The organism is Rhizobium phaseoli, from assembly GCF_003985125.1.
Classification (GTDB): Bacteria; Pseudomonadota; Alphaproteobacteria; order Rhizobiales; family Rhizobiaceae; genus Rhizobium; species Rhizobium phaseoli.
This window is the reverse complement of the sequence record NZ_ML133590.1, coordinates 1-56,035: the sequence shown is the minus strand read 5'-3', so window position 1 is coordinate 56,035 and position 56,035 is coordinate 1. Positions and strand designations below refer to the sequence as shown.

The 56,035-nt window shown below is 56.8% G+C and carries 54 protein-coding genes and 2 pseudogenes; 24 read left to right on the top strand and 32 right to left on the bottom strand.

The genetic code is table 11. The annotated features are described in order from the left end of the window. Positions 1-178 precede the first annotated feature (178 nt). The 3 genes from EFD56_RS28060 (at position 179) to EFD56_RS28050 (ending at position 1,509) form a co-directional block, all read left to right on the top strand. Positions 179-661 (top strand): hypothetical protein, encoded by a 483-nt coding sequence (locus tag EFD56_RS28060; protein ID WP_126906871.1) that lies wholly within the window; start codon positions 179-181, stop codon positions 659-661. A gap of 171 nt (positions 662-832) precedes the next feature. Next, positions 833-1,099 (top strand): type II toxin-antitoxin system prevent-host-death family antitoxin, encoded by a 267-nt coding sequence (locus tag EFD56_RS28055; protein WP_126906877.1) that lies wholly within the window; start codon positions 833-835, stop codon positions 1,097-1,099. Then, entirely contained in the window at positions 1,099-1,509 is a 411-nt protein-coding gene (locus EFD56_RS28050) for a hypothetical protein (protein WP_126906870.1), read from the top strand. Before EFD56_RS28055 ends, EFD56_RS28050 begins: the two co-directional genes overlap by 1 nt. 42 nt (positions 1,510-1,551) lie before the next feature. On the opposite strand, the gene traG is transcribed toward EFD56_RS28050, so the two are convergent. Genes traG through EFD56_RS28035 form a run of 3 tightly spaced genes read right to left on the bottom strand, consistent with a single transcriptional unit; the run spans position 1,552 to position 3,978 of the window. Next, a complete protein-coding gene (gene traG / locus EFD56_RS28045) occupies positions 1,552-3,471 on the bottom strand; it encodes a Ti-type conjugative transfer system protein TraG (RefSeq protein ID WP_126906869.1) in 1,920 nt (639 codons plus the stop codon). After that, entirely contained in the window at positions 3,468-3,701 is a 234-nt protein-coding gene (locus EFD56_RS28040; RefSeq protein ID WP_012490309.1) for a conjugal transfer protein TraD, read from the bottom strand. The genes traG and EFD56_RS28040 overlap by 4 nt, the downstream gene beginning before the upstream one ends. Continuing rightward, positions 3,691-3,978: a TraC family protein gene (locus EFD56_RS28035; RefSeq protein WP_012490308.1), complete on the bottom strand. Its 288-nt coding sequence runs from the start codon at positions 3,976-3,978 to the stop codon at positions 3,691-3,693. The genes EFD56_RS28040 and EFD56_RS28035 overlap by 11 nt, the downstream gene beginning before the upstream one ends. Positions 3,979-4,154: 176 nt before the next feature. Between EFD56_RS28035 and traA the strand changes: the two genes are divergently transcribed. Further along, entirely contained in the window at positions 4,155-8,786 is a 4,632-nt protein-coding gene (gene traA / locus EFD56_RS28030; RefSeq protein WP_126906868.1) for a Ti-type conjugative transfer relaxase TraA, read from the top strand. A 330-nt stretch (positions 8,787-9,116) separates the two neighbouring features. Here the strand turns inward: traA and rctB are convergent, their stop codons facing one another. Then, positions 9,117-9,476 carry an SMa0974 family conjugal transfer regulator gene (gene rctB, locus EFD56_RS28025; RefSeq protein ID WP_097541711.1) on the bottom strand — a complete coding sequence of 120 codons (360 nt, stop codon included), beginning with the start codon at positions 9,474-9,476 and terminating at the stop codon, positions 9,117-9,119. Positions 9,477-9,573: 97 nt separating this feature from the next. After that, positions 9,574-10,587, bottom strand: coding sequence for a class I SAM-dependent methyltransferase (locus EFD56_RS28020; RefSeq protein WP_126906867.1), 1,014 nt, complete (start codon positions 10,585-10,587; stop codon positions 9,574-9,576). A 292-nt stretch (positions 10,588-10,879) separates the two neighbouring features. Here EFD56_RS28020 and EFD56_RS28015 point away from each other — a divergent pair, with 292 nt between their 5' ends. The 4 genes from EFD56_RS28015 to EFD56_RS28000 all read left to right on the top strand — a co-directional run bounded on the left by EFD56_RS28015 (position 10,880) and on the right by EFD56_RS28000 (position 15,324). After that, positions 10,880-11,731, top strand: a complete 852-nt coding sequence (locus EFD56_RS28015; RefSeq protein ID WP_237358120.1) for a helix-turn-helix domain-containing protein — start codon at positions 10,880-10,882, stop codon at positions 11,729-11,731. 96 nt (positions 11,732-11,827) lie between these two features. Next, positions 11,828-13,054 (top strand): MFS transporter, encoded by a 1,227-nt coding sequence (locus EFD56_RS28010; RefSeq protein WP_012490303.1) that lies wholly within the window; start codon positions 11,828-11,830, stop codon positions 13,052-13,054. Between the two features lie 2 nt (positions 13,055-13,056). Beyond that, positions 13,057-14,463, top strand: coding sequence for a hypothetical protein (locus EFD56_RS28005; RefSeq protein WP_126906866.1), 1,407 nt, complete (start codon positions 13,057-13,059; stop codon positions 14,461-14,463). Positions 14,464-14,835: 372 nt separating this feature from the next. Next, on the top strand, positions 14,836-15,324 hold the full coding sequence (locus EFD56_RS28000; protein ID WP_012490301.1) for a helix-turn-helix domain-containing protein: 489 nt from the start codon (positions 14,836-14,838) through the stop codon (positions 15,322-15,324). 80 nt (positions 15,325-15,404) lie between these two features. Here EFD56_RS28000 and EFD56_RS27995 read toward each other — a convergent pair whose 3' ends face one another. The 4 genes and pseudogenes from EFD56_RS27995 to EFD56_RS27980 form a co-directional block, all read right to left on the bottom strand. Then, positions 15,405-16,640, bottom strand: a complete 1,236-nt coding sequence (locus tag EFD56_RS27995; RefSeq protein ID WP_126906865.1) for a CapA family protein — start codon at positions 16,638-16,640, stop codon at positions 15,405-15,407. Between the two features lie 46 nt (positions 16,641-16,686). Beyond that, positions 16,687-17,532: a transporter substrate-binding domain-containing protein gene (locus EFD56_RS27990; protein WP_012490299.1), complete on the bottom strand. Its 846-nt coding sequence runs from the start codon at positions 17,530-17,532 to the stop codon at positions 16,687-16,689. Positions 17,533-17,565: 33 nt separating this feature from the next. Next, positions 17,566-18,307 (bottom strand): annotated as a pseudogene (locus EFD56_RS27985) (ABC transporter permease). A 4-nt stretch (positions 18,308-18,311) separates the two neighbouring features. Then, positions 18,312-18,977: an ABC transporter permease subunit gene (locus EFD56_RS27980; RefSeq protein ID WP_126906863.1), complete on the bottom strand. Its 666-nt coding sequence runs from the start codon at positions 18,975-18,977 to the stop codon at positions 18,312-18,314. 226 nt (positions 18,978-19,203) lie between these two features. Between EFD56_RS27980 and EFD56_RS27975 the strand changes: the two genes are divergently transcribed. Beyond that, on the top strand, positions 19,204-20,115 hold the full coding sequence (locus EFD56_RS27975; RefSeq protein WP_041684114.1) for a LysR family transcriptional regulator: 912 nt from the start codon (positions 19,204-19,206) through the stop codon (positions 20,113-20,115). A 65-nt stretch (positions 20,116-20,180) separates the two neighbouring features. Here the strand turns inward: EFD56_RS27975 and EFD56_RS27970 are convergent, their stop codons facing one another. Together EFD56_RS27970 and EFD56_RS27965 are read right to left on the bottom strand one after the other, a co-directional pair. Continuing rightward, entirely contained in the window at positions 20,181-20,558 is a 378-nt protein-coding gene (locus EFD56_RS27970; RefSeq protein ID WP_012490295.1) for a type II toxin-antitoxin system VapC family toxin, read from the bottom strand. After that, positions 20,555-20,845 carry a type II toxin-antitoxin system Phd/YefM family antitoxin gene (locus EFD56_RS27965; RefSeq protein ID WP_012490294.1) on the bottom strand — a complete coding sequence of 97 codons (291 nt, stop codon included), beginning with the start codon at positions 20,843-20,845 and terminating at the stop codon, positions 20,555-20,557. Before EFD56_RS27965 ends, EFD56_RS27970 begins: the two co-directional genes overlap by 4 nt. A gap of 250 nt (positions 20,846-21,095) precedes the next feature. Between EFD56_RS27965 and EFD56_RS27960 the strand changes: the two genes are divergently transcribed. Both EFD56_RS27960 and EFD56_RS33750 read left to right on the top strand, forming a co-directional pair. Continuing rightward, complete coding sequence (locus tag EFD56_RS27960) at positions 21,096-21,290, top strand: hypothetical protein (RefSeq protein WP_206513429.1); 195 nt, start codon at positions 21,096-21,098, stop codon at positions 21,288-21,290. A 606-nt stretch (positions 21,291-21,896) separates the two neighbouring features. Continuing rightward, entirely contained in the window at positions 21,897-22,133 is a 237-nt protein-coding gene (locus tag EFD56_RS33750; RefSeq protein ID WP_425376312.1) for an NERD domain-containing protein, read from the top strand. A gap of 272 nt (positions 22,134-22,405) precedes the next feature. Here EFD56_RS33750 and EFD56_RS27950 read toward each other — a convergent pair whose 3' ends face one another. Genes EFD56_RS27950 through EFD56_RS27935 form a run of 4 tightly spaced genes read right to left on the bottom strand, consistent with a single transcriptional unit; the run spans position 22,406 to position 25,664 of the window. Then, positions 22,406-23,887 carry a ThiF family adenylyltransferase gene (locus EFD56_RS27950; protein ID WP_126906861.1) on the bottom strand — a complete coding sequence of 494 codons (1,482 nt, stop codon included), beginning with the start codon at positions 23,885-23,887 and terminating at the stop codon, positions 22,406-22,408. Further along, positions 23,884-24,417 (bottom strand): Mov34/MPN/PAD-1 family protein, encoded by a 534-nt coding sequence (locus EFD56_RS27945; RefSeq protein WP_126906860.1) that lies wholly within the window; start codon positions 24,415-24,417, stop codon positions 23,884-23,886. Before EFD56_RS27945 ends, EFD56_RS27950 begins: the two co-directional genes overlap by 4 nt. Continuing rightward, positions 24,407-24,895: a hypothetical protein gene (locus tag EFD56_RS27940; RefSeq protein WP_126906859.1), complete on the bottom strand. Its 489-nt coding sequence runs from the start codon at positions 24,893-24,895 to the stop codon at positions 24,407-24,409. The genes EFD56_RS27945 and EFD56_RS27940 overlap by 11 nt, the downstream gene beginning before the upstream one ends. A 34-nt stretch (positions 24,896-24,929) precedes the next feature. Continuing rightward, a complete protein-coding gene (locus tag EFD56_RS27935) occupies positions 24,930-25,664 on the bottom strand; it encodes a multiubiquitin domain-containing protein (RefSeq protein WP_126906858.1) in 735 nt (244 codons plus the stop codon). A 164-nt stretch (positions 25,665-25,828) separates the two neighbouring features. On the opposite strand from EFD56_RS27935, the gene EFD56_RS27930 reads away from it, so the two are divergent. From EFD56_RS27930 to EFD56_RS27920, 3 genes are all read left to right on the top strand, one after another. Continuing rightward, entirely contained in the window at positions 25,829-26,143 is a 315-nt protein-coding gene (locus EFD56_RS27930; protein WP_126906857.1) for a hypothetical protein, read from the top strand. Then, positions 26,140-27,279, top strand: a complete 1,140-nt coding sequence (locus EFD56_RS27925) for an ImmA/IrrE family metallo-endopeptidase (protein WP_126906856.1) — start codon at positions 26,140-26,142, stop codon at positions 27,277-27,279. Before EFD56_RS27930 ends, EFD56_RS27925 begins: the two co-directional genes overlap by 4 nt. A gap of 243 nt (positions 27,280-27,522) precedes the next feature. After that, on the top strand, positions 27,523-27,765 hold the full coding sequence (locus tag EFD56_RS27920; RefSeq protein ID WP_126906855.1) for a hypothetical protein: 243 nt from the start codon (positions 27,523-27,525) through the stop codon (positions 27,763-27,765). Between the two features lie 42 nt (positions 27,766-27,807). Here EFD56_RS27920 and EFD56_RS27915 read toward each other — a convergent pair whose 3' ends face one another. Genes EFD56_RS27915 through EFD56_RS27905 form a run of 3 tightly spaced genes read right to left on the bottom strand, consistent with a single transcriptional unit; the run spans position 27,808 to position 29,916 of the window. Then, complete coding sequence (locus EFD56_RS27915) at positions 27,808-28,317, bottom strand: HAD family hydrolase (protein ID WP_126906854.1); 510 nt, start codon at positions 28,315-28,317, stop codon at positions 27,808-27,810. Continuing rightward, positions 28,318-29,262, bottom strand: coding sequence for a DNA-processing protein DprA (locus tag EFD56_RS27910; protein WP_126906853.1), 945 nt, complete (start codon positions 29,260-29,262; stop codon positions 28,318-28,320). It lies immediately after the preceding gene. 15 nt (positions 29,263-29,277) lie between these two features. Further along, a complete protein-coding gene (locus EFD56_RS27905) occupies positions 29,278-29,916 on the bottom strand; it encodes a phosphoribosyltransferase (protein WP_126906852.1) in 639 nt (212 codons plus the stop codon). A gap of 386 nt (positions 29,917-30,302) precedes the next feature. Here EFD56_RS27905 and EFD56_RS27900 point away from each other — a divergent pair, with 386 nt between their 5' ends. Then, the gene (locus tag EFD56_RS27900; RefSeq protein WP_206513428.1) at positions 30,303-30,677 is read left to right on the top strand and encodes a hypothetical protein; all 375 of its coding nucleotides are present in this window, start codon (positions 30,303-30,305) and stop codon (positions 30,675-30,677) included. Then, on the top strand, positions 30,677-31,744 hold the full coding sequence (locus tag EFD56_RS27895; protein WP_126906850.1) for a serine/threonine-protein kinase: 1,068 nt from the start codon (positions 30,677-30,679) through the stop codon (positions 31,742-31,744). Before EFD56_RS27900 ends, EFD56_RS27895 begins: the two co-directional genes overlap by 1 nt. On the opposite strand, the gene EFD56_RS27890 is transcribed toward EFD56_RS27895, so the two are convergent. The 5 genes from EFD56_RS27890 to EFD56_RS27870 form a co-directional block, all read right to left on the bottom strand. Then, complete coding sequence (locus tag EFD56_RS27890) at positions 31,737-31,958, bottom strand: hypothetical protein (protein WP_126906849.1); 222 nt, start codon at positions 31,956-31,958, stop codon at positions 31,737-31,739. The two genes, EFD56_RS27895 and EFD56_RS27890, sit on opposite strands and share 8 nt — an antisense overlap. Before the next feature lie 174 nt (positions 31,959-32,132). Continuing rightward, the gene (locus tag EFD56_RS27885; RefSeq protein WP_126906848.1) at positions 32,133-32,465 is read right to left on the bottom strand and encodes a hypothetical protein; all 333 of its coding nucleotides are present in this window, start codon (positions 32,463-32,465) and stop codon (positions 32,133-32,135) included. 279 nt (positions 32,466-32,744) lie between these two features. Next, on the bottom strand, positions 32,745-33,746 hold the full coding sequence (locus EFD56_RS27880; protein ID WP_126906847.1) for a hypothetical protein: 1,002 nt from the start codon (positions 33,744-33,746) through the stop codon (positions 32,745-32,747). Next, on the bottom strand, positions 33,743-34,033 hold the full coding sequence (locus tag EFD56_RS27875; RefSeq protein WP_126906846.1) for a hypothetical protein: 291 nt from the start codon (positions 34,031-34,033) through the stop codon (positions 33,743-33,745). Before EFD56_RS27875 ends, EFD56_RS27880 begins: the two co-directional genes overlap by 4 nt. Before the next feature lie 1,441 nt (positions 34,034-35,474). Further along, positions 35,475-35,621: a hypothetical protein gene (locus EFD56_RS27870; RefSeq protein ID WP_126906845.1), complete on the bottom strand. Its 147-nt coding sequence runs from the start codon at positions 35,619-35,621 to the stop codon at positions 35,475-35,477. Between the two features lie 200 nt (positions 35,622-35,821). Between EFD56_RS27870 and EFD56_RS27865 the strand changes: the two are divergent. Further along, positions 35,822-36,073 (top strand): annotated as a pseudogene (locus tag EFD56_RS27865) (hypothetical protein); the annotation flags it as partial. Positions 36,074-36,874: 801 nt separating this feature from the next. On the opposite strand, the gene EFD56_RS27855 reads toward EFD56_RS27865, so the two are convergent. From EFD56_RS27855 to EFD56_RS27835, 5 genes are read right to left on the bottom strand one after another with little or no spacing between them, the layout of a single operon-like run. Further along, positions 36,875-37,834, bottom strand: coding sequence for a DUF3616 domain-containing protein (locus tag EFD56_RS27855; RefSeq protein ID WP_164736872.1), 960 nt, complete (start codon positions 37,832-37,834; stop codon positions 36,875-36,877). Between the two features lie 46 nt (positions 37,835-37,880). Next, positions 37,881-38,708: a murein L,D-transpeptidase catalytic domain family protein gene (locus EFD56_RS27850; protein ID WP_206513427.1), complete on the bottom strand. Its 828-nt coding sequence runs from the start codon at positions 38,706-38,708 to the stop codon at positions 37,881-37,883. Next, the gene (locus EFD56_RS27845) at positions 38,705-39,640 is read right to left on the bottom strand and encodes a chitosanase (RefSeq protein ID WP_126906842.1); all 936 of its coding nucleotides are present in this window, start codon (positions 39,638-39,640) and stop codon (positions 38,705-38,707) included. The genes EFD56_RS27850 and EFD56_RS27845 overlap by 4 nt, the downstream gene beginning before the upstream one ends. A 38-nt stretch (positions 39,641-39,678) precedes the next feature. Further along, on the bottom strand, positions 39,679-41,586 hold the full coding sequence (locus tag EFD56_RS32985) for a caspase family protein (protein WP_126906841.1): 1,908 nt from the start codon (positions 41,584-41,586) through the stop codon (positions 39,679-39,681). Between the two features lie 5 nt (positions 41,587-41,591). Then, on the bottom strand, positions 41,592-42,149 hold the full coding sequence (locus tag EFD56_RS27835; protein ID WP_126906840.1) for a hypothetical protein: 558 nt from the start codon (positions 42,147-42,149) through the stop codon (positions 41,592-41,594). A gap of 554 nt (positions 42,150-42,703) precedes the next feature. Between EFD56_RS27835 and EFD56_RS27830 the strand changes: the two genes are divergently transcribed. Beyond that, complete coding sequence (locus EFD56_RS27830) at positions 42,704-43,270, top strand: hypothetical protein (protein ID WP_126906839.1); 567 nt, start codon at positions 42,704-42,706, stop codon at positions 43,268-43,270. Positions 43,271-43,495: 225 nt separating this feature from the next. On the opposite strand, the gene EFD56_RS27825 is transcribed toward EFD56_RS27830, so the two are convergent. Then, positions 43,496-44,548, bottom strand: a complete 1,053-nt coding sequence (locus EFD56_RS27825; protein WP_126906838.1) for a hypothetical protein — start codon at positions 44,546-44,548, stop codon at positions 43,496-43,498. Positions 44,549-44,678: 130 nt separating this feature from the next. Next, positions 44,679-46,814: a hypothetical protein gene (locus tag EFD56_RS27820; protein ID WP_126906837.1), complete on the bottom strand. Its 2,136-nt coding sequence runs from the start codon at positions 46,812-46,814 to the stop codon at positions 44,679-44,681. A gap of 825 nt (positions 46,815-47,639) precedes the next feature. Between EFD56_RS27820 and EFD56_RS27815 the strand changes: the two genes are divergently transcribed. Continuing rightward, on the top strand, positions 47,640-48,032 hold the full coding sequence (locus EFD56_RS27815; RefSeq protein WP_126906836.1) for a hypothetical protein: 393 nt from the start codon (positions 47,640-47,642) through the stop codon (positions 48,030-48,032). A gap of 1,131 nt (positions 48,033-49,163) precedes the next feature. Here the strand turns inward: EFD56_RS27815 and EFD56_RS27810 are convergent. Then, positions 49,164-49,529 carry a hypothetical protein gene (locus tag EFD56_RS27810; protein ID WP_126906835.1) on the bottom strand — a complete coding sequence of 122 codons (366 nt, stop codon included), beginning with the start codon at positions 49,527-49,529 and terminating at the stop codon, positions 49,164-49,166. Further along, positions 49,530-49,982 (bottom strand): hypothetical protein, encoded by a 453-nt coding sequence (locus EFD56_RS27805; RefSeq protein ID WP_126906834.1) that lies wholly within the window; start codon positions 49,980-49,982, stop codon positions 49,530-49,532. A 481-nt stretch (positions 49,983-50,463) separates the two neighbouring features. Between EFD56_RS27805 and EFD56_RS27800 the strand changes: the two genes are divergently transcribed. The 5 genes from EFD56_RS27800 to tnpA all read left to right on the top strand — a co-directional run bounded on the left by EFD56_RS27800 (position 50,464) and on the right by tnpA (position 55,923). Continuing rightward, complete coding sequence (locus tag EFD56_RS27800) at positions 50,464-51,207, top strand: hypothetical protein (protein WP_126906833.1); 744 nt, start codon at positions 50,464-50,466, stop codon at positions 51,205-51,207. 610 nt (positions 51,208-51,817) lie between these two features. Next, positions 51,818-52,606 carry a M12 family metallopeptidase gene (locus tag EFD56_RS27795; protein WP_164736871.1) on the top strand — a complete coding sequence of 263 codons (789 nt, stop codon included), beginning with the start codon at positions 51,818-51,820 and terminating at the stop codon, positions 52,604-52,606. Continuing rightward, on the top strand, positions 52,606-53,829 hold the full coding sequence (locus tag EFD56_RS27790; RefSeq protein ID WP_164736870.1) for a S1 family peptidase: 1,224 nt from the start codon (positions 52,606-52,608) through the stop codon (positions 53,827-53,829). The genes EFD56_RS27795 and EFD56_RS27790 overlap by 1 nt, the downstream gene beginning before the upstream one ends. A gap of 16 nt (positions 53,830-53,845) precedes the next feature. Then, a complete protein-coding gene (locus EFD56_RS27785) occupies positions 53,846-55,180 on the top strand; it encodes a peptidoglycan-binding domain-containing protein (RefSeq protein WP_126906830.1) in 1,335 nt (444 codons plus the stop codon). A gap of 410 nt (positions 55,181-55,590) precedes the next feature. Further along, positions 55,591-55,923: an IS66-like element accessory protein TnpA gene (gene tnpA, locus EFD56_RS27780; RefSeq protein WP_126906829.1), complete on the top strand. Its 333-nt coding sequence runs from the start codon at positions 55,591-55,593 to the stop codon at positions 55,921-55,923. The last annotated feature ends 112 nt before the right edge of the window (positions 55,924-56,035 follow it).

Genomic DNA, 56,035 nt, shown 5'->3' with positions numbered 1-56,035 from the left:
TTACTCCAGCAAATCCGGCGTCAAGGACGGCGCGGTCTCCCCCAATTTTTCCGCCGCTGCGTTGCCCTTCGCCTCCCGAAAAAATCGGTTCCCCCGCTTGCAAGCCGCGTCCCGCGGTCCCTGACCCCTCTTTGCAACAGAGTGGCCGATCTCCGTCATTAACGAAGGAGATCACATCATGACAACCGATCAGAACCTCATGCTCTACACCAAGCTTGCCGGCTTCCGGCTCGTCGTCCTGGCAAATCGCTTCGGCTGCGACAGCGAATTCTCGCGAGAGCTTCATGATCGCCTGGCTGAAGGACTCGAGGCGGCAATCGAGCGGATCCGGATCATCATGGCATTGGAGCGCAGCCTTCTTGCAGATAATCACGAGTTCGCAGCATATCAGTTGGAGGGTGAGACGGAGATTTTCGGGGGCTTCACCATCAATCTGTTGGACGCGCTCGAAATCGATTGCGACACCCATGAATACCGCATCAATGGCGGCGACTGGATCAACGCCTTGGCGGCGGATTGCAGTGGCCTCGATATCGCCTGTCCGAAACTGGTCGCACTGACCGAGGAGGAGTTGGGCTCGCTGGCGCCGATCATCAAGGATATCACGCTGACAACAGGTATCCCTGTTATTGCGGCGCGTGCCGTTCAACCTTGGCGATGAAGACAAGTCAGCTGCGGGAGGCGGTGGCAGCCGCCTATCAAGCACAGCGGCAGAGCGAGAATGCAGACGGGAATTCTCTTCCAGCCGAATCCACTGCATCCAAAATGCGGAAGCGACAGCATTGTTGAAAATGCTGCATATGGTAACGCGATAGCAACAAGGAGGGCGCCTATGCCCAAACCAATCGGTTCCTATTCAACCAGCGATCTCTCGCGCAAATCCGGCGATATCATCGCAGAGGCCCTGCGCCATCCTGTAACCATCACCCAACGCAACAAGCCTCGTCTCGTCCTCCTCAATATCGAAGACTACGAGCGGCTGATGAAGCGGTCTGATCGGCGCACCGCCGGGACTATCGAAACGATGCCCGATGAACTCTTCGCCGAGTTTGAAAACGCTGTCGAGGCCTGTGCCGGCGAAGACGAAGCAGGCCGCTGATGCACTACGCGCTGATCGCGACTGCCAGCGTCATTCGCTATCCCTATCCGTGGGCGAGCGAGGCTGGGGCGTGGAGAGACGGAAGGGTCGGTCGGCCGATCGCCGTGGGCGTCAGAATGCCGCGACCGGACGGTGACCTGGTTCTCTTTTTCCCTATCACCACCAAGCAGCCGGAGGCGTCGCGGTTTGCCGCGGAAGTGCCGGCGATCGAAAAGCGCCGCGCCGGCCTCGATGCCGATCGCAGGCTTTGGATCATCTTCGATGAGTTCGATACCGACATTCTCGCTAATTCATTCCATCTTGAGCCCGAGCCGCCGCTTGGTCGATTCAACAAGGCCTTCTTCCTGCCGCTGCTGCGAGAATTCATCAGCCGCCGCAAGCCGGTCAGGGAAGTCAGCCGCTTCCGCTAATCCTGGTTCGCAAGCCTCACTGCCGGTCGGCCCCTCCAGCTGTCAAGGCACTGGTTTGACGAAGCGGTTCGCCTTGGCAACCCCATCCATCTCCTTGCGCCGGAAATAGATCGCGCGTCCGCAGCGGATCGGACTATGGCCCTGCACGATAATGACCTGCTCGTCCTTGCGCATCGACTGGGTGATTTCATGCGGCATGATCAGCGGCCGGCGTTGGAAACTGACGCTCTCCGATTTCCGCGTGCCGCCGTTCCGGCTGTTCCAGCCGAGATTGCGTGAACTGCCTTTTACCTCGACGGTCATCTCGCCACATTGGGCCGAGACGGTGCGGGCGGTGTCGAGCGCCTTGACCGCCGCATAGCTCGCGAAAGCGCAGCCCTCGATCCACGACGTCGCCCCATCTTTGCCGAAGTGTCGTTCCAGCTGGCCGACCGACTGGTACATCAACATCATCGATACCCCATATTTGCGCCCGCGATCGCGCGCTTCCTCCAGCACGCGCATGTAGCCGAGCAGATCGACCTCATCGAGCATGAACAATGCCCGGCGCCGGAAAGCGCCGTCGGCCTGCATCATGGCGTTGATCAGCGACCCGATGATGACTCGACCGATCCCCGGATAGGAGCGCAAGATAGAAGCCCGGATATTCAGGAAGACGTCTTTTCGACCGCTGACGATATCGCTCGGTTTGAAGGCATTGCCGCAGACAAGCGCGGCATAACTGTCGAGCGACAGCCACTGCGTATCCTTCGATGCGGTGGAATAGACGCCGCTGAAGGTCTGCTCGGTCATGTTGGTGAAGACACCCAGAGTTTCGCGGATGAAGTCCGATTGCGAGTTCTCCTGAATGTCGCGCAGCATGGTGAGCACCGAGGGCTCCGGCTCCGAGACGATCTCCCTCAAGCTTCGCAGATTCCGCCGGCCGGCATATTCCGGCGACAGCATCACATGAGCAAGCAGCCCCGTCAGCAGATTGTGCGCCTGACTCTGGAAATAGGAGCCGGTCGAGCTTTCGAAGCGCACGCTCTCCGATAGCAGCATATGCGCGATGCCGACAATATCCTCTTCCTTTTGGCGCGACGTCTCTATCCCGTCAAGCACGTTGAAGCCCATGATCGGGTTTGTGGGGTCGAGCACCATCACCTCGCGCCCGAGCGCATGGGTGCGGTGCTCGACGACCATGGGCGCCACCTCGGTGGAGGGATCGAGGCAAATCAGGGGCCCGGTATATCTGAGCGCCGTCGGCACAACGTTGCTGGTCGTCTTGTATCCGCCCGATCCCGCGAAAAACAGCATGTGCGTGGAATCGAAGTCCTGCTTGTATGTCAGCAGCGGCGCCTTGCCGCCCTGTCCCCATGTGCCGCGATCGTTTGCATCGAAGGGGAGCTGATGAACAATTTCCTTGTCGACCCGATAGCGCTCGCCGACGACGATCTCCCCATCGGGCGGAAACAGTTTTGCGGCCGCTGCCATGGACAGCCAGTCGGCGTCCCCGAACGTTCCGCGCCGGGCGCGGTTGATCTCATCCGGCACGACGACGGAGATGCGGGCCGATACCGCCACTGCCAGGAATCCCGCGACAGCGCCGAGGACTGCGACCATATCAAGATAGGATAGCGCTCGATCCCATGTGATGACCCCGGTTTGCACCGAAGGTCCAAGCCGCGCGAATTCGCGCATGGCATAGGAGGCGGAGACGCCCAGATAACACAGAAGGCTTGTCATCGCGACCGGCCTTCGCCGATGCAGCGGCAAGGCCCAGACGGTCAGTAGCCCGGCGAGCGGCCCGAACAGCAGCGCCGGCACAGGTGCGGCTCGCAGGAACCAGTATTCCATCCTTCCCGGCATGCCGGCGGCGAGCCCAGGCCAACGCCAGCCTGCAATGTAGACTGCAATTGCCGTGACCACGACAGGCGCGAAAACGAACAGCAGGCTCGGATGCGGCTTCCCTCTCGCTATCATTCAGCCACCTCCTCGATACGCGACGGAATGCCGTTCAACGAAGTGATTTTGAAAGCGTCTTCGCCGATATGGCTGAGGCGCCGATGCTCGGGCGAGCCCGGCATCAGTCGCGCCAGTTCGATGAGTCCGCCAAGCAGGAACGCCCGATCCGCCTTCGACAGTCCGGCTTTGATGACGATCCCGCCGAGCAGGATTTTCTCGCGTGTGTCGCGTTTGCGTTCAGCCGTCATGTGGAACCTGGCCCTGCGCTCCAGCGCTGCTATCTGCCGGTCGGCGCGTTTGAGGAGCGGGGCCAGCACCCCCTTTCTTTTCCCCTTTGCGAAATCGCGCGGCGATCTCCTCGATGATCCGGTCGACCTCCTCATCGGCGATCTCCATCTCTGCCAAGCCGGATTTCGTCGCGGCGCGGGCAAAACGCTCGGCCGATTTAACTATCAACAGACGTTTGCGTTCGCGCAGCTTCTCGATTTGCGCATCGAGATCGGAAATTGATGATTTGATCGCCATTCCTGGTTCCTTTCCGGTTCAGATAATCGAGTCATGCGATTATACTAACTAGAATACGATAGTAAAGTGAGTTACGTTGCAACGGGAAAGACGGCATCGGCCTTGTCAGGCCGATCGGTTCGAGGGCGCAATATACGTCGCTGTCGCGACGTGCCTGGACGAGTCTGGAGACGTCAGTGGCGATCATGTTCGTCAGAGCGCAGGTGATCAGCAGAGGCGCGGGACGCAGCATCGTCTCGGCCGCCGCCTATCGCCATCGCGCCCGGATGATGGACGAACAGGCCGGTACCTCCTTCAGCTATCGGGGCGGGGCCTCCGAGCTGATGCATGAGGAACTGGCTCTGCCGGATCAAATCCCGGCCTGGCTGAAGATGGCGATGGACGGCCGCTCGATCGCCAAGGCAAGCGAGGCGCTGTGGAACGCGGTCGACGCCTTTGAGAAGCGGGCGGACGCGCAGCTCGCCCGCGAACTGATTATCGCACTGCCGGAAGAGCTGACGCGGGCAGAGAACATTGCGCTGGTTCGCGAATTCGTGAGTGGCAATCTCACCTCGAAAGGGATGATCGCCGACTGGGTCTATCACGACAAGGACGGCAACCCGCACATCCATCTGATGACGACGCTGCGGCCGCTGACGGAGGAAGGATTCGGGCCGAAGAAAGTTGCTGTTCTGGGCGAGGACGGCAAGCCGCTGCGTGTCGTCACGCCCGACCGGCCGAACGGCAGGATCGTCTATAAGGTCTGGGCGGGCGACAAGGAAACGATGAAGGCGTGGAAGGTCGCCTGGGCGGAGACGGCCAATCGGCATCTGGCGCTGGCCGGTCATGAGATCCGCCTCGACGGTCGCTCCTATGCGGAGCAGGGCCTCGACGGCATCGCGCAAAAGCACCTCGGGCCGGAGAAGGCGGCGCTGGCGCGCAAGGGCAGGGAGCTCTTCTTCGCGCCGGCCGATCTCGCCCGGCGACAGGAGATGGCCGACCGGCTGCTGGCAGAGCCCGAGCTGCTGTTGACGCGGCTTGGCAATGAGCGCTCGACCTTCGACGAGAAGGATATTGCCAAGGCGCTACACCGCTATGTCGACGATCCCGCCGACTTCGCCAATATTCGCGCCCGGCTGATGGCGTCGGATGAGCTGATCATGCTGAAGCCGCAGGAGATGGACGCAGACACGGGCAAGGTCTCAGAACCGGCCTTGTTCACGACGCGCGACATGCTGCGCATCGAATATTACATGGCGGATTCGGCCCGGAGGTTGTCAAATCGCAGCGGCTATGCCGTCTCACGCAAGCATGTCGCCGCCGCCATCGAGCGCATCGAAAGCGACGATCCCAAAAATCTCTTCCGGCTCGATGCGGAGCAGGTCGATGCCATCCGTCATGTCACCGGTGATAGCGGTATTGCCGCTGTTGTCGGCTTGGCCGGCGCCGGCAAATCAACCCTGCTTGCCGCGGCGCGTCTTGCCTGGGAAAGCGAGGGGCGCCGGGTGATCGGAGCTGCGCTTGCGGGCAAGGCGGCGGAAGGGCTGGAAGACAGTTCCGGCATCAAGTCGCGCACGCTTGCCTCCTGGGAACTCACCTGGGCAAATGGGCGCGAGACGCTCCATCGCGGTGATGTGTTGGTCATTGACGAGGCCGGCATGGTGTCGTCGCAGCAGATGGCCCGTGTGCTGAAGATTGCCGAAGAGGCTGAGATAAAGGTCGTTCTCGTCGGCGACGCGATGCAGCTGCAGCCGATCCAGGCGGGTGCTGCCTTCCGGGCGATCACCGAACGCATCGGTTTTGCCGAGCTCGCCGGTGTGCGCCGCCAGCGTCAGGAATGGGCGCGCGATGCCTCTCGCCTGTTTGCCCGCGGCGAGGTCGAGAGAGGCCTCGATGCCTATGCCCAGCAGGGCCATCTGGTCGAGGCAGGGACACGTGAGGAAGCAATCAAACGGATCGTGGTCGATTGGACAGAAGCACGAAAGCAGGCAATCGATCGATCGACCTCTGAGGGCCGGGATGGCCATCTTCGCGGCGACGAACTGCTCGTGCTCGCCCACACCAACGCCGACGTCAAACGTCTGAACGAGGCGCTGCGGGAGGTCATGAAGGCGGAGCAAGCGCTTTCCGACAGCCGCACTTTTCAGACCGCTCGCGGGGCGCGGGAGTTCGCCGTGGGCGACCGAATCATCTTCCTGGAGAATGCTCGCTTCCTCGAGCCGCAGGCCAGGCACTCCGGGCCGCAATACGTGAAGAACGGCATGCTCGGCACGGTCGTCGCGACCGGCGACAAACGCGGCGATCCACTGCTGTCGGTTCTGCTCGACAACGGCCGCAATGTCGTGTTCAGCGAGGACAGCTATCGCAATGTCGATCACGGTTATGCCGCAACGATCCACAAGTCTCAAGGCGCCACTGTCGACCGCACCTTCGTGCTCGCCACCGGCATGATGGACCGGCATCTGACTTATGTGTCGATGACGAGGCATCGCGACCGCGCCGATCTCTATGCGGCGAAGGAGGATTTTGCGGCTAGGTCGGAATGGGGACGGCGATTGCGTGCCGATCACGCCGCCGGTGTCACCGGCGAGCTTGTCGAGACCGGAGAGGCAAAATTCCGGCGTGACGACGAGGATGCCGATGACAACCCCTATGCCGATATCAGGACGGGCGACGGAACTGTCCATCGGCTTTGGGGCGTGAGCCTGCCGAAGGCGCTTGAGGAGGCAGGCATCTCCGAAGGCGACACCATCACGCTGCGCAAGGATGGTGTCGAGCGGGTCAAGGTCCAGATTGCTGTTGTCGACGAGGCGACAGGTCAGAAGCGTTACGACGAGAGGGAAGTCGACCGTAACGTCTGGAGGGCCAAACAGATAGAAACCGCCGAAGCGCGCCAGGAGCGCATCGAGCGGGAAAGTCATCGGCCGGATGTGTTCGCCCGGCTCGTCGAGCGCTTGGCGCGCTCCGGCGCCAAGACGACGACGCTCGATTTCGAGAGCGAGGTGGGCTATCGCGCGCATGCTGACGACTTCGCCCGGCGTCGCGGGCTTGATCATCTTTCGCTCGCCGCCGCCGAAATGGAGGAGGGCGTCTCGCGACGGCTGGCCTGGATTGCTGCAAAGCGAGGGCAGATTGCGAAGCTCTGGGAGAGGGCGAGCGTGGCGCTCGGGTTTGCCATCGAGCGGGAACGGCGCGTTGCCTACAATGAAGATCGGAGTGAAACGATGATCGGTGCGATTTCCAGCGAAGAGCGATATCTCATGCCGCCGGCGACGGATTTCCGTAGGAGCCTCGATGAGGATGCGAGGCTGGCGCAGCTTTCGTCGCCGGCCTGGAAGGAGCGGGAGGCGATCTTGCGGCCGCTGCTGGAGACGACCTATCGTGATCCGGATGCCGCATTGGTCAGGCTGAATGCGCTCGCTTCGGATACCGGCACCGAACCGCGCAAGCTCGCCGATGATCTCGCCGTAGCACCCGATCTGCTCGGCCGGCTGCATGGGTCCGATCTCATCGTCGACGGACGGGCGGCGCGGGAAGAACGCGATGTCGCCATGGCAGCCTTGGCGGAACTGCTTCCCCTGGCTCGCGGCCATGCGACCGAGTTCCGCAGGAACGCCGAACGGTTCGAACTGCGAGAGCAGACACGGCGCGCATCCATGTCCTTGTCGGTTCCGGCGCTTTCCGAGGCTGCCATGACGCGCCTTCTCGAGATCGAGGCGGTGCGCACCCAGGGCGGTGACGATGCCTACAAGACGGCTTTTGCGCTTGCCGCCGAGGATCGCTCGGTCGTGCAGGAAGTCAAGGCAGTCAGCGAAGCACTGACCGCCCGCTTCGGTTGGAGCGCCTTCACCGCGAAGGCGGATGGGATGGCCGTACGCAACATGGTCGAGCGCATGCCGGAAGATCTATCGGCCGGGCGGCGCGAGGAGCTGACGCGGCTGTTCGAAGCCGTGAAGCGCTTTGCCGAGGAACAGCATCTTGCCGAACGTCGGGATCGATCGAAGGTCACCGCGGCGGCCAGTGCCGTTGCCGGCACGGAGCAAGGGAAGGAGAATGTCACAATGCTGCCCATGCTTGCCGCCGTAACCGAGTTCAAGACGTCGGTCGACGATGAGGCGCGATCGCGAGCTATCGCCGCTCCTCTTTATCGCCAGCAGCGCGCCGCGCTGGCCGAGGTGGCACGAATGATCTGGCGCGATCCGGCAGCAACGGTCGACAACATCGAAAGTGTGATCGAAAAAGGCTTTGCTGCCGATCGTATCGCTGCTGCGGTGACCAACGACCCGGCTGCCTATGGCGCGTTACGCGGCTCCGGTCGACTGATGGACCGGATGCTGGCGTCCGGTCGAGAGCGGAAGGACGCGGTGCAGGCCGTACCTGAAGCCGCCGCTCGCCTGCGGTCGCTCGGTTCGGCCTATGCCAACATCCTCGATGCCGAACGCCAGGCGATCGCCGAGGAGCGGCGGCGCATGGCGGTCGCCATCCCCGGCCTGTCGAAGGCCGCCGAAGGAGTGCTCATGCGCCTGACTACCGAGGCGAAGAACAACGGTCGCACGCGGAATGCAGCGGCTGGGTCTCTCGATCCTAGCATTCACCGAGAGTTCGACGCGGTCAGCCGGGCGCTCGACGAACGCTTCGGCCGTAGTGCCATAGTCCGCGGCGAAAAGGATCTCCTCAACCGTATGCCGCCGGCGCAGCGTGCAGCATTCGCGGCGATGCAGGAGAAACTGAAAGTCCTGCAGCAGACCGTCCGCTGGGAAAGCAGTGAGAAGATCGTTTCGGAACTGCGCAATCGTACTCTCAATCGCGGCCGCGGTATCGAGCTTTGAAGAACGTCGAAGACGTCAAGGATTCGGCCGGACCGAGGAGCCGAATAGGGGTAGCGTCGAACAATCTACGATGCGCATGAAGTAAGTGCGTTATCGCGGGCCTTTGCCCTGCAGCAGAGGCCGTATCGATCCCGAGGAAAGTAAGGCTGCAGCCGTCATTGTAGACGGGCAGCCCGGATCGCGTCCGGTCTGAAGAAACCATGCTTGCCAGCTACTTCACACCCATCGCACTGGTTGCCGAAAAAAAGCGACCGAACTGACTTGCACGATGCAACCCGTTGGCATTCTCGTTGAACATGCGAAGGGGAATCCGGTGGGGCCAAGCGGCCGTTATCTCTCGCCAGCTCGACGCTCCCCGCCTTGGAGGTGTCGTTGTCGTACGCCAAAAGGCGCGCCGTCCGCCGCATACCACTCGACGGTTTCATCCTGAAACGTCATGATGGTCGACAGGCTTCCTTGCAATAGCGTTCTGATGCCATGGAAGGTCATACTGTCCTCTGCTTCGACTCGGAAGTACAGACCTTCATCACTCGGCCTCAGGATGGCACGCGCATCGTCAAAGTCGAGAACCTTGTCGGCGCCCTTGACGTCGATCGAGCGGCAATAGTCGGTGGATAGTGCGCAGAGCTTTTCCGCTACCCTCCCTGCATGGGCGATCTGAACAAACGCTTCGGAGACATATTTGTGCATGGAAACACCTTCTAGGCGACTCGATTCGCGGTGAAGTCACTCTGGCGTCCGGAGGCCAGAACTCCTGTCACTCAAAGCCAAAGACTGGGAGCGATCATTAAAGAGTCCAAGAACGCCCTGACATCCGCCTTGCCTCCGATTCCGGATAAAGCCGATAAGGAAGACCAACATAAACGTATTCTGCTGGTATCGCAGTCGGGCACAGCTTAGATAGAAAAAGGTTGAGGTTTTCGGGACTGTTACTGGACACGAGCGTATAGAAATTCCCGCTGTTCCATGTGACGAATGAGTGCTCGAAAAAACGGCTCAGCGTCTCGCTCATCTCCGCAAGACTGACTTCGCTTCGGTTCATGCGCGTCAGAACCGTGTCTTCTTTTGCGTGAATATCGGACGCACTGAAAAAACGGGCCTTGAAGCCATGGTCTTTTTGCCGCTCACGCCGCCGATACTCTTCGTCGTCATCATGCTTGAACTTCTCGACGAACATGAAGAGCCCATTCTTTTTGAGATGCTGTGATACGAAACGGATTTGATCGAAGCGATTTGGCGAATACATCTGGAACGTCGTATCCTCGACGATGATATCGAAGCCGCCGGCAAACTTGCGAAGCTCACCGTCATCTTGGATCTTTTGAGATGTCAGATGATGAAACGACCCGTGGAAAAACATGGCGTGAGGAGGAACCCCATAGGCATAGAAGCTTCTCAGGTTCTCGACGTTCGGGCTGCAGGATAATGTTTCGACCCTGCCATTGCCGAGTTCGCCAATCACGCGGGCCATCGTCCCTTCGGCCGTCCCTAACGTATAGAGATCGAGCCTCCCCTTTCTGGCGCGCGCATATTTAAGGATCGCACTGCCCAGGCGGCACTCTTCTTCGAACCGGTAGGGTATGCTGCTCAGGTAGTGCTTATCGAACGGGCCTTGGCGCAGCGGATGGAGTGCCGAAAAGCGTCGGAACGTTAGGTCCGGCGGAAAGAAGCGGTGGTCGAGCTGAGGCGCATGGATCGGCGTTCCGGCCTCACCTGATGCGGTGGTCGAAAAGAACTCCGAAAGCTCGTTGAGGCGAGGTGCGCGGTCGCATTCCTCTATGAAGGCATCAAATTCCCGCATACGAAAGACCTCCCTTTCCTTCGCACCATCGCGATTTCCCGCCATCAAGACGAAATTGGGCATCCTGAATGTTGGATTGTTATGCGGTGATGCTCGGCAGTAAGATGAGCGCGACCATCAGGTTTCGGCATCCACGTTTTTGATCAGCCTTCATGAAATTGACACAAAATTCGACCTGAAGTTAAAGGAGGTTGGATCGGCAACCTGGGGTGAGATACGCTTGCGCCTAGGCCGTTGTTTTGAGGGGGCAGCCATCCGAGTGGGGATCGTTCCAGCTATTCAACCCGAAAGAATGAAAAGGTCACAAGGCGAGATCATCCTTCACAAACAAGGCCTTTGGAGTAATGCCCGCGCTGATGTCGTTCGCCGCCGCGGCCTGGGACGACAGACTATCGACGTTCTCGCGGACGACCACCTAATCTTCTTGAACATACGGGGTGCCGCGAAATCCGGCGAAAACTACCTCAATGGGCGTAAAGTCGAATTCACTCCGCGTCCCGACGGCTCGCTCGTTTACGTTCCGCCTGGCTGCCGTTGGAGCGGTTGGGATGAAGGAGATACCGAGGGCTGCTATCTCATGATAACGATAGCGCGGGAGTTTTTCGCCAGCCTCTCCGCGAGGCTGCCGGCTGCAGGCACCTTGCGTCCGGAACTCGGTTTTAAAGATCTGCCGATCCAATGCCTGGCGCGGCAGATTGCGGGCGAACTTTCGAATGAAGATTCCATAAGGGATCTGATCGTTGAAGGGCACCTGGTCGCGATCTTTGGACTTCTGCAGCGCCGCTCCCACACGTCCGGCAGGGTGTCTCGAGGAGGACTGTCACCCAGGGTTCTCAAGAGGGCGATCGACCGAATTGAGGCCTATATCGATCGACCCCCGAGCGTGCGAGGGCTGGCTCAAGAAGCGGGGATGACCTACGAACATTTCTCCCGTGCCTTCAAGCAGTCACAAGGCTCGACGCCCTATGGCTTCTATAACCAGCGCCGCCTCGAACGGGCGTGCGACTATCTCCGCTCGACGACGATGAGCGTGACAGAGGTGGCGATCAACTGTGGCTACTCCAGCGGCAGTCACCTCTCGACCAGATTTCGCCGTGAGACGGGGTTTTCACCCCAGGAGTATCGGGCTCTCTGGAGGGAATAGCCCGGCTCCGAGCTAGAAATAATATCAAATTCATGAAAGCCGCCGCCCACCGAGACGAATAGCATGTCCTCACGAACCTGACAGGGGGCTGACGGAATGGGAATGTTGTTTGGCGGCTTTACGAGGCGAAATGCGGCACGCAGATTCTATCTGTTTTGCGTTGTGGCTTCCGCAACTGGCCGCAATGCCTACTTCGTGATGGTGGCTTGGATTGCCACCGATGTCAGCAACGGCGCGAACGCTCTGTCCATTTTTCTGGCGCTCGGCAGTGCCGCTGAATTGCTGACGAGTAATGTCGGCGGCGCGCTGGTCGATCGATTTGACCGCCGATTCGTCTGTATCGGATGTGATCTATCGAGGCTGTTTCTGATGTTGTCGACCGGAAGCGGGTTCTTATTCGGCGACCCACTCGTCGTTCTCTACGTATCGTGGATCATCTTTGGAGTGATTGACCGGACGCATTCGACAGCGCTGCAGGCTATAATTCCATCTGTCGTGACCTCCGAAAATCTCAAGTCGTTCAATTCGGTCTCTTACATCGCCATGCAGGCCGGCAATCTGATCGCCGCCATCGTGACGGGGTTCACCCTAACCGCCATCGAACGGGATTTGACGCCGCTCCTGCCAAGCGCATTTTTCCTCCTGTCACTGTTAGGACTGCTGGCGCTACTCGGCCAACCGCCGCAGCCTTTCTCCCATTATGGCTGGAAGAGGAAAGGAATTTGTCGGCTGGAGCTTCTGCCGACGACCTTCACCCTGCATCCACTGAAGGCCATCGCTGTTATATACGCGTTGATTTATGCAATGGGCATGCTCGTCAGCGTTCTCGGCTCCGCCTATGTGATCCATGAACTCAAGGGCTCAGCGCTGCAGTTCGGCTATCTCGAGGCGGCCTGGGCCCTGGGTTCGATCGCGGGTTGCGCAGCCTTTCCTTTTGGAAATGCGCTTTGGCGACGGCACAGCCTGCTTTTCCATTTGGTACTCGGCGGCATCATTCTGTCTGGTTTTTTGGTTCTCCAAAGCTATCCGATTGCCCTCGTTCAAATGATTGCTTTGGGCTTGAGCTACAATATCGCCCGGGTTCTGATCGACGTACGGGTTCAATCGACCGTTCCGATCGGCATGCTGGGGCGGGCGCGAAGCCAGATCCACACGATCTGCGTGGCGATCGGGCTTTTGGCGTATGGCGTCATCGCCGTCGCCGGAGACAGGATTCTGCCGTCGGAGATTTTCGGCCTGTTCGGGGTGCTGATGGTCGCCACCGCGCTTTTCATTTATTTCAGGAGGGATAGGGGAGAGCCGCTCGAGAGCCGGCTTGTCTGAGGATGGAAACATCATTCGACAGGCAGCTGGTATCCAAAAGGGACATTCTGTCTCTCATATTTGAACTGTTCCCTTGGGTCCGACAGTTTGAGACGGCACTGCTGAACGAGTATGCCAAGGCCGCATTTTCCATTAATCCCCACCGATCTGAGTGTCCCGAACGAAATCAGGCCATGTCGCTAATGCGGTCGCGGATCGGAAATACCGCGCGGCGCTGCGGGTTCTCGGAGGAACAAATATCCCGATTTGAGAGCGAGATTGAGATCGCGCCGGTGCTGCAGTGCGGTCCTCATCTTCATTTGTCGATCGAGCCCGATGCATTTTACACCCATCTGTTCTCACTGATGGGGATCCGCTCCCACGGCAGGAGGTGCTACATCTCGTATGGTTGTTCGACGGTGAAGTTCGTGGAGCGAGGCCGCAAAGGCCCAGCCTGGCTGCAAATCGATGGTCAGGCGATCAATGTGTTTGGTCTCTCGCGCAGCAAGATGATCCCGTATAGCATCCTGGGAAGAAACAACCGCTACAGCTTCCACCTTCAAAATGTCGATAGGCCTGGCCCCGACTCGGAAGCAGTTTCATGCTTGCGCGGAATTTTGCCCGCTGACGAATTCTCCTCGGCGGCGGATGCGATCAAGGCTGCGAACCTGCATCTCTGGAAGCGCTATTTCGACAGCCAGATCGACTTTCTTCAACTCGATGACAGCGATGTCGGTGATCTGGTCGCGGACCATCTTGCCGACGAGCAGTCCTGGCTGCGAACCCGACTGATCGAGGACAAGCAATTTGCAATGCAGATGCTCTCTCGTATCGATCAACTCGCCGAAACGGCCTGGCGAGGTTGGCTGAAGAACTCGACGCATTTCTTTTGGGGCTGCATTGACGGGCGGCTCGTTCCACTTTGGTTGGATGGTGCTGTTCTCCAGTCGCATGCGTCGGACGATATCCGTGTTGAATTTTCAGCGGCAAGTCTTGTTGAAGCCCTGGAGAATGGCCGGATCGTGCCGAACCTTCTGCTGATGTTCATCGTCACGTCGATCTTGCCTGGCGTGCGTGTTTTGGGTGGAAGTCGACATACGATTTATTACCCCCTGATGCGATGGGCATTCTGCGACGCTTTGAGGAGCAACGATCATGATGCGCAGCTTCTCAATACGCTGTCGGAGGACGACCGGCCCGGCATCTGGGGTCATCGAATAATATCCTCGCTTTGCGAGCCATTTTCGTTGCTGAATACGCTTGGTCAAGACGGAGTAGAAACCCTTCTCGATCATTTTGGCCAGATGAGTATCGCTGACGCCTCAGGACCTCTCTCGAGCTTCACGGACGATCCGCTATGGGCCGAATTGAGAATGGCATATTCCTGTGGGAAGGCGAACAGAAGCTGCCCGAAATGGGCATTTTCCTGATCGTACTAATCCATCGCTTCGTCGGTGGATGCGGGAGTTTCCCGCTCTCAAAGCACACGCGCCTTGCGAGGTGAAACCATTGAATCTTGTGATGAATTCAGTTGCGTCACAACCGGATTTCTACTATCTTTTCGGCGAGGCAGTACGCGCTGCCTTGGGGATTAGAACCCCCTGCTAGCGGTTGGTGCCGGCCGGTACGGCACCGCACTCCTTGACCTTTGAGGTCGGGGAGCCTGTGGCGTATGTCCAGGTTCCTCGGGACTAAAGGCCATAGGGCCGTCTAGCACGGTGTTCTAACTCCCCGATCAGTGGGTTGAGCGAGTTATTCCGCGGGGGCGCACCGCGTGAAACTCTCCACACGGGGTGTCGACTATGAATCGCCGTACAGCAGCCACCCAAGTCCGATCATCGACGCGAGCGCCGGCTGCGCAGTCGAGTATCGCACGCGAGTCGGCACATCCGGTCGATCTCCACGTCGGACAGCAGATCCGTATCCGCCGAATGCAGTCAGATGTATCGCTAGGCGATCTTGGCGCCGGCATCGGCGTCAGCCTGCAGCAGGTTCAGAAATATGAAAGTGGAAAAAACCGCGTCAGTGCCTCCATGCTCTATGAGCTTGCCAATTGCCTCAAGATTCCGGTTTCAAAGTTTTTCGAGGGCCTTCCAGATCCCGAAACCTCTCAGGACGCTATACACGCAACGAAGATCGACGACAGGATTGCATACATCTCCACCGCGGAAGGGAGACGTCTGATAGAAGACGTTTTGCTGCTTCCGGCCCGTGTGCGCAGTCGCGTGGTTGCACTCGTCAGCTCGATTGTCGATGAAGAGATGAAAGAACAGTCGGACGTTGGTCGCTAGGAGAACAGAAAAAAGGGCAGCCGCGGCCCCGCTGGTTGTCGAGCCGGATGCCGGCCCCGCATCGCGTTTCCGTTTGTTATCTAGAGAGCGATCCGGCCGATACCGTTCTCTAGAGCCAGCACAGTGCCAAAGTCAGCACAACGTCTGGCAAGATCGTCAAGAATGTCTGCCGCCATGGCCCGATCGGCGAGCACTGGAAAGAGAAGGCGATCACGCGCGGGATCCGATAATGGCTCGGTTCCACCGATCACGATCGGGCGTAAGCTGATATCTTCCACCCGTCCGCCAGGGCCGAAATCGCAGGTCGCGATGACACTCTTCCAAACTTCAGGCGGGCTCCATTCTCGCGCCTGGTCATCGGTATGGAAGATAAAGTTTCCGAGGCCGTAAAAAATGGGCCTGTTTCGATAGATCTCAACCGCCTGAAGGACAGGAGCGCCATGGCTGACAAAGAGGCTTGCGCCTGCGTTCACGCAATCCTGCGCGAATTCCCGGACCCAGGACGGGACTTGCTGCCAGTTGGGTTCCCAATGATGATGATGCAGATAGACGATGACGAACGCATCGCGGCCTGCCTCTTCCGCGATTGCCGAAAGCTGAGCCGATGCGCTGTGTCTATCCACCACGACGCGGCGAACGGTCTGATCGGATCTGCGAAATATCGTTCCATAGAAGTCAATGTCGTCTGGGCCGTTCAAGGCAGGTGGGTCCTCCGGCTGCGCATAGTTCGCCCGCTCCAACGGCGAGCTTTGAAACTGGTCCTGGATGGAGCGAAGCACATTGAATGTGTCCGCTTCCAATTCGAACACCCTGGAGACGTTAAGCCTGTTGACGCCCGGCCTTGCCATCCGGCCCTCGCTTGCGTCCTCGGCATACATGAAGGACGGCCCCGGGCCTGCATCCATCGCGACCAGGGCGACCGTTCGAGATCCGAACTGCTTTTTCTGAGCCTTGGTGGCATGACGCATGTCAATACCGATACCGGCGTGAAGGAAGTCTCGTGCCGCAACTTCCTCCAGTGTCGACAGGATACCCGGGGGACCAAGATCAAAAGCATGGTTGTTTGCCAAAGCCAGGCTATTGAAGCCAAGCCCCTTTAATGCTGCTAGAACCTGCGGCGCCGAGGCGCCGAAATAGATGCCCTTGAGCGGCCAGCCTCCATGACGACCGTAAATGGTCGTTTCAAGATTGGTAAAAGCAAGATCGCTGGCCTTCAAGATCTGGGTGATGTCAATGAGCCGGGGATCGCTTATCGCTCTGAGATCATGGCGAATGAGTGATTGACCCGTAACAGCGACGGAAAAGAGTGCGGACATAAGGTCTGCCTTTGGCTTTCGGGTTTATTAATTACGGAACGGGCTTCTACTTCGATACGTGCGGTGAAACGTCGATATCGAACCATCGTTCGCTCAGCCGCTTCAACGTTCCGTCTCGCGTGGCGGCCTCGATTGCACTGTCGAATGCGGCAATGAGCTCGTGATCATCTTGCCGAAGTCCGACGCCGACGCCCGGTCCCCAAAGGCCTCCGGAGAGCTCTGGGCCGTACAACATTGCGATCCCGCCGTCGTTGCTATCGAGGAAGGTTTTCCAGGTGAAATAGTCTGCAAGGCCGCCGTCGATTCGCTCAGCCACGAGATCGAGATGCATATTGTCCTGGGAGTCGTAGCTTCTGATCGTCGCGACTTTGCCGAACAGCTCGTTGAGCACCGCTTCTGAATTCGAAGATCGCAGCACGCCCAGGGTTTTGCCCGTAAGCGCCGCTTGAAGCTGATCGATGAGCGCCCGCTTTTCGGCGTCGATGCTTGTCAGATCGAGCTTGGCCGATGTATCCGTTGTGGGGAGATTCAGGTCCTTGCGTATAACGAGCTGGTTGAAGCCTCCGGCATAGGGTGTGGAGAACGCGATCGATTTCTTCCGCTTCTCGGTTATCGCCATGCCTGACATGATCGCGTCGAACTTTCCAACGGTCAGTGCCGGTATGATCCCGTCCCAGTCCTGGGGCACGAAAGTGCATTCAACATTCATCCGCCGGCAGAGATCGCGGCCGACATCGACGTCAAAGCCGGCCAACTGGCCGTCCGCGGCGATTGCGTTCCAGGGCGGTGAAGCGCCTTCTGAGGCGATAGTGAGTGTCTTCCTGTCCATCGCTACTGCGTTGTTGGCGCAGATGACAAGAACACATAGGGAAAGCGCGATTATTCGTTTCATGGCGATGGTCCTCTTGGTTTAGTTTGCGGCGAGTTACTGTGGAGCGAGCGATGGCTTTCGCCGCGCTCGCTCAGAGTGATCGCGCCGGCGCCGGCGAACTGCTCGCGCGCGCCCAGCGCAGCTCAAGCATCTGAAATGATTGCATGATCAGGAGGGTAAACATTAGGTAGAAAGCGCCGGCGACAACGAAGACCTCGTATGGCGCAAATGTCTGCGACACGAGCTGCCGCGCGAGACCGGTCATCTCAAGCAGGGTGATGGTGCTGGCAAGAGAACTTGCTTTTAGCAATCCGATCACTTCGTTCACATAGGCTGGAAGAGCAATGCGGATCGTCAGCGGGAACACGATCAAGCGGGCGGTATGGAAGCTGGATAGGCCCAAGGCTTTGGCCGCTTCGACCTGTCCACGCGGGACCGCCTGGATTCCACCGCGCAGGATCTCCGTGGTATGGGCGGCGCTGTTCAAGGTGAACGCAATGAATGCGCACCAGAATGGTTCTCGCATCACGGGCCAGAGAAAGCTCTGGCGGACGAGGGGAAGCTGACCGATCCCATAGTAGATCAGGAAAAGCTGTACCAGCAGCGGCGTGCCGCGGAAGCAATAGGTATATGCCAGGACCGGTGCGGAGGCCCATGGATTGGATGACGCCCGCAGGAAGCCAAGCGGGATCGAAACCACAAAACCTGCGGCAAGCGATGCGAATGTCAGAGCCAAAGTGAGAATGAGCCCGCGGGGAAGGGTGATAAGCGCTTCCAATGCGATAGCGGTATCCATCGCTTCAACCTTTCACCAGCGGGAGCGCGTACCGGCGTTCGACCAGCCGGAACGAAAGCAGAGAAAGGCTTGTGAGGGTTAGATAGATCGCAGACGCTGCGAGGTAGAAGGGAAGGGGAGTACGCAACGAACCCGCCCCTATATAAGCGACGCGCATGACGTCCGTCAGCCCGACAACGGAGATCAGGGACGTATCCTTTATCAATGAGATACAAAGGTTGCAGAAAGCAGGCAAAGCGATAGGGATCATCTGGGGAATGATGATCAGAAACCAGATTTGCCAGCGCGAAAGCCCAAGCGCTATCGCGGCCTCTCGTTGACCAGGTGCAACAGCGTTGATTGCTCCACGAAATATCTCCGCCGCGTATCCACTGAATACCACCGTTAATGCCGTGACACCGGCCGCGAACGCATTGATCTCGATGTAGCGGCCGACAGCTGCACTTAAGAGCGCAGTTCCCCCGAAATACATGAGCAGAATGATGAGGAGTTCGGGGACACCGCGGATGACCCCCGTATAGGCTCGCATGCAAGCTGCAATCGACGTTCGGGGTGAGTTCCGGAGAATTGCGATCAGCAACCCCAATATGGTTCCAAGCATGCAGCTTAAGAAGAAGACGAGCAACGTGTTCTTCAGGCCGATGACGAACTGACCAATAAAACCGTGCAATTCGCCGCTCCTCCGAGTAATAATAAATAAGACTACACCGATGCATGCATTGGGTGTTCATTTTAACCCTAAGGCGACGACATATATTAATTTAACTCGCGATTAGGGCCAACTTGATCCAAAAATATACTTTGACTTGACGCCGTCAATTTATAAGATACGAGAACTTTCGATAAGCAGGGCTTATCAGTCTGAGGTGCTCGACGACACTAAGGGATCTTTGGTCATGGATATCACTGGCTCCGGAGTGAGGATTCGCCAGCTTCAAATCTTGCGCGAGGTCATGCGTGCCGGCTCGGAAAGGCTTGCAGCACAGGTGCTGCGGATAACACAGCCGGCGGTCAGCCAAAACGTCAAGCAGCTTGAGGAGGCGCTCGGTTTCGCGCTCTTCCGCCGTGAGAACAACAGACTGATTCCGACGGCCAAGGCATGGGAATTTCTGCGCACGATTGATGCGGCTTTTGCGGGACTTGATCGAATTGGACCGTCAATCGAATTTCTGCGGAACAACGATACCCGTCTGATCGGCATCGCGGCTCCAAGCGCCTTTTCATTCGTAACCTTGCCGAGGGTCGTCAAAAGGATCCGCGAGAAAAGCCGTTCTTATACTGTTCAGGTAAAAACAGGCACATATCAACAGATCGCAGAGCATGTATTAAACGGCCGCGTGGATCTTGGCATCTCGCGATTGCCGATTGACGAACGCATCCTTGATTGGATGCCGATTGGCTCGGCCACGAACGTGTGTCTCTTCCCGGAGAATCACCGATTTGCAATGCAGGAGATGGTTACCGCCGAAGATCTTATCGGTGAGGCCATCATCGACATCGACCCCCAGTTCGCGTCTCATCAAATGAGCGTCAATGCGCTTCGATATCTTGGAGCCGCACCCGAGATTGTAGTGGAATATGACTCCAACGGCCATGATATCGGATTTGTCACGGCCGGGATCGGCGTCTCGATTACGAATGAGATTGTTGCGAAGGAATATGCCAATTTCGGCATCGAGTTCCGACGGTTCCTTCCAGGGGCGGTATATCACTATGTTGTCGTCTGGCAAAAAGATCGAAAGCTAAGTGATAGCCTTAGATTTGCAGCGGAACAGCTGGCCATGGGCCCGACGGATCAAGCTGCTTGATGGATCGCAATCGAGACGCGGTCATTAAGCCTTTGGTCTGGTTGTCTTCTTCATCGTCATTGCACTCACCAAACCCGCTCATGTAAAATCGCATCGAAAACCACATCGGTCGAGACGAAAGCGCAGTGCTCCAGCCGCGTCTGGGCGGCCAAGATGCGATCCCAGGGATCGCGGTGATCCCAATCAAAGCTCGCTGCCAACTCGGCATGCAGATCGCTGATGCCAAGCGTCTGCAAACCGCTGGCGGTGACCGCGGCGCGCAATTCCTGCGGCTTCAGGTCGAGCTTCTTCAGCCGCATCTTGTTGTCGAGCTCGTAGAAGGAGACCGCGCTGACCAGGACGTTGTTGGCCTTGTCCTCGATCAGTCGCCGGGCCTTGTCGGACAGCCGGCCGCTGCCGATCGTCCACCAGTAGACGGCGTGGCTGTCGAGCAGCACCTTCATGCCTTGAACTCGTGATCGGCCGCCTTGCCCTGCCAGACGCCGACGTCGTCGTTGAAGTCGCCGGCATCGATCGCCGCCTGTTCGGTATCGACATCGTCAAACAGATCATCCGGCAGGCCGCGCTGGCGCAGCAGCCCGAACGGCCGCTTGCCGCCGTCGGCCGGGCCGATGCGGGCATAAACTTCATTGCCGCGCATGATGACAATTTCCTCGCCCTGGTTAGCCCGTTCGAGCACCTCGGCGAAGTTTTTGCGGGCTTCGCTGATCTTGTAGCTGGTCTGGGGCATCGGGCACTCCGCTAGCTCTAAAGGCAAAATAGCATCCTGAACGTCAGCGTACAAGCCATCTGTACACGTCACTTCCGATAAGCATTGCTTATCGGAAGCGACAAGCGCATCGCAAATTCACAATGGATGGCGGAAGCGAATTGCATGATAATTTCGGATAAATGAATTGCTTACTACGATTTCAATATTTTACGATCTTGCGGATCTGCCCATGCACAGCTGGTTGCACCGATTTCGGACGCAGGCCTCGATGAGCGAATCGCCCGTGCCTTGGTCGGAAGCGGCTTCATCGAACGGACCCCATTCGTCGAGCTTCGCCTCGTTGTGGATCAATCGCGAACTGGTGCATCTGGAAGACCTCGTTCTGGACGACGACACCACTCCGACCCATAAACTGACAATCGCCCGCGACGTAATGAAAACCCGCCGGCCTATCTCGGCGTAGCCGCCCGGCCAGGCATTGTCGGCCCACGGCTCCCGTCCCTTCCGCGGCCACGACTTCGTAGCCGGCGCGCCTGGGGGTCGGATATCGTGCTCTGTTTTAAGGAGTGAAATACCGCGACATCTGCTGACGCTGGATGGCGGCGATCACATTGTCTGAAATCCGGTAGCTTCCCAAATCCCATCGAGGATGCGTTGCAGTCAGCATCGTTGGCTTGTGGCAAGATCTCGAGATCTAAGGTTGCGAGTTTAAGCGTGCAATGGTTTCCTGGCGGCGATCGTCCCTTCGCCGGTCACTTCAGCCGAGCAATGTCTCGGCGAAGCGCTCCGCGACGGTTCAGCCGATGGTGTTTGCCGCTATACCCAATGCGGGAGATCGTTTACGCAGCTCGCTCAGTAAAACTGCGCTGACAATGCTTAGCAGCGACTTGCCTATTAAAGAGTGGGATTTTTTCACCTCTAGGGGCCCCGACGCGCGGAAAGTGCCTAATGTAATCGTCATGCGTTTTTCGGAGGGGCGCCATTGAATCAGAAGCGAAATAAAGCTGCCGCAGCGGGACTTCGCAGCAATTTGCGACGGCGCGAGATCAGATACCTGGCCAGTGAAGGCATGCACCCACGGGAAATCAAAGGCGTCAGCGAACTCGACGAGCATCTGCCGCACACTGGGTATTTTACACAGGACTGCAATATTTTTCCAGGACATGATCGGCCAGTTGAAATGGACTTGATCATCCTTGCCGATGACCGCGTGCTTCTGGTCGAGAGCAAGGGCTGGGCAAAGTCGATCAGGTACGAAGGCAGCCACTGGGTGGTCGGGAGAGGTGTAGCACGCCACTTGATTTGACCCAAAAAACTGGAAGGCCAGCGGTTTAAAAGGCCAAATGTCACGATGATTAGTCCTAGATGACAGCTTTTTTGCCCAAAAATTTTTTGCCGAAAAAACCGACCAACCAAGCAACCAACTCGAGAGGATGTGCCGTGTTACCGCCCACTGAATGCGGGCCGAGCTTTCAAATTCCCGGCGCCGGCCAGCCTAAATCACTGCTGCCATCAGGCCAAGAATTGTCGTTCCGCGACGGCGCGATATCGGCACGATAATTTCCGATCAGCCCGCAGCTACGGGCGTAGAGAGGGCATGCAGTACGGGCAAGTTGGGCGACGCGCCGTTGTCGTTTCGACGCATTCGAGGTTTCTGAACACAAATATCGCTTTCGCGGGACGGCTCCGGATCACCTCGCGATCGTTCATGACCGCGAACAGTTTTGCCGCGGTCATGACGGCGGCAGCCAGCGAGACGAATGAAACCGAGAATTCCGGCGACACAGCAGTGGCGAAGGCGCGCACCTCCGACTCCCCCAATTGGCCGCAACGGGGTTTCGGCGTCGCGAGGTACGCGAGCGCCGCCTCGACGTCATCGACAATCCCGGTCAACCGTTCGCGCTGGTGGTCAACTGTCATCTCCCTCAGTTCGGCTTCGATGGCAATTGCCTTTAGCTTTTCGTCCTCGGCTGCATTCCAGCAGCCGAGGCATTCGCTGCCGGGAACAATGCCGTACAGCGCCGATTGGGCACGAAGGCCGTCGGTGCTGCCGCCGATGACGAGGCCCGGTAGCACCCCCTGGATATCCAGGCGCGAACTGTTGATGTCCACTGCCGACACGACAATGTCATAAGCGCTCTGGCGTTCCGATGAAACGAGATCGTTCGGCAGGCCGACTTTTTCGCTCATAAGGTAATCCGTCAGACTGCCCGGGAATTCGTATCCCGCTAGAGCCGTCAGATTGCGGTAGCGTTTGACGGCATCGACCTTAGGGTGGAGGACGTCTTCGACGCCCGCAAGGAAGCAGCGGTTCAGGTTCGTTCCCTCGGCATCGTGATGATCGTGATCGATGGTCACGAGAAAGCCGCCGGGAATCTGAGAAGCTCCAAGTACCTGGATGAAACCCTGGCCAACGGCGCCGGCGCCGATGAGGTAAAGGCTCGGCAGTGTGAGGTCGCGCAGAGGCGGCCCATCCGCCAGCTCATCCCAACGTCCGCTGCAGACATCCCAGAGAGAATAGGCATCGTCGGTCGCGAAGCGCCCCTTGAGCAAGCCTCTGCTAATTTTGAACACTTCGGCGGCGACCATAGAGGCGGCAAAATAGGGACCCAGGCAGCCGGGTGCCGCGTCATCCTGCGCTAACGACGCGGGAGCGCGGCCGACCCAAGCCTTCCATCCTGCTCCAAAGGCATAGAGGTCTGCATCTGCCGCAGGTTCGCTGCCGATGTCGATGGTGATGTCGGCCGGGCCTGTCGCCACCCGCACAGGGATGCGGCCGCCGTTCGCCCAAGTCGCCAGGTTGTCCATTGCGTGAAGTGCATCGCAAGGCGGGGCCATGTGCGGCATTGCCACCGCAATATTGCCGTCCACCTCGAGCTGAACGCTTTCGACCGAACCGTGAAGACGGACAAGCAGATTGACGAGGCAGACGAGTAGATGCTGGCGCGGAAGGTCGTCGTCGACCAAGCCCGCGCGTATCTTCACGGTCTTTGGCTCCGCATGTGCGCCAAGCCCTGAAACGGCGCGATGGTGACGATCTCCAAGGTCAAAATCGGTCATCGAAAATCCCTCACCTCCACATCAGCGAATTCCCGAAGTCGCACCCTCGCCATGGCGTCAGCTGAGGACAACATGTGCCAGTAGTTGAGCTGCCACTCGTGCACGCCGATATCGGACGGCCAATTGGCAATGGGCCTGCCGTAATAAGGGAAGACGATTGATAATATCCTGCGGCTCGACACCATCGCATCGTCATAGCGGGAATGCTCGACCTCCACGCCCGGATGACTATGTATCTGAGCCAGCGGCCGCCATGCGGCCCGCAGGTCGCGGACCATCTCGCTCATCGATTCCGGCTCGACGTGGTAGTTCCCTCGACGCGACCTCTGAACGGGCGCGCGGATGGAGTGAACGGAGGCGTTGTCGCCATGCCGCTCACCATACCAGAATACGCAGGATTCGTTCCGTCCGGCACGCTGAAGCAGCTTATGGGTGGCATGCACAGCGTCCGACGACAGATACAGTATCGCCGGCGTCAGCGAGTAGGGCTGGGGCGCGGCCGGGCGACGTAGGAAATCTTCATCCTGCATGGCGTTCGAACCTCCCGGCGTAGTGGGTGGCCAGGGCGCGCTCGATAGCGCTGATGGTCCTCAAGAACGTGTCGGTATCGCGCCAGAGGATGCTGTCATTGCCCCCGTGGACAACATCATAGTACTGGAACACCGCCGAGCAGCAAATCAGCTGAAGCGAGCGTCCGTCTGCGGAGGTGTAGACCGGATGCATATGCACCTCTTGGGACGTCAGCTTGGGCAAGTGGTGCTGATCGATGTTCAACTGGTAGTCCAATGTCTCCGGATTGACGAATCTCGCGCTCGGAGGCCAAGCCGTTCCGGTCAGGAAATCCAGACGTAAAAGGTATTCCTCGACGTTACCCCCGTCAGTGCCGCGCATCGGCACTAGAAGCGTTCTATCGGAGTGAAGACGCCAACCGAGCTCTTCCATCGTCTGTTGCTTGAAGTGTAATACCCGCGGCAGGTGCTGTTCCAGCACCTGCTTTCCGGCTGCCACGTCTACGTTCGGCCGTATGGAGTGCGACGCCATATCAAGCCCCACCCGTCCGAGGTGCGATCTCGAACTTTTTCATGCAGAGTTCGCGGCTCTGCGCTTCAATGAGGGAAAGCTCGAGGTAATCCATCAGGTTGACGGGTTGACCTTGGACCTCCGACTGGAACACGTCGCGTGGGTCGCGTGCTACCTCGATCTCCTGATACGCACGGTCCCAAATTGCCTGCAGCGTCATGGCCTCGGCAACCTTGAAGCTCGCCGACTCCAGTTCGCCAAGGTGCTTGACGTGGACGGTCTGCTCCTTGGGATGGTTGCCCGTCCCGCGACGAAATCTCTCTACGCCGGGTTCGGCAAGATCGACGATCTCGTCCTCGGCGAGCAGGCGGTTCGCTGTGTCTGCATGTTCCAGGTAGACTGCCTTGTCGTTCGGTACCCCGGCCAGCTTGCGAATGGTCGCTGCGGTGATGAAGCGATTAGGCCAGTCGAGGGTTTCACCGTCCATGGCCAAGCGGTATGAACGGTCACTTTCGGCGATAATGAAACGGCGGCCATCCACGAGGGACACCGATTCTACCGTGCGGACATCCTCGAGCTGTTTATCGTTCCGCAGCTGCAGCACGCAGACGTATTGCGTCGCGGAAAAACCCGCTGCGTGGGCCAGCTGCCCACCGGATGGGCTCTCGTCATTCAGGGAAACCGTTCGGAACAAGAGGTCCGTTCCCGCGATTTCGATGTTGGCCTTCTCGTGCTTCTGCGTTTGAGTGCTCATCATTCGTTACTCCATTGACTGGTTTCCAAGCATTGCGTTCCACACGAGGCTGTCATGAAATAGTTACACCAAGTGGAACGATGTTGTTGTCTCATGGCTCAGGATCAAAATCAATATCCATTACATATTTGGTAACCATTTTATCCACAGATGAACGGAGCTATGTCATGCTGGAGATGAAACTTATGGGAATCGGCAAACTCAGCGCCTTGGCAAAGGTCGGCGACGGAAGTCTTGTCGGCGCGGCCGAGGTGCTGCGCATTGAGTTGGTCCGTGGGTGCTGGAAGTCACAGGACGAGTTTTGCGAGTTCTATCCGCAGGCGGTTGTCGACGGGCCAAAAGCGAGGATCTTCCTCGACGACGACAATGCCGGTTTCGTCGACTTAATCGTGAATTTTACCAGCGGAATGGTGCTGGTAAAGCACGCGGGCTTCACCATTCAGACGATGCCCGGTGAGGCAGCGAAGGGTAGGGCGGCATGAGAATCCGGCCAATCCGCAACGAAGAAGACTACGCCGCCGCGCTCGCAAGAGCCGATGAGCTTATCCTGCTGGATACCCAGGATGCGATCGACGAACTCGAAGTTCTGCAGGCGCTGATCGAAAAGTGGGAACGGTCGGTTCACCGCTTCAACAGTGTTTCGCCGTCCGAGGCGATCAAGTTCCGGATGCGGCAGCTGGGATTGAAGCCCCGCGATCTGGAGCCGTACATCGGTCCCAAGTCCCGGGTGTCCGAAGTTCTCGGTGGCCGCCGTCAGCCTACGGTCGACCAAATCAGGGCTCTCAACACCCACCTCGGCGTACCTGTCGAGCTGCTGATTGGCGATATCAAGCATGAGCCGCGCTCGGGGCGCAGCACAGCCTCGGCCGCCGCGGTCGAGAAACTACGAAAACTCGGCGTGATGATGGGACGAGAGTCGATCGAGACGTTCCTCGCCCGGGCGACCGCCGTCGCTCCCGAGGTGGCTATGCTTAGAAAGACGCGGACCGAGCGGACGAATGCCAAGACCGACTTCGGAGCTCTCGAAGCATGGTGTGCGGCCGTCATGCTCAAGGCGGAGGATGCAAGGCCCAGGCGCGGTGCGGTACCGCGTGTCGAGAACGCGCGGGACCTCGCCCGTCTCAGCCGCCGCGAAGACTGGCCGAAGGCACTTACATCATATCTGTCGAGTATCGGCGTGGTGCTTGTGGTCCTCGAGCACTTGCCAGGAACATATCTCGATGGCGCGGCAATGCGGCGCGCGGACGGAGTTCCAGTGATCGCGATCACTCTCCGGCACGATAGATTGGACAATTTTTGGTTTACCATCATGCATGAATTCGCTCATGTCGTGTGCCATCTTGGCAAAGACATGCCGCTTATCCTCGACGATCTCGACGTCAATTCCTCCGACGGCATAGAGGCACAGGCCGACGAGTTCGCCCTCAACGCACTCATTCCGCCCGAAATTTGGAGGGAGCATGTATCCGCTGACATGAGTAGTGGTGACGTGCAGGAAGTGGCGGACCTCGCCCAGGTGCATCCCGCTATAGTCGCTGGACGTTGGCAGTTCGAAAACTCCGACTATCGCAAATTCGCAAGGATGCTCGGACGCGGCGAGGTGAGGAAGCATTTCTGAACTCGGACGGCAATCTCGGGCGGCCGAATTTCTCGGGCCACCCATTGCAGGCTGCTCGGTTCCGGGCAATGATCATTATGAATTCGGGATCTAAAAGACGAATTTCGGTATTCAAGGTCGTTGGTCTTGAGACCGGAATCGGAACATACTAGGTGCGATGAGCTTGGTACTGGATCGCGACTAAATGGAGAAAGAGTCATGACTCAGCACGCGGGTGCAAAGAAATCAGAGAGAGATAGCCACGTGACAATCGACAGCCTCAACGGAGAAATTGCGAGACTCAATGATGAGCTCACATGCGCGAGCGAAGCGCATCAGGCGGTGGTGTCGGAAAACCAGCGTCTCAAGGAAGCTCTGGCGTCGGCTGAGGGCGCCTTCATCAAGGCTGGCAACTCGGAAATGGCAGAGCGTCTGCGCGCCCAGGCGTCCGGCGAGAGACCCAAACCTGCGAACTTCAAGCTTCCCTCCTCGCGCAAGGTCGCCTGATTCCTGATTATAACGGTACCCGCTCCGGCATCGCCGGTGCGGTTACGCTTTCTGATCGGAAAGGTAGTCCTGCAGCTCGGAAACCGTATCGAAGATGAAATCCGGCCTCGACGCCTCCAGTTCTTCTTTGGACGTTATCCCCCAGGTAACTCCGATCGCGATGACATTCGCGGCTCGCGAAGCCTCGGTGTCCTGCGCCTGATCGCCGACATGATGGGTATCATCCGGCGATGCGCCAGCCGCCTTCATCGCTAAAAGCAGACCTTCGGGATCAGGCTTCCGCCTTTTGACCTGATGATACCCAAGCACGATATCGATCGGCCAGCCGTAGTGCTCCACGTACCACCGAGGAACCATGTCCGGGCTTTTGGTCAATATCGCCAGCCTGTGCCCTTTCGCATGGAGAACGGCGAGCATTTCCGACACACCGGGATAAACGGGCAATCTGCCCGCCTTGGATTGCGTCATTACCGCGCTCCATTTCCGGTCAGCCCGGAGGTCCGCGGCCGGCGACGTATCGACCAGCGTCTGATCAAAGTCGAATATGATCATTTAAAATCCCATGTCGGTTTGCGTCTCGGATCGGGTGGAGGAGGTCTCACGCCGAGCCTGAAGAGTCCCCAGAAAATCAACGAGGGCTTCGCGGTCCGCGATCGGCACCGCGACCCGCTCGGAAATCATCAACCGGTTACCCTGGGTCTTGGGCTCATGACTCCAGTTCGCCGGATGGTAGATGCAGGCTAGCGCCCGTTTTTGCGCTTGGGCAAATCGTACGGTGTGCATCGTCCCGCCGGTCACGTCGGTCTCGATGACCAACACGCCATCCGACAGCCCGCTTTGCAGCCTGTCGCGCTCGGCGAACGCGGTCCTCACCGGGGCCTTGCCAACCGGATACTCGCTGACCAGAACGCCGCCCATTTCAAGGAGATCTCTGGCGAGACCCTTGTTGGCAGCCGGATAGATCTTGTCAAGGCCGTGCGCCAAAACCGCAATTCCCCGTCCACGGGCTTCCACACAGCCGCGGTGGGCAAACGTATCGCAACCGTGTGCCAGCCCGCTGACGATTACAAAGCCTTCGTTGACGGCGACCTCGGCCAGGCGGAAGGCAACCCGCTCCCCGTAATCCGTCGGCTCACGCGTTCCCACGACCGCGAGCGCCTTAGGATGGCTCAGGGCCGCCGTATCGCCCTTCATGAAGAGTGCCGCTGGTGGATCGGGAATCTTCCGAAGGCGCTGGGGAAAATCGTCATCGTAAAAGGAGACGGCTGTAATTCCCGCAGCCCGGTCTTTCTCAAGGCTCTCTTCCGCTATCTTCCACGCCTCGCTGAATTCGTGTGCGTCGATCTTCTGGCGGGCGACACGACCGTGCAATGACTGTACATCGTCCGCTGTTCGGATCGGTCGCTCGACGATTCGCACGGCCGCCCGGCGGCCGATACCCCTGATGCGCATCAAGGCAACTATGGCGACGGTGGTTTTCGATTGGGTTTTCTGCATGTTGACCTTGGCCGCTTACGCGACCTCCGCTTCGCCGTTCGCCCAGATCTGGTTCCACCCAGCCGGAAGATGGCTGTTGTTCGCTCGCGGATCATAGGCGGTCCGTTCCGTCTTTCCCAGGGCCACGCCATAAACGGTAGCACCGGGATTCGTCGCCAGCACAGCCTGCGCGACGCGCGAAAGCGTATCGCCGCGAGTCACGAAGTCATCGAATATGAAGACGTTTTGGGCGGGCAGCACCGCGGACGTGTACTGGGCCTTGTCGAGTTCGGCTTTTCGTTCGGCCGCCCCGCGGAGGAAGTGTATCCGATTATGCGCCTGCTTGGTGATGGCGGCGGTTGCTTCGTGAGCGCCGACCTGGATTGCCAACTGAGTCGTAATGTAGGGAACCTGCCGGTCCGACGCCGCGGTCGTTTCAGATGACGAAAGCGCACATGCAAATGCGCAATCGGAGCCGTCCAACCCCAACGCCGCGAGAAGGGGAGGGAACGCAGCGTATATCAGGCGGGCTGCCCCGAAGTAGGCCTTCTGGTCTCGTTCCTTGAACCGGGAAAAACGTTCGGACCAAAGCTCGGAAGAATTGTCAGTCAACTTGTAAGCGAGAGTATAGGTGCGGGTGAGGCCCGCGGAAGAGGACAGATAATTGAATTCCATCCAACCTGCCCTAGAACTAAATGACGGCATTGCGCCCCCTCGGCGTCGCGAACTTAAGTGCGCCTCTATGTAGGCACGTAATCGCGACTTTTGAAGTCTCTACAACGGCTTCGCACGAAAATAATTGGCCCGCCGCCGCAAGTATCGGGTGTTTGTAAACTCTTTCGAAGCTTGGTCCTTCGTGCAACAATAAGATCACGCGGGGAAAGCCTTGCGGAGCCAAACGGCTCTGCATTGATGGTAACTTCAGTTTTCAAAGATATGCTATCTAGGGTTAGCGGCGATTCGGCCGTGAGGGATGGAAGATGACAGTGATTTCTGCGGTGGTCGCATCCGAGAGGATCGTCCTGACCGAGGGTTCGTACAATGCCGACGGGACCGTCACTATGATCAAGGACGAGACGTTCGATCTCGGCAAAGGCGATCGCCAGCTTGCTTACGTGACTATGCACAAACGCCTGGTCGACAGGTTTTCCCAGGGCATCGATTTGGTCGTGTTGAAAGCCAGCGTCGGCGGCCAGTATGCCGCCAAGACGGCGATTCTGCACTCGGCCGAACTCAGAGGCGTTTTCTTGAGCGCAGTACCAAAGGGCGTACTCGTGAAGCAGTTGCAGAAGAACACCATCAGCCGAACGTTCGGTTCGCGCAAAGTCGACGATTACCTCAAGGACGATGCGTTCTTCGACGAGAATTTCGGCGGCAAGGAGTTTCGCAAGGGAAGCCGGGAAGCCGCGTTCCTGCTGCTCGCAGCGAGGGATTGATGGACGGCTCCAAAGATTATGTATCGACGCTGACACTCCTTGGCCCCATCGGCGACGGGGCCTTTGGCGAAGTGAGCCGTTACCTCGACCCGTTGCATGGTGAGGTGGCGGCCAAGAGCTTCTTCAAGTCGAAATTCGATTCAGATGTTGCCTGGGAGAATGCATGCGCAGCGGCCTTGAAGGAAGGCCAGCACCTCAAGGCGCTCGAACATGGCCATGTCGTTAAGATTCACCATGTCTTGCGAAGCAAGGGAGACGAGGAATTTCTTCTGGTCATGGAATACTGCGAGGGCAAATCTGCCCGGCAGGTTACAGAGAAGAACGTCGTCTTCCTGTCAGAGGCAAAGCGGATCATTTGCGAAGCCGCTATCGGCCTGAACTACATACACGGGCACGGCTACCTCCACCGAGACATCAAACCCGACAACATACTCTTGAAGGGAGACGGCCACGTTAAGGTCGGCGATTTCGGCTTCGTCACCGACGACCTCCAGTTCGGGTTTGCCACGCCATATGGAACGGCGGTTTACTGGGCTCCGGAAGTTCTCGGCGAGAAGGCGTGTTCACAGCTATCCGACGTCTACTCGCTCGGCGTGACGTTCATAAACCTGCTGTCGGGCGATCATTGGTTTTTCCGGCAGGGAAAGAACTGCGTCATCGAGGTTGATGCGGAGGGGGAGCCGCGCCTGTCGTCGAAAATGCTCTACTTGCCCCATATACCGCTGCCTTGGCGAATGCTGGCGAACAAGCTTTGCAAGCCGAGTGCTAATGACCGCTGCCCGTCTCTCGGCGCGGCTGTGAACTCCATCACGAAGCTCCCGCCGGTCGAGCCATGGACATGCACCGTCGGTGAGGACAAGATCGCGTGGGCACTGACAAAGGGAAAGCGCCGCGTCCGCGTGGAATGGGAAGGTTATCTCGGTCAGCCGGGTGAGAACTGGCGCGCCTGGTCCGAGGACCTGAGCGGAAATGCCAAGCGATCGCTGAAAGCAAGCGCGAAAGGCGACAAGACAAAGGCGATGTACTCGTCGCTTCAGTCGTTCTTTGCCGAGCGGGCCGTCAAGTAGCGGCGCCGCGTTTCACCGGGACCATCACCTGCTCGCCGTTACGTCCGCGGACAATCTCAATGCCTGTGACTCTGGCCCGCGTAAACGCGAGGCGCTCTTCACGACACTCGTCGCAATACGCAAGACTGGCCGAAACATGTTCGGCAGGTAGCCACTCACGACCGCAGAAACGGCAGTGAGGCAACACCAGCTTCTTTTTTGCAGCCACCGCCACGGGAGTCTCCTAGATAATATGCGATTGTAGGCTAGCGAGTTTTAACGCTAAGTAAATAGATGTTCTTGCTCTGTTCTAACGAATTGGTGTGCCTGCTCGTTGGCGCTCAATTCCCGCAACCTCCTTGTCCCCGATTTTGGCGAAATTCAAAAACGAGGCCAGTTCGTCTTTCCGCTAGGGTCTCCTCGACACTTTGTTCTGGCTGGCCAGAATGTTCACGGCGCCTTCGATCAGAACATCGGCGCTGAACCTTTTTGATTGTCGTACCCGGTCATAGAGTTCACTGGAAACCACGCCCATGAGGTGGTTGACTACGCCTGTGGACTCCCACTTCCACACACGCGCGCCTCTCATGGTCTTTTCCACCGCAGACGGCACGAGGTCCTCGGCTGATATGTCGGCTCCCGCGAAGGCACGTCTGCGCATCAATCGATGCGCATATAGCGACATCTGCCGCAGGATCGTCGGCCATGGGTACTCGCTCCAATTGATGCCATTAGGCGGCATCTTCACTCCTCAAAACCACTACATCACGCCTTAATATGCTTACGAGGTGGACGTATTAGCCGGAATGTGTAAAAAATAATGTATGGATCGAATTTGACGGTGGCGGCTAGAAAATAGCCCGCGCCAATAATTAAGTGACGCGCCAAGGTCGGATAACCGCGGAGCTAAGCGGACATTCCACGCAGACCATTATAATGTGTCGAATCGCATGCAGTGAGCATTTTCCGCTCTCGGATCGAGCAATGAGGTCTGTCTCTGTTGGGCTCGATGCATCACCGATCAATTTGCCTTAAGTTCAGAACGTATGGGGTCGATCACATCTTCTCTAAAGCGTTTCTCTATTTCCGCGCCGCTCTGCAAGTCGACCGCATCATTGATGCCCGGGGGGGCGAAATTCGACCCGAGAATGCCGTCGAAACCCTGAAGGTTTGCAATGTCATCGTTGTACGCATTACTCAGGCATTGAAGAGTTGGCGGAAAAAATTGTTGGGCACGCATAGAACGCGCATCAAATCGTCCCCGCGCATCCGACAAAATTTGAGCGAATGAGACCGCAAACTTGAATTCCGTGCCCATCTTTCCAACCAGAATGCCACCTTGCCAATAATCAACGAGGTCTGGGGGCAAGTAGTCTTCTAGTGCTGACGTTATGGTGACCGCGTCTTGCGTGTCGAAGTAGGGGACTTCTCTGCCTTGAACAAATCGGTAGTAGCTCACTCGATTGTCTAAACTTACGTTCAAGTCTTCGCCGCTGACACGGCTCAGCCGCTTGCCGACGCTCTTACCTATGGCCGCTACCATCTTTGATAACGTATTGCCTGGAATGGGACTGCCTCCTTGATCCATATCACCAAGGTAGAAGCCGCCCATCGCTGCGGAGCGGAGGCATTTCCCGATGCTTAGCAATGCGCCCAGTTCCGCACCTGCCGTAAACGCTTCGACCTGATGTTTACTCTCGGCAGACTTTCGGGACTGCTCCAATCCATTGATGATTTTGTCGAGACACTCATTGAAACTTGAGTATGAAAATCCAGGAATCTCAGCGAGTTTCACGCTGTTCTCAAAGATTGTCACTGTTGACGAATTGCCGCGAACTTTGAATTTACCAGCGTCAAGCGTCACCGAGCCACCAGGTGCGTTGGCCCATTTTGCAGTGAAGGCAGCACAGACATCCCTCGCAATATAAATTCGTTGCTCATCAGGAGACTGAGCAGACGCGCCCATTGCCCATGTGTTGAACGCGACGGCCGTGGACACAAAAAGCGAAGCCCGCACTTTCATCTTGCCATTTTCTCTAGGCATTCAGTGTATTTGTCATATTCGAATTTGGGTATCGTCGCCACGGGGACGGCATTCTCGAATATCGTGATCTGCTTCGCGTCTCCTTCGACTTTGAATTTTCCGTTGATATAAGTGAAATGGGTTTTGTCCTGTGCATTTATATATGCGGCAGCAAGCCCAACACAGACATCACGCGCCTCATAGGCCGTCATTCCCGATGCAACAGAATAAGATGCAGCAAATGCAATAATAACTGAAAGGTTCCTCCGAACCGTTAGGTGCAGCATTTCGGCCTCCCCGACATCCCGACGATATTTTAAATTAGGAATGACTTATGATAGCATGGCCTACATTATAATCAATCGAAAGTTGGGAGGACAGACATCATGCCCGTGAAGCAGATAGCAACATTGTACCTAATAATTCTTGCGCCCATCGTAGCTTTGTACATTTTTACGCTATTGTACGTCAGTATGAGCAGTTTCCCGACGCCAACAGTCGACAACGCGCCAGGATTTTTTCTTGATCTAATAAAGATCATCGTTGGAGGTGCGATTGGAGCGTTCTCCGCCACCATCAACAAAGGTGAATCGCAGCCGCGATCAAAGGTGAAGTAGAATGTCACCCAGTAGCCGACGAAGGCCTCTTCGGCCGCGTCAAGCGAAAGTATAACGTCTGCCTACGCAACATCCGGCTTCGAATTGGATTAAGCGGGACGATGACTTCCCTTCATTCACGCGAATCCGTCATGATCGCATCCGCGAACTTTCGCTCGTAGATCACCTGGGCAACCACCGACGTCGGGAATGCAGGCTCGATCCTCTACCGGCTGGCATTCGAGCTCAGCCCGGGTTTGCGAACGCTTGGAAATTTCGCGGCACTCCAGAAGCGACATGTCCTCGCGACGAAAGCGTTCGGCGTCCTGCCGGTCGACCGCCCACCAATTGTCGTGCGGGAACGCCAGCTTCTCAGCTTCTCCGCTTTTACGCAGCCATACGACAAGAGCGAGCCGATGCCGGAAGCACTAAGGCGAAGCATCTCGCACGCTGCCGCCCTCGTGATCGTTCCCGCGGGAAAGAACGACGCCTTGATCTCATCCACGACGACACGCAGTCCTTGAAGGATTGGTACTCCCGGCAACGCCGACACCGTGCGCAGCTTCCCGGAGAGGGCGGTCCGGATTATCTCCGCGATGTTGGACTCGCGCGGTCTTACAGCCTCCCAGAGGGTGACCTGATGCTCGTTGGGCTCTGCGATACTGAGTTCCCGCAGCCGGCGCTCTAACGAAATAACGTCTCGCTTGTCACATGTCGTGCGAGTATACCCGATCGTGCTGCCCATGGGACAGTCGGAGGCAGTCGTGTGACCTTCGGCACTCTCCTTGGTGCGTCAGGCGGCCATTTCTTCGACGCCGATGGCAAAGAGTTTCGCCGACAAGAATGGCTCGCAAGCACTACAGGGCTTGGTCGATGGCATCAACGACGGGATCATCAATCCCAACTCACGGGAGTACATGGAAGAAGACGTCCGTCGCGTCTCTTCAGGCGGGGATCAACTGGTCGTACATGTTCAACCTTTCGAGAAACCCCACGGAGTCCAAGATTGAGTCCGATGTACGCTTCGGCTTCTCCGGATGCGTCGTCCAACTCCGGCAGAGGGGTTTTGCCTGAGCGCAGTTCAGCCTCGGCATGGGGGCCTCGGTCTCCTCCAGCATCAGCTCGAACTGCTCTATCTTCCGGTCGATCTTTTCCGACGAGGCGGCTCACGTCGAATGAGCGGGGCGACGACCCTGAAAAACGCACCCAATCGGGTTGCCCCGTCAGCGCGGGCCGCATCTTCGATCTCGGCCGGCACGTTGTCGATCGTCGACTTCATCAGCCAGATCGTGAACGGAACTGCGGATTTCACTAAATTGGACAGTGGTTTCAGTAAATCGCGGACACGCGTTTCGCTAAGTCGCGGACAACGGATGCGATCGAGTACCTTTTGCCCTGGAATTGGCCAGCAAAAGCTCGGTGCGAGGCTGCGTGACGGCACGCTCGAGGTTCATCTACACACTCAGGCAAGTCGCCAGCATGATCGGCGAGAACCTCGAACTGATCGGAGAGGTGTTCGCCAACTCGGACAACATCTCCGAGGGCGAACTGGTTTACGTCAGCGATGGCAGTGATGATGGCACGAAGGGTCTGACCGAGAACGGCATCGAGGAACTTCAGAGCTACTTGCCGACATCAGGACGTGGGACGGCGGTATCCGCCAATTCATCTATTGACGCACAGGGCAATCGCGAAATGATCAACCGCGTCGTGGCCGATGAGATGAAACGCTCCTATAGCCTCCATCTCTCGACCAGCCGAACGCTCACCCTTCGACCGGGGCTTGCTACCACGTTCTTGTTCGCGATGCTCATGTCATGGGACGAGTTCCCGTATGCCTTGCTCTTAACCGCCACCGATCCGTCGAAGACGGTAACCGTCGCGATTGGGGATTTCCTGAGTGGCCGTGTGGCAAACTACGGTATGATCGCGGCTGCCGGCGTTCTGGCTGGGGAGCTGCCGCCCATGGTCGGTTTCTATGTCCAGCGACACATCGTAGAGGGTATGACCGCGGGTGGCGTGAAGGGCTGAAGCGGCAAGCACTTTTGCGCATCAATCTCCCAACCTTTTCCTCCGAAGGCCACCTCTGCCGCGCTTTTGGGCGCGGCATTTTTTTCACCCGCCGCAGAATGGGAGGAGGCGTTGCGGATCTGAGTTTGTCTGGATAGGTCGGCTGATCGTTTCATGATCACCCTTAATATTTCCTAGCGGTATCATAGCCCTAAACACGAAGTATCCGCAGAGCTACATCTGCCGTGTCATTCACGCCAAGGAGACACGGCTATGGAAATCTCTTTTGAAGTCGGTATTTGGGCGAATCCACCACAAGAGAAGCATCCCGACAACTATCCCCGTGCCGCTGCCCGTGATAATTCCCTTAAGCATGGCGCTCTCCCAGATTGGGGCATGTCCGAGCGTCGATGGAGAAAGTGATAATTCATCGCTGAACGGAATAGCGGACATTGCTAACCCCCGCGTGCCTTGTTTTCTTCCCTCTTCTCACGTTCCTGCCGGCCCATCACAGTGATCGGATTACCCCTGCAACCTCTTGAGCAGATCGGCAGAATACACACCGTTCAGCAAACGGGCATCGCCGGGACTGTCATATAATACCAAGAGGCCACGCTCGCCGCCGACGTCGCACCAACATAGTCCTTCCGGTTTCTCAATCGACGTTCCCCAAGAGTAGACCTTTCTAGGAACAGATCCTGGTTCAGGAGACCAACGGTAGAGTGCGAACGCACCTTGAGCCTCACCCACCGGACCTGCAGTAATCAAAATACTCGCTCCATCCCTGGTCAACTCTCGAACTCCCAAGCCTTGGAGGTTCAAGAAGTAGGGACGTATTGATCGGATCTTGAACGCATTGTCGATCGCCAGTTCAGCTACCACCGCAAAACCTGCGATCACTGGCCCACGAAGGCCTATGAAGACGCGGCCATCCACAACAGCTAATCCTTCGACGTCGATTCCGTTCTCCTTGGTCGGCAGCTCTTCGAACGGTGAGAAAAAAGGATCAGCTTCGAGCATGGCACGGAGAGATCCGTCTCCCTCAAAAGGGATACTCTGTGCTGCGACTGGTCGACCTGCTTGATCGATCGTTAATCTCGCAAGCAGTCGTCGACTCTTTCGCGCGTGGATTTCTGAATTTAGGATCTCATTTGCTTCCGGTTTGCGCCGTACTTTGCAATGCGCTCCACAAAGCCAAATTGACGATACGTCTAAATCCAGGGATTCCAGATCGAGTTCGTCATCCGACGATCCGGGAATCCCTTCGATAAACTGATCCAATGCAAATCGGTCCGAAAGTGTATAGCCATCGACTTCTCGCGTCAGGCGCTCAATGGTGCGGCCCTCATCAGACACCGTCCAGAGCATCGCCCCTGTAGCCGCGCAGCCCGAGAGATTCCGTAGCAACGATTGATCACTCGTCCCGTAATTTAGCGATACCTGTCCTGCCAGAAAGAATTCGCTTATCGTAGCAGTGTCCATACTGCCCTCCATAGATAATGAACGAACTTCAACGTGGGGCATCGAGCTAGGGGGTTTTCCAATGAATGAGCAGCGAACCCTGTTTGAGCTGGTCAATGACCTTCCTAGCCACTAGGTGGTCCAAAGCGGGACAGCCTTCGCTTCTGCCAATCCGGCCGTATTGCTGGGAAAATCGGAGCGACACGTAGTCTGCTCCGTGTATTACGATGGCACGTGACCGAGCTCGTGAATTTGTTTCCTCCAGACCGTCGAGCTTCAACGAGTATCCGTTTTCCCCCTGATAGGTTTCCGCGCATCGATAGATGCCCAGTGACGTTGCCTTAGATCCTTCAACATTGGAAAAGACGTCAGCGATTCCGTCATCGGTGGGCCCTTCCGACCCGCGCCCGTGGGCACAGAGATATGAGCTGGTCTCTTTAGCGATAACGTCGAAAACGAACAGGCGGGGCTTGCTGGAGTGCAGGTCAAAATTTGCTATCGCCCAATAGCGCGGATGGCTTTCCTGATAACGCTCGTTTCGAAGGACAATCAACCTCTTCATTGGAAGCTCCAGTTCGGCATCTTCCGCCAAGGCCATAAGTATCGGTTCATCGACGCCCCGTTCTACGAGCCCGCCTTTCGCGAAGAAGGCGGCGTCAGGCAACGATGTCCTATGGCTCGCTGCGAAGGGTGCGCCCGGTTCGTGGTTACGAAGCAGCTCTTGAACGACCGAATTCGTCGCTTCCAACGTTGCTTCGAGCTGGGTGAGAATTTGATGCATGAGAATGGAATCGTTCGTTGTCTGCAATGCCCTGGCCATTGTCTGTCCTCCCGCAACCTCTTTATTGACGAGGTCCGCGAAGCGCGTTGAGCGCTCCGCGGGTTTGGGTTTCATTCTGCCGCGTCTCCATAGGCTGCGCCGCCGCTGACGACGTGCAGCATATCCCCTGTCGGAGGCGCTTCTTTATCTCCGGGCTGTCCGAAGACCGGCGTGCCGTTTGCCTTAAAGGGCAATGCAGACAGATCCCAATTTCCGCTATCTATCTCGCGCAGTAAGTCCCTGGTCCGATAGGCGCTGGCCCGAACGGGAGGATTGCTGTGTGTCGAGAGCCAGGTATGGCGGGCTTGGACGTACTCCGAGATCCAAGTTTTCTCATTTCCTCCCTGTGCCGGTGGTCGCTCGGTGAAGCGCTCACGAAGAAAGCCGAGAATGCTACCGCTGTGGATGAATGAATCGTAGATCACTAGCACCGAGAGCGCATAATGGAATCCGTTCTCGACTGCCCAGCGCAGCGCGGGTTGGAAATAACGTCGATCGAAGAACACGTCCTGGCAATCGCGCATAACAGGATCTTCGTTGCCGGCAGATTTCAAAAGGTTCTTGAACGTCTGGTCGTCGACGAGCGCTGTTCGCCCAATTTTTTCGACATAGGGGCGCAGTTGCTCCGAATACCGACCGCCGGCGCCGGCGTACATGGCCACGAGTTCACGAAGATTGCCATACTCTGTCGTCTGCGATCGACCGTATGTCACTTGACGGATTCTGTTCGGACCGTCGTTGTAGATACTAATTGAGCCGTACTTTCCCGCGATGGTACCGGTTTCGAAGACATTGATGACCTGCTCGCAAACCCGGCGCTGTTGATCGGTCAGTAAGGCGTCGCCGCTTGCGCGCGGCGCATGCTCTACATCTAGGCCGGCTATACCCTCGGAGCCCGACCTGGTGCCAGCGCCGCCTTTGAGCTCATCGACTGCGGACTGCAATGACAGTGCGACACTCAAGATGGATTGGAGCAGCTGAACAGTGTGATTGGCATCAGTCTTCATGACATCCTCCTATTTTTGGGTTGCTTGCAAAACCTCACTTAGATCGCGAACGGCGTCTGTGCGTCGAACACAGGGTTTTTCGGGCCAATGCACCAATGATTCGGTGACTGCGTTTCAGGCATTTTTCTAAGAATCGCCCCGTGGAAAGCTGCGTAATTCCGACTGAAGCGGCCGTTGTCCCACACGCTGATGAGAGCAGCCGTGAACGCACCGTTTCCTAGACCGTCCAAAGATGTTTGATTGTCTTGGCATCCCGAGATAAGCCTCACGCTACAGGAAATCGGCGTGTCCATGGCTCTGAGGACGGTTTGTGCTTCAACGCTGGAGAGCGAACTGCCGAGCGTATTGTACAGGTCGCGGTTCTGCCGGAACGTCCGGCTGGCGATGTTCGAAGGCATCGCGCGCGCTAGCGGATTGGGCACAACTGCAATCTCAGGCGCGTCCGGACTTACAGCCCTAATGACGCTTCCACTGTGGCAACTATCGGATATGACCAGAACACGGACGCCGGGTTTGAACTTGGACCACAGCATGTACTGTTCATCGTCTATGAGTTGCCGATCAAAAAGGCACCATGTCTCATCGACACCATCTTCCTCGTCGCCATTGAAATCAGGGACTTGCCCGCCATGACCGGAGTAACTGATGAAGAACATGTCCCCGGCAGAAAGGTCGCGGGCAGCTCTTTCGATCTCCCCGGCGACGTTGTCTCTCGTCGCGTTGGCGGTGAGAAGCAATTTGGCATCATATCCCAGGCCGCCCGCGATCTCGTACATGTCCTGGGCGTCAAATTCGCAAGCGTTTAACGGTCCAGACCACCCCGCGTAGTGTCCGGGATCAACTGCATTGAGACCAATATGTAGCGATCGACCGGCGGGCCCGTCCTTGGGCTTTGCACTCCGGGAAGCTGCCTGTGATGGATGAACGACCGGGCGATAACTGGTCGTCTCGGCGGATATTGCTGCCCTAGCCTTGTTCGCCCTCGTGTCGACTGCCTTAGGCTTCGGCGAAAGCTCCTCTATTTTGTTCGAGAACTTCCTTGCCACCTTCTGGTAGCCATCATTTGTCGGGTGAAGTTCGTCGTACCACTCGTCTTCTTGAACCGTGTTCCGGCAATCAATGTAGTGAAGGCGTGCCGACGACGCCTCGAGAAGCGCCAGTCTCTCGTTGAAGCGATCTACCATAACTCGCGCAATTGCTTTTTGAAGTGCTGGATCGGTGATGTTTCTCGAAGCCATCGGTTTGCCGAGCCACGGACCGTTGGCCGGAACCGTGTAGTCGTAGCCATGACAAATGATCTGAAGGTTGGGAAATTTCTGAGCAACCTGTCTGACTAACCTTGAATATATCCCTATTGCTTCGTCGAGCACGAGGTTGAATGAGGGACGGAGATGTGCCGCAGGTGACTTGGCAGGGTCGAAATCGAATAAGTGGGCGGCTAGATTTCCGCCGGCGACGACGTCATTTCCACCGCCGCTGAACAAGAATATCGATGCGCCCGTATTAGCGATTGCTTCCATGTATTCCGCTTCACGAAACATGTTGGACAAGGTGTCGCCAGCGGCATCAAGACTGAAAACAGCATATCGCTGCATCAGATCGTCGATAACGTCCGCAAGCTTGAACGGGTACTGGAACCAACTATCTCCTTCGGAGACCAAGATTGGCCCATGATAGCTTCCATCGCCGACCCGTGCATTGAAGGCAACGTGCCTACGAAGCCGCGCTATGAAATTTGCGCTATTTAGCAGCGCTGCGCTCCGCTCGTTGCCTTCCTCGGTCTGCGGAATACTAACCGTCTGAGGATTGAGAGCGAGCACCGGACTGAACGGGCCCGATCGTTTTTCATCAACTTCGAAATAACGGGTTAGCTCCTCATCCGAAACCGAAGGATCTGCAAGCCGCTTATTGAGCTCTTCAAGTGAGATCTTACCATTTGAAGTCAATTTACCTACTCCTCTGGCTCTACCGTTGATTCAACTGGCGAAATTCGCTCTATGTGGAGGACGTTGCTGTGTAAGTAGAGAACGTTCTGTGTTAAGAACTGTGCGTAGGGCGCGTGGCCGACATCTCGTTTATGCACAGCGCTGGGAAGTCGTTCCTTATGACACTGTGGATGCCGGAGCACGCCAAACTCGTCCCCACGAAACTCGAACGGTCCTCCAGCCCCGAAGAGCAAAATGGATTCTCTGTCTGTCGCTCGTAATTTTGTTGGATTGCCATTTGGTAAACCATTCGCGCACTGACTTGAGGCGCAGGGCTTTGCCGTCTGCATCCGATGCAAGTCGATGAGGGTGGCGGCCGCTTGAGCTGCACAGGTTCCTTCCGCCCCTTGATCTCGCGGCAACCAATTCAGCCGGTCACCGGACGTGAGTGCCCGGACAAGGGTCGCGTCGATAGGCAGTTCAGAAGGAAGCGAGCGCAGCGACGGAAGATAAACTTGATCGCGCAGGTCGGGATCGTCCTTTACGACGCTCGGCAGAACCAAAACTTGCTCAACTACGCCCATAGTCGCGCCCCCGTCAACGCAGGCGACCCAAGTGCGCTGGCAAGCAGGCTCTGGCCGACACAGTAATACGTCGGACAAGCTGCTCGAGTCGCCGTAGCGGAAGCCGCAGCGATGCCAATTGAATAGTAAATTAAACTGAATTCTTCTCGAAATTACATCGGTAGCCTTTTGGCTACGCCTGCGTTGCATCTGGTCGATAATACTCCACATCGTAGAGTTGGCAAGCATTATTTAGATAAAACTGAGGAATACCTATATGATGGAAATCAGTATTTTGTTTTGTCATCACCCTTCACATGCGTCAATCGAAGGAGGTGATACAATACGTTACAGGCCAAGGAAAATTTCTCAAAACATTCCGATTGGCGGCAGGGCGCATATTCCGCATATTTCCGGGGCGATTTGTTGCCGAACGCCCCATCGCCGCCTCACCCCGATAACGACTTGGAAACGATGCTCGAGGCTATGAGCAGTCAGAATGCACCTTTTCATTGCAAGCAACAAATTGGCCCATTAAATCGCGCGTCGAACGAAACTAAAAAACGGGTTTTTAAATGACAAGCCAAGCATCAACGCGGATGCCTGTCTATAGTGCGATCATCATCGCCTTAATAACCGGCGCGAGCGGATTTGCTGCGGGAGGGTATACGACCACGTTTGAGTATTTTACCGGAAAATTGGTTAAATCGGAAACGATGGAAGTTGAAACCAAGCGAGCGGAAAAGGCGGAATTGGCACACTCCACAGTACTGGCTAGCCTCCGTACCACGCAAGGCGACCTCGAAAAAGCGCTTGCCGATTTGAAGACCGCGCGGGTCGATCTCAGTGAAGCTCAAGCGGTCATTGCGACTAACAATCGGGGCGCCCAAAGGCATACGATTCCATCCGGCGGAAGTTATAAATTTCCGGGTACGGATCTCGAATTGAAAGTAACATCATTCTCTGCTGCGGGTGAAAATTGGTCAGCAACACTTCAATCCGGCGATGAAGACTATTCGGTTACGAATCATCAGCCGACGACAACGATCTTGACCAAGAACCATCTCAACTGCGACGTCGCCATAGTCGGTACGGTTGGTCCCAACTTAAAAACCTCGGCGGATTGCAAGGCAGCGCAATAGCCGGCAGCAAACGTACAGTCGCCGAAACCGTAAGTGCCTGTGGGGTTCTATTGTCCACACGGTCTCACGTCGACTAAATTAGCGTCGGTTGCACTTTGGGGCGGCACCACGCCGGTTGGAGTCCGAAAGGTCCGGTTTACCTGCTTCGGGCCGATAGCCGTGATGCGGCTCTTGAAGGAAACCTGCGACCGCTTCGCATGTGGATTGTAGCCCAGCGGTGCTCGATCACTGCGTCTTGGCCCCGCACGCCGCCATCTGCCGCAGCTTTTCCTCGCTATAGCCTGCCGCAAGCGCGATATCTTTCAGGGAGAGCGTGTTGAGATTTCCCTGAACTGTCCGGCCATCCATCGCTGGCTTCAGGGGAAGAATGATCGATGTCACGCCGCTCTCGATACCGCCATAGGCGCGAATATCGGTGCCGCCTTTCGGCTTGTGCCCCTTCCTGCACTCGTCGTTCTGGTAGTCCGGCCGCGATTGATAGGGCGCCTTGAGATCGCTCTCCGCTTCTGTGCATCGCTGCTCCCTGGAGAGCGGACCCATCGGGTGCTTGCTCTGCAGCGCGCCGTATCGCAGCATTTCATGAAGGGCGATGGACCCTTCGCCGAAGCCGGGGCCGCTGTCGGTCGCGAGCGCGAAAACGCTGTGGTCACCGTACTGGACCCAGGCGATCGATCCCAGCAAGGACGATTTCCCCTTAGGCACTACGAGGCCGGGCACTGTTGCGGCGTCGATCGAGACGACTTTGCCATCGACCGTGTGCGTTAGGGCCGTTGTCGAAACATAGGTCTGAATGTCTCCGCTGATGCTGTGAGGTAGCGACTTGCCGACCTTGGGACGACCCTTGCCGTTTCCAACGAAGTAGCGCCCGCCCGCGTCCTTCTTCTCGCATTCCTCAAGCGTTGTCCCGGGAAAGATCGGTTCCACTCCAAGCGCAAAGACACAGAATTCGGGAGTGCCGGCGAGGAAATCTGCACCTTCCGCCTCGATCCATTTTCTCCGGCAAAGCAGGTTATTTTCCTTGATGGAACAGGCGATCTTCTTGCCATCGAGGTGAAGGTTAACGCCATTGGCGATATAGGTATAGCCGTGGTCGCCAACCGTGTAGGACGCGCTCGTTCCGTCTGGATTGACGTTCATTCGCGTCGTCATGATCAGCGAGCCATCTGCGAATTTCCCATTGTGGGGTTTGTCATCGCAGCTTTTCGCCGTGCTGCCGCCGGGCGACAGGGACAGTGCGATGAGTGAGGCCACACATATGCTCTTCAATGCGATTTTCATTCTGCTCCCCGCTTGTATCGGCGCATGTGACGGCCGGAGTTGATTGGTTATGACATGAGATCGATTCTCAAATAGGTGTGCTGACGTCTCTTCTCAGAGGCCGGATCTCACGGCGCCAGCTCTGCGAGCGCTAAGGATTAGGCGGCACGACATGGCCGTCCGCCTTGAATTGGAAGACGAAGTAGGGCGGGATACAGACGCCGCGATGATCGCCTCGGTTCAGCCAGGCTTCGTCAGGCATGTCCTGGCCGAAGAAGGTCGATGCGAAATAGTTGCGCCTGTTGTCGCCCGCCGGAAATGAAAGCTGCTCGGCGTTGCGGGCGTCGACGCGCCGATCGAACAGGATCTTGGCATTTTCCTTGGTGTACCCGAGTGGGTTCATGCAGATGTAATCGTCGCGGCATGGATTGGCGGCATCGCAGGCGCGTACGCCGGAATAGCTAGTGTAGATCCGGAAACAGCTTTCCACCGTGCGCTTGCCGTCGCCCGCGTCACCCATGCATCGGGAAAAGCCTGTCGAGGCCAGCAGGCCGCAGGTTGCTTCTTGGGGCAGGTCCCGGCATTGCCCAAGCCGAAGGGAGCCGCCCGGAAAACCGCCTGTCTGCTGTTCGAGCACGCGCCGGGCATAGGTTTCGTCGGACTCGCCCGGATTTCGGGTAAGGCCGCCGATGCCTTCATAATATTCCTGATGCGAGGTGACGTATTCGTTGGTGGCAAGCTGCGGCAGATTATCTATCGAGATCGTCGTATCCCTGGGATCGGTATTTTTCGGCTTTCTGTCGTATTTGTCCGAACCGAACCTGGAACTGCCGACGGTGCCGAACTGCATTGCCTCGCCGATCATGGGAGGGGTCTGCGATCCCAGGCACATGCCTATGCCGGGCTGGTTGGCAGATGCGAAAACAGGCGCGCATCGCAGATTTCCATAGCATCCCCATTGCCGCCGGCTGCCCGGCGGGGCCGAGATCAGGCAGGCGCCGCCCCATCCAGCCAAGAGCTGGATCTTTTCACTGCCCGATGGCCGCAGGTCCCGATAGGTGTTTTGCGGGCGAACGGCATAGCTCGTGGCCAGCACGCGCCGGGCGATTGTCTCGTCGTCGGTGAGCGATGCCAGCGCCCTAATTATCTCGACCCGGCGCGGCTGGTCGCCAAAGAAATGCGCGGAGCCGGGCAGGAAAATGGCGTTTACGCTTGCGGTTCCCGGCCTGTCTGCGCCGGGGAAATGGAAGCCCGCGATCGCCCGGCTCTGGTGGCAGCCGGAACAGGATGCCTCGTTGAGGCGCATCCGGAATTCCTCGGCATTGCCGACGAAGTTGAGGGTATCGGGATAGCGCTTCCTGTATTTCGCCAGAGCAGTCTCGATTTCGTGATCGCTCAGCACGGGATGCTTGACGTCGTTCCAGAACGGCTGGTTGGCGGACCGGCTGGCGCCGCCGGGAGAGATGGAAACGGCCCGGCATGCGAGGAAATCGACGGGAATATTGACAAGCCCGAGATCGACGTCGGCGATGCCCTCATCCGCAAGCAGGTATTGCGCGAGAGCCGAGCGGGAGATCGCTTTTCCACGCTGGTCGGGACAAGTATTCGCATCACCCTGCGGATTTCCCAATAGCCGCGCACGATCGATTTGGTTGGAGAGATAGCTGACTGCCCAATGCCCTTTGCCGTCGTTGCCGCCCTGCCATCGAAACACGCGGATGATGTAGCTCGCCAGCGTGCCGAAGTCGGTTTTGTCGACGGAGGCGGGAATGCGGGAACCCTGCATGTTCAATTCGATCCGGTCGATGTCCGCCGGGTGGAGCGACGATACTAGCGCATCGGTCTGGCCGGAGAGGTCCGCGGGCGTGGCCCCCGCTTTGACCGCATCGACATAATTGCGCCACAAGCCGGAGACTGTTTTGCAGTCCGGCGAACCGGACCAGGGTTGCGCGGGGAAGACCACATTCAGTGTGACGGGAAGGCGGGACTGATAGCGGCGATCATCGACCGGTCCGCTGTTCAACGTCCCCTCATAGGCGAAGCGATAGATCGCACTGATTTCACCGCAGGCAAGGTGCGTGCCGCGCTCCGGCACAATATCCTTATTGAACTGCCGGTCCATGCGGTTGACGACACCGACCAGCTCGATCTTGGCTCCGGCAAATTCGAGGAATTTGGGCGACAGGTGATCTGCGGTCTGATCCTTGAGGTCATCGCCGACGACGTCACGAACAGTCTCGAAGACGGGAAGCATGAACGGGTTGCTGGCGAAGTCGTCAGGGCTCATCGTGGAGCGGCGATCCCGAAACACGAGGCACTGGAAATTCAGAGGGCCGGCATCGCTGCAATCCATTCCGTTGCCGGGCCGGTCGAGCCGGACCAATATGGCCGGGTCGGAAATATAAGGCCCCACCAAAGCCTTAGGAATTTCAGGGGACCAAGTTTCCGGCTTTACCGCGTCTGCACTTATGGCCTCCGTGGCAGCAAATAATCCGAAAATAAATACGAATAAAGCAAATGAGGTAAAGAGTTTCCAATATTGCATAACCCGTCCCCCAACGAATTTGCATCCTTGTTGTTCAATACAACGCGAGAATTATTTCGGCGCAACGAGGGGTCGTGTCAATAGGTTTGAAACAATAATGTAACCGATTTAAGCCCAGGGAGATTGAGCTGGCTCTGGCTCTCTGCTTTAATCCAAAGCACATTGCTGCGTGTGGTAAGTACTGCGGCGGCTGGCCAGGCAGCGCCGACCACCGACCAAACATGCCAAGGTTGAGCGACGGATGTGTGTAACACTCTGCGCGAAGCTTTCACTTGCGATTGGTACCGGCAGAGCGCTGACGTATAGTTGCTATTACTCTTCGCATTACCAACGTCCCGGACGAGACATCGCGGTCCTGCCACCGTACCTACGGCCGGTGGCATGGTATTGCCAATCGTACTGGCAGTTGCTGGGGTATTGCTCGCCGGGTGAACCGTTGGTACCGCTATATACGGGCGGACACTATATTCGTTTAACACCCCCTCTACGATTGTGTTAGGCATTCGACACTCGTTTTTCCAGAAGATTGTGGTTTTATCGATCTGCAACCTAAACGGAGTTGGGGACATGCTGAAACCTATCAATAGACTGGCAATGATCGGCGTTCTGACAGCGAGCCTTGGCCTGCAATCGTGCTGGACTACGGAGGAATGGGATGCAGCGACTGAAAGCGTCGCTAGAGCCCTTGAGCGGACATGCAAGTACTTGCCTAATCTTTTCTCTCTGGCCGCGTTCCTCAATGCCCCAGGGGCGCCTCAAGGGGAGAAAGCCGTTGAAGTGATTTGCGCCGCCGTTAACAAGGCAAGGGCGGAGAAGGCTGAAGAGGTCGAGAAAACTAAAACAAAAGCGACCTCCCTGAGCTTGACCGCCGGACCCCGGACGCCATCCCGCCTCCCTGCCGGCATTCCACTCGATGTAACGGTCAACGGGCGTACAGTAACTGGTCTCACGACTAAATAATTGACTGGTCCGCCTGGGCGCCATGCGACGCAACGCTCTCCGCTCGGACACGTCACTGTAATTCGATCGCTCCGGACGATGCACCCTTGTGCATATCGCAATGCGCATGCGCGCGCATGCTGCCACGCGCTTGCCTTGCCATTCGAGAATGGTCGTGGCCGGAGTCCCGCCACTAAGGGTATGCCGCCAATCGTCTATTTCCAGCTCTAAGTTGGAGATGGGAAGTCTGTAGCTGGCGCAAGCGTAACTATTACTTGCGACATCATCGGCTGCGAGAAACCCCTTCTGCTGACTGCAAGAGTTCACCCGACGCATTGGTCTCCGTCCGAAAAAGCGCTTATTTTCGACGAGGCATAGTGATCGTGAGGGCTGGGAGGTTTATGTTTCGATGCCGTACCCTTTCCAGGAAATCTTCCGTCGACGGGAGGGCTGCCCTTAGCCTAAGTACACAGGAGCTCACCAGAAACAGCCTTCAATAAGAAGGTGCCTGGTGTCGTCGCCTGTTGCACTGATAGCGAAGGTACCTCCTCGAAAATCGACATCCCGAACGATCACATTCTGACAACTGCCGTCGGCCAGCAACCGTCGAACTTCAAATTTTCGAGGATCAGCCATTGCAGTTCGGACCATCAGGGCGGCATTGTCCGCAAGATAATAAAGGCCTGGAAAATGGCCTTCATCCTCCATCCGCTTGGACAGCTTGTTCCCGGTCTTTCAGTAACTGGCGAATGATGTTCTCGGTCGGAGCGTAGCATCGGGCCCGTAAATAACAATCGGCTTGGATGGACCACCGCTTTTTCCCGAAATCACAAGCGGATCCGGGTAATCTCCAGGCGACAGCGAGATCACATTACCGGCGATCGCGCGGCCCAATGCCTCCTGGACCGTCGAACTGTCGACTATCACCCTTCTCTGCACGGCGCTCCCTGCCCTTTGAGGTTTCGCAAGAATTGAATGCTGAAGACTTTCTGCTGATTCCTGATATTCGATCAAAGCGACTGTCGGGTGTGGTCGGAAATCGCAAGCAGCTGATCGCTACCGTCCGGCTTGATCCGGTTTGGCTTTCGACATTTCCCTTATAGAAGAACCCGGAGGACGGTTCGCCCGCAATGACCAGCGCCATATAGCGGATCACTCCGGGGTACCGGTAAAGACAATATCGCCCTTTACCCAGCCCCGGCCCCGGCAATTGCAAATATTCAGAATACAATCCTCTCCAAGCGGCGTCGCTGTCGCTGTCACTTTGAAGCATCGCGAGTCAACACGAATGGCTTCGATGCGGCTTGCTCCGTTTTGGGAGCGGTAGGAAAGAGCTCCTTCGATGAGGTGCCATCCCTTTGGGGCGCATACTTGCTTCATTTCAACGACAGTATCCTTGCAATTGCTCGTGGTCACGTCAAACGAAACAGATTGGGTCGCGTCGGCAGCCGACGCTATCCCGTGAGAAGCCAGAGGTACGACAATCATGAGTGCGGTCGGCATGAATGAGCGCAACATCTATTTTATCTCCAACGAGAATGGGGGCAAGTTTAGTTGGGTAGATGGTTGGCTAGGAGCACCAGGCCTGGGTGGCGCAGTTCGATTTTCCGATGAGATCGATTGTGGCGCGCGCTGCCGAGCCGAGTCCCAAACCGAGAAGAGTGGTGGCGTCGCGAAGATGCAAACTACTACGATATGAAGGAAAAGCGTCGAAACCGATTTCAACGATATAGTCGCGAAACCATCTAGGGTGATGTAGGCGCACACCGCAAACGCAACCACCGCAAGATAGCCGTATCCGATCGGAATTTTCGAAAATTCGAAAGTCACGACGTTCGCCGCGATCGATAGAAGAAACGTCACCGCCCCAACAATCGTGAAACCGCGACTGCCTATCAACGCCATCAGGTCAGCGGGTGTGCCCGTGTTCTTTTCGGTCTTTTCTTCTGCGGTAAGCTTTACGTCTACCATGAAAGCCCCCGAAATTATGAATAACGATACTGTAGGCCGTAGTATTGCCTGAGAACTACGCGATTGCAATACGGTGCGCCTGCTATTTTCGGTAGTCGGACGCTTGGAAAACGCGCTATATCTCCAACAAGACGCCTGAGACGAAATGCGGGCCGTCTTATATCGTAACGACACCTAAGCCCACGTGGTATTCTGGCGCGTCCATTAGTCTTCCTGCTTATAAAGGACGGTTTTTCTCAAACTGAAGCAGCTCTTCTCACATCCAAAGCGGTCAACTGTTAGCTTTAACTTTATCCACACAATAAAAAAACACCACACAATTACAATTCAGTCCACTCTTAAGACCAAATCCCTCAGCAATAACGAAAAACCTCCTTCCATTCCCCGCAGGAATTCGATCTAAACTTTCCAAATTCAATTTTTAGTTGACATATTACTTAATTTACATGCAGAATACGGCGATTGGGAAAAACCGAGGGTATTGCAGAAAGCCCATCATTTTCCAATCAGAAAGCAGGCGGTGACGACACTCGGTTTGAGAGCCGCGCTACGAGCGGGCGGTGATGTCGCGGTCGACGAAGAGCCCGACTTAGGATATTTTCTTGCGCCACTGAATGAACCAGAAATTATCCTTTGGAATCAAAAACCACTGTCGATGAACTCGACCAACTGGGCTACTTGCCTACTTCGAAAAACAGCGAACTCTGCACATCTTCTGAAGGCTAGAGCTATGGGTAACCTTCCGTTTTACATTGTTGGCGTTTTTCTCGGTCTGTATGCACTCTACCTTGTTCAGAGCAAAACGGAGGTGACGGTGAGTCACGCCATAGTCTTTGCCGTTGCTGCCGTCGTCGGATTGTTCCCGTACATTTCATCGTTCGCTTCGTTCGAGCTAACCCCGGAGGGTCTAAAATTCACCACACACGAACAGGGGGCCGAAATCGCGAACAAGGTGGAAACTGTGTTTCAGCGTCAGAACGAGCTCATCGGAAACATCCAGAAGCTCAGCGTGGCGTTAAAGGATGCAAACGAAAAGATTGAGTCGTTAAGTAGGCCCGGCACTGGATCTCCGCCTGCCACAGGGGACGCCGCACCCGCCTTTGATCCGACAACTCTCGACGGCATTTTGAAGAACACGGAAAAGACAGCGGAGTTTAACAACGAAAGCATCATGGACCTCCGGCGGCTTCAAAAGGAGTTACGTGTCCAGTCTCCGCGGATGTAGCCCACTTGTCTTTCTAGCGGGAAACCGGACGTAAAATTTCCGTCCACTGCCGGAGTATTAATCCATTTCATTTCGGCGCAACTATACTTCTGTTCGCATTATTTAGGTTGACAAGCAAAGATAGAAGGTAAATATTAGAGTTGTAGTTCGATGAGTCTGAGTTGCTCAATGACTTGCCGGTCAGAATCCGCCTGTTGCTGGCGGCGTTACCCTCTGTTGCATCGTTAACTGCTTCCACTCAATTTAAGGAGAGGGCCAGCAACGTCCCTGTTGCTCTGTGAACAGCGGTGATTGACAGCCTAGTCTGTCAAGGGGTCTGACCCTCTGCAAGTGCTAGCGTTCCAGGATCCAAGGATCAGAAGCCGGGTCAAGCTGAATGCAACGTCATCATTGGAAGAACTGCGAAGGGGCGATTTCGGTGGGAATTCCAGTTTCCAGGGAGCATGTACGTTGACGCCTTAGTCGTCAAAGGCGGCGCATCGCTCGACCTCCCGATCATGTTTCGGGAGTGGTAGACGCGAGCAGGTCGGAATCAAAGAATCAGTGACGATGGCCGCCTGAAGTGACGTCCAGACCTCAGCCAGGAATATCAATGATCGGAGGATTCGAAATGAAGACATGGTCGATCATACTAGTCGCAGTTGTAGGCCTCTTTTCATCGGCGACCGTTGCGCAGGAATCCGCGGCGGTGAAGGCGGCTATCGAAAACGAAACTTCGAATGGTGTGAAGCTAGCGTTGCCAACGCCGGCCGGAGACGCGGCTCCTGCCATGCCTGGAGCACCCACCCCTCAAAGCTTCTATGCGAATCTGACGGAACAACAGGAAAAAAACATCGTCGATAAAGCCTATCCGCTCATGGCGTCGAAATGGCCATTCAATGAAGTCTGGGTTTGTTGGGAGGAATTAAAGCCCGAGTACTCGGGGCAAAGGCAGCTCGTCAGGGAGGCAATCCGGGATAGCTGGGAAGCGAACTCGGGAATCCGTTTCGCCGGTTGGGGCAAATGCAACGCGAACGCAGGCGGCATACGGATCGCTATCAGTGATGAAGGCCCTCACGTAAAATTTCTTGGGAAGTTTGTGAACGGCGTCAAGAACGGGATGGTGCTTAACTTTACTTACAATAACTGGAGCCCGGGATGCCAGTCCAAGCTCGATTACTGCAATCGGGTTATTGCGGTGCACGAGTTTGGTCATGCTATAGGGTTCGCCCACGAACAAAACCGGCCGGACACACCCGGCGAGTGCGACAACCGCCAGGGGACGGATGGCGACAACACGCAGCTGACCCCGTGGGACATCCACTCGGTCATGAACTACTGCAATCCTATCTACAGTAACGACGGTGTTCTCAGCGAATTCGATATCCTCGCCGTCAAATACATTTACGGAGCAGGATGATGCGATCCGCCGCGCTATTCGCCTTTCTGTTCCTGATCGGGCTTGCGGCGGGAGCCCGCGCTGAGACCCCGTATCAGCACGTACGACCGTCGCTACTACATCTGCATGCTTTCGGAACACCTAAAACGGGTCCGTCCGCTGGCGTGCCGGATTCGGTCGAGAGCCAAGCAACCGGCTTTTTCATCAGTCCGGAAGGGTTCGCTCTTACGGTCGAGCACTTCTTCAAGCCACTCGAGTCGGTTGACGCAATTAATGTCAGGATAGAAGCAAGTATTGGCGACGCGGGAGCTGGCGTCCCAAAGTTTCCGGCGTACTTCATCTCCGAGCTGGGCAATCTGGATCTTGCGCTGCTGAAGATCGATTTGCCCTACGACCACCCAAGAATTGCGCCATTATTTCTTGGCACGAGCGCAGACATCAATCCCGATGACCCGCCGGAGATCTTCTCTTCGGGATTCTCGCAAAACAGTTATAAGACCCACACAATATCGCTCAACGAGCCTGAGAGCGACGAAGTCCCGTACGCCTGGACACTCAATGTTGCTATTGATGGCGGAGAAAGCGGGAGCCCGGTCTACACGAAAAACGGCACGGTCATCGGGCTCCTCAAGGGATCACCAATAAACATTGGTACCTTGGCGATAATGATACCCGTTGATTTCGCTCAGCCGCTGGTCGGACATATCAAGATCCGCGAACTCGAAAAGGAAATCTTGCAACTGAGGCAAGTCGTCGGGGCGATGAGAGCTGGCGATCCGCCTATCGACATGCGTTTAAACCAAGTCGAGGACGGCCTCAGCGAGATCGGCAAACGCTTCGAGTGGACTGCAACGACATCAAGAGATGACGGCTCGCTTCAGGTCAAATACACGAAGCTCATTAAAGGCGGCCCGCAAATTGCAAGCATCCAAGTCCAGATCACGCCGAGATTGAAACTTCGTGACGGCAACGACGTTATCAGCAAGGACATGCCCTCCCTGAGGCTGAAAAGCGACCCTCCGAGTTTTCCCCGCAATAGTTTCGATCCCGTCCTGAAGCAAGGCATGTTCGTTATCGCCGACGTACAGGATAAACTTGATGCGCAATACAAACTCGTGGCAAACGCTGTTGGGAAGCCAGAACCTTACCGTGACCTGTTGATGTACATTGTCCCGGCCACAGAGGACGGATTAAATCTTCCGCCTGTCACTCTTAATGTGAGTCCCGACTATGTCTGGAAGTAATCTCATACAGCTATCCGTGACGCTCGCCTTCGCGACAGCTTTGGCTTTGTCCCCATGTCCGTCGCTCGCCGACGACATTTTTGTTCCGGAGTCGCCTCTTTCGAATGGGACGGCGAAACGTTTCGACTTCCAACCGACCGTGGTTGCCGCGAGCGACAGATTTCTTGTGGTCGCCGGCGGACTGGACGAGAAGGACGGCCACATCGCCATCCTCGACCCGCAGACCTTGTCGGTTATACACCAAATCGAGCCGCGGCTTCTGGTCGAGGATATCGTCGTCAACGCAAACGGCGACAAATTGGTTTTGGCGGGCTTTAACGGTGTATCGACTGAGCTTGCCGTCTACACCGATCAACTCGAAGAACTCTCGCGGCTCGACCTTGAACGGCTAGTTGGATATCCGCAGCTTTCAATCGACGACGACGGCATCGTCGCCTTGGCTGGGCAGAAAACAGCGATCGCGTCTCCCGCTCTCTCTTTCTATCGACTGGATGGCGGCGAGCTGGTCTGGCGAAGGGACTTTCCGTCCGAGTTGAAATACGGCTCGCGTGGAGCATGGATCGATACTAAGTCGAAACTCGTCCTCGTCAACAACGCCACCCGTCCCTCGGTCACCGCTTACGATTTCAACTCGGGTCGACGAGTTGCCACCCTTCAGGTCCAGAGCGAGAACAGCCGCGACTTGACACCTTATTCGGTTTTCGGACTCGTAGGTAGTGAGTGCGGCGGCTCTGCTCCGGCATCGCTACTTATCTCAGACGGCAGCTCACGTGTTTCCCTCGTCGATTTCGATCCGCTCTTTGAATCTTTCGATGTAAAAGCCGCGATCAATGTGCGATTGCGTCTCCTGCCGGGGACGAGGCTTGAAACCCTGAAGGACACCTCTTCGGTAAAACCTCCGGCGTTGCTCGCCAGCGTGTGTGACCAGTCCGTAATCTGGGTAGCAAATTCATTTTCGAATGAGATAGCCCAGTTCTCCCGAAATCCGCTGACATCCGACCTGGAAAAGGTAGGGAGTTTAGGTCTCCCGGGGCTTCCTAACGCCATAGCACTCCAGCCGAAGGGCTTGTACGGATATGCGGTTTTGAAGACCGCGAAGTCGGTGGTGAGCTTTCAGCGATCAGCGGCCAACAGCGGAGCGAAGCCCATCGTCGGCGACGACAAAATACGGGAAATTCAACGCTTCCTGTCAGCGAAAGGATACCTGTATGGGTCCATCGACGGTCTTGTCGGCCCGTCGACAGTAAAGGCGCTTGAAGTCATCGGCAAGCGCTATGGTGTCGAGCTCGACGTACGATCTGACCCTGCAGCGACTTTAGACAAGCTGAAGACCACCTTGGTGGACGAGTAATGTGGCTCGCCGGAGAGCCGAAAAGCGTGCCTCCGTCAACCCGCCAAGTATGATCGCCCGCCAGGATCGAACCAACTGCCCATCCAGAGAACGAGAGATGCGATCGCACAGCCGCACCGACGGCCTACGTATTCCAGCGATTGGAAATTTCTTGGCCGAACTTGCTGCCGGCGGCATGATCGCAGCCAACGAGGGCCGTGGGTTCGGATCCTTTCAAGGCGGTCATTCGCAGTTTCCGCCTTGAGCCTGTTATTCCGGTCGGTTGAAAGATCATGCACGTTCTAATTTAGCTTAATCTAGACTCTTGAGTTCTGTCGTAAGCGTCCGGTGAGGCCGTCTTTGAGATTTCCCGCGAACACCTGAAGTTACGTCACTAATTCCGTCATTAGAGACGTCATCAGGGATGAACTATGGGCCGCATGGAGATTTTGACAGGCGTCGAGCGTCGGCGTGATTGGTCCGACGACGAGAAGCTTTCGATATTGGTAGAAGCGGCGGACCCAGATGCCAGGATCGCCGACGTCGCTCGGCGGCACGATATCAAACCCCAGCAGATTTATACCTGGCGGCGGAAGTTCGCGGCGGAGCAGGCTGAGCCGGTGGTTTCTTTCCTGCCGGTCGCATTGATCGCCCCGGAATCGAGCGACGAAGCCGAGCGAGCGGCTCCGGTGAACAAGCCTACGGCAAAGCGGTCGGCACGTCCCATGCGGATCGAGATCGGCTGCAAGGTAAGCCCACGGTGAAGGCCGTCTTGCGATAGAGGGCTTCTGACTGCCAGTCCTAGTGGTAACACTAGGAGTAGTCATATGACGAAGCATCCAATTGAGGTGATCACGTCTGTAGAGCGCCGTCGGC

What these genes read in the sequence shown, in the direction of transcription:
- EFD56_RS28060 (WP_126906871.1), top strand. Translation starts at nt 179, where the DNA reads ATGACAACCGATCAGAACCTCATGCTCTACACCAAGCTTGCCGGCTTC.
- EFD56_RS28055 (WP_126906877.1), top strand. Translation starts at nt 833, where the DNA reads ATGCCCAAACCAATCGGTTCCTATTCAACCAGCGATCTCTCGCGCAAA.
- EFD56_RS28050 (WP_126906870.1), top strand. Translation starts at nt 1,099, where the DNA reads ATGCACTACGCGCTGATCGCGACTGCCAGCGTCATTCGCTATCCCTAT.
- traG (WP_126906869.1), bottom strand. Translation starts at nt 3,471, where the DNA reads ATGATAGCGAGAGGGAAGCCGCATCCGAGCCTGCTGTTCGTTTTCGCG.
- EFD56_RS28040 (WP_012490309.1), bottom strand. Translation starts at nt 3,701, where the DNA reads ATGACGGCTGAACGCAAACGCGACACACGCGAGAAAATCCTGCTCGGC.
- EFD56_RS28035 (WP_012490308.1), bottom strand. Translation starts at nt 3,978, where the DNA reads ATGGCGATCAAATCATCAATTTCCGATCTCGATGCGCAAATCGAGAAG.
- rctB (WP_097541711.1), bottom strand. Translation starts at nt 9,476, where the DNA reads ATGCACAAATATGTCTCCGAAGCGTTTGTTCAGATCGCCCATGCAGGG.
- EFD56_RS28020 (WP_126906867.1), bottom strand. Translation starts at nt 10,587, where the DNA reads ATGCGGGAATTTGATGCCTTCATAGAGGAATGCGACCGCGCACCTCGC.
- EFD56_RS28015 (WP_237358120.1), top strand. Translation starts at nt 10,880, where the DNA reads ATGAAAAGGTCACAAGGCGAGATCATCCTTCACAAACAAGGCCTTTGG.
- EFD56_RS28010 (WP_012490303.1), top strand. Translation starts at nt 11,828, where the DNA reads ATGGGAATGTTGTTTGGCGGCTTTACGAGGCGAAATGCGGCACGCAGA.
- EFD56_RS28005 (WP_126906866.1), top strand. Translation starts at nt 13,057, where the DNA reads ATGGAAACATCATTCGACAGGCAGCTGGTATCCAAAAGGGACATTCTG.
- EFD56_RS28000 (WP_012490301.1), top strand. Translation starts at nt 14,836, where the DNA reads ATGAATCGCCGTACAGCAGCCACCCAAGTCCGATCATCGACGCGAGCG.
- EFD56_RS27995 (WP_126906865.1), bottom strand. Translation starts at nt 16,640, where the DNA reads ATGTCCGCACTCTTTTCCGTCGCTGTTACGGGTCAATCACTCATTCGC.
- EFD56_RS27990 (WP_012490299.1), bottom strand. Translation starts at nt 17,532, where the DNA reads ATGAAACGAATAATCGCGCTTTCCCTATGTGTTCTTGTCATCTGCGCC.
- EFD56_RS27975 (WP_041684114.1), top strand. Translation starts at nt 19,204, where the DNA reads ATGGATATCACTGGCTCCGGAGTGAGGATTCGCCAGCTTCAAATCTTG.
- EFD56_RS27970 (WP_012490295.1), bottom strand. Translation starts at nt 20,558, where the DNA reads ATGAAGGTGCTGCTCGACAGCCACGCCGTCTACTGGTGGACGATCGGC.
- EFD56_RS27965 (WP_012490294.1), bottom strand. Translation starts at nt 20,845, where the DNA reads ATGCCCCAGACCAGCTACAAGATCAGCGAAGCCCGCAAAAACTTCGCC.
- EFD56_RS27960 (WP_206513429.1), top strand. Translation starts at nt 21,096, where the DNA reads ATGAGCGAATCGCCCGTGCCTTGGTCGGAAGCGGCTTCATCGAACGGA.
- EFD56_RS33750 (WP_425376312.1), top strand. Translation starts at nt 21,897, where the DNA reads ATGCACCCACGGGAAATCAAAGGCGTCAGCGAACTCGACGAGCATCTG.
- EFD56_RS27950 (WP_126906861.1), bottom strand. Translation starts at nt 23,887, where the DNA reads ATGACCGATTTTGACCTTGGAGATCGTCACCATCGCGCCGTTTCAGGG.
- EFD56_RS27945 (WP_126906860.1), bottom strand. Translation starts at nt 24,417, where the DNA reads ATGCAGGATGAAGATTTCCTACGTCGCCCGGCCGCGCCCCAGCCCTAC.
- EFD56_RS27935 (WP_126906858.1), bottom strand. Translation starts at nt 25,664, where the DNA reads ATGATGAGCACTCAAACGCAGAAGCACGAGAAGGCCAACATCGAAATC.
- EFD56_RS27930 (WP_126906857.1), top strand. Translation starts at nt 25,829, where the DNA reads ATGCTGGAGATGAAACTTATGGGAATCGGCAAACTCAGCGCCTTGGCA.
- EFD56_RS27925 (WP_126906856.1), top strand. Translation starts at nt 26,140, where the DNA reads ATGAGAATCCGGCCAATCCGCAACGAAGAAGACTACGCCGCCGCGCTC.
- EFD56_RS27915 (WP_126906854.1), bottom strand. Translation starts at nt 28,317, where the DNA reads ATGATCATATTCGACTTTGATCAGACGCTGGTCGATACGTCGCCGGCC.
- EFD56_RS27910 (WP_126906853.1), bottom strand. Translation starts at nt 29,262, where the DNA reads ATGCAGAAAACCCAATCGAAAACCACCGTCGCCATAGTTGCCTTGATG.
- EFD56_RS27905 (WP_126906852.1), bottom strand. Translation starts at nt 29,916, where the DNA reads ATGGAATTCAATTATCTGTCCTCTTCCGCGGGCCTCACCCGCACCTAT.
- EFD56_RS27900 (WP_206513428.1), top strand. Translation starts at nt 30,303, where the DNA reads ATGATCAAGGACGAGACGTTCGATCTCGGCAAAGGCGATCGCCAGCTT.
- EFD56_RS27895 (WP_126906850.1), top strand. Translation starts at nt 30,677, where the DNA reads ATGGACGGCTCCAAAGATTATGTATCGACGCTGACACTCCTTGGCCCC.
- EFD56_RS27885 (WP_126906848.1), bottom strand. Translation starts at nt 32,465, where the DNA reads ATGCCGCCTAATGGCATCAATTGGAGCGAGTACCCATGGCCGACGATC.
- EFD56_RS27880 (WP_126906847.1), bottom strand. Translation starts at nt 33,746, where the DNA reads ATGAAAGTGCGGGCTTCGCTTTTTGTGTCCACGGCCGTCGCGTTCAAC.
- EFD56_RS27875 (WP_126906846.1), bottom strand. Translation starts at nt 34,033, where the DNA reads ATGCTGCACCTAACGGTTCGGAGGAACCTTTCAGTTATTATTGCATTT.
- EFD56_RS27870 (WP_126906845.1), bottom strand. Translation starts at nt 35,621, where the DNA reads ATGAAGTCGACGATCGACAACGTGCCGGCCGAGATCGAAGATGCGGCC.
- EFD56_RS27855 (WP_164736872.1), bottom strand. Translation starts at nt 37,834, where the DNA reads ATGGACACTGCTACGATAAGCGAATTCTTTCTGGCAGGACAGGTATCG.
- EFD56_RS27850 (WP_206513427.1), bottom strand. Translation starts at nt 38,708, where the DNA reads ATGAAACCCAAACCCGCGGAGCGCTCAACGCGCTTCGCGGACCTCGTC.
- EFD56_RS27845 (WP_126906842.1), bottom strand. Translation starts at nt 39,640, where the DNA reads ATGAAGACTGATGCCAATCACACTGTTCAGCTGCTCCAATCCATCTTG.
- EFD56_RS27835 (WP_126906840.1), bottom strand. Translation starts at nt 42,149, where the DNA reads ATGGGCGTAGTTGAGCAAGTTTTGGTTCTGCCGAGCGTCGTAAAGGAC.
- EFD56_RS27830 (WP_126906839.1), top strand. Translation starts at nt 42,704, where the DNA reads ATGACAAGCCAAGCATCAACGCGGATGCCTGTCTATAGTGCGATCATC.
- EFD56_RS27825 (WP_126906838.1), bottom strand. Translation starts at nt 44,548, where the DNA reads ATGAAAATCGCATTGAAGAGCATATGTGTGGCCTCACTCATCGCACTG.
- EFD56_RS27820 (WP_126906837.1), bottom strand. Translation starts at nt 46,814, where the DNA reads ATGAGCCCTGACGACTTCGCCAGCAACCCGTTCATGCTTCCCGTCTTC.
- EFD56_RS27815 (WP_126906836.1), top strand. Translation starts at nt 47,640, where the DNA reads ATGCTGAAACCTATCAATAGACTGGCAATGATCGGCGTTCTGACAGCG.
- EFD56_RS27810 (WP_126906835.1), bottom strand. Translation starts at nt 49,529, where the DNA reads ATGTTGCGCTCATTCATGCCGACCGCACTCATGATTGTCGTACCTCTG.
- EFD56_RS27805 (WP_126906834.1), bottom strand. Translation starts at nt 49,982, where the DNA reads ATGGTAGACGTAAAGCTTACCGCAGAAGAAAAGACCGAAAAGAACACG.
- EFD56_RS27795 (WP_164736871.1), top strand. Translation starts at nt 51,818, where the DNA reads ATGAAGACATGGTCGATCATACTAGTCGCAGTTGTAGGCCTCTTTTCA.
- EFD56_RS27790 (WP_164736870.1), top strand. Translation starts at nt 52,606, where the DNA reads ATGCGATCCGCCGCGCTATTCGCCTTTCTGTTCCTGATCGGGCTTGCG.
- tnpA (WP_126906829.1), top strand. Translation starts at nt 55,591, where the DNA reads ATGGGCCGCATGGAGATTTTGACAGGCGTCGAGCGTCGGCGTGATTGG.